This is a genomic window from Roseixanthobacter psychrophilus, from assembly GCF_043195195.1.
Taxonomy (GTDB): Bacteria; Pseudomonadota; Alphaproteobacteria; order Rhizobiales; family Xanthobacteraceae; genus NCEH01.
On record NZ_JBAFWT010000005.1, the window covers coordinates 227,901 to 273,466 of the forward strand.

Consider the following 45,566-nt stretch of genomic DNA (forward strand, 5'->3'; position numbering starts at 1 on the left):
AACGGGGCGATGCCGAACACGATCAGCACGATCTTCGAAACCTCGCCCAGCCCAAAGATGATGAACAGGATCGGCAGCACCGCCAGCGGCGGCACCAGGGAGAGCGCGGCCAGCACCGGCTCGAACATGGCGCGCAGATGGGGGATGAAGCCGATCAGGATGCCGAGCACGCATCCCAGCAATGCCGAGATGCCGAGCCCCACGCACAGCCGCCAGAGGCTGAGATACGTGTCGAACCAGAAAAGATAATTGCCGCTGGAGCGGTCCGGCTGCGCCATCAGCCGCTCCATGGCGCCGTAGAAGGACGAGAAGCTCGGGATCAGCTTGTCGCCGGGATTGACCGCGAGGCGGGCCTCGGAGGCCATCAGATAGATCAGCAGGATGGCGATGAAGGGAAGGAGGCCCAAGATCAGCTTCTGGCCGCGCGCGGGCGGATAATTGATGATGCGTCGCAAGGATCAGCCCTCCCTTCGCTGGTGATCGTGTCAGAGCTTGCCGTCGGCCGCCGCCTGGGCGAACGAGGCGTTGACGCGCATCTTCACGTTCTTCGTGTCGCCGAGCACGCTGCCGTCCGGCATCATGATGCCAATGGCATCGACGCTGGTCGCGCCCTGGCCGAACAGTCCGCGGTCAAAGCAGAAGGTGCGGATGTAATCCCAGGCCTTCTTGGTGCTGGCGGCGGTGAGGAAGGTGGCGGCTTCTGCCGGCGTGTAGAAGAAGTGGGTGGTTTGCACTTGCGACTTGAGTCCTGGGAGATCGGTGCCCATGGCGCTGGCCATAATTTCGTTGATGGGCTTCGCCGCGTCGCCACCGGCCTTCAAGGTGGCGAGCGTTTCATACCAAGCCCCGGTGATCGCCTTGGCGAAATTGGGGTTGTCCTTCAGCACCTCGGTCTTGCCGATGAACACGTCCATGATCTCGCCGGGGATCTTGGAGCTGTCGAACAGCACCTTGGAGTCCTTGCTGCCGGCGAGCATGTCGGCGGTCATGGGCTTCCAGGAGACCGCGTGCTTCAATTCCGGCTTGGTGAGATAGGCGGCGGCGATGTCCGCGTCGGAGATGTTGACCGTCTTCACCTCGCCGACGCCGTGCATGCCGTTCATCACCAGCGCCCGGTCGAGCAGATAATGCGAGACGCTGAACTCCAGCAGATAGACGTCCTGGCCCTTCAGCTCGGCGACCGATTTCGCCGATTTCGACATCAGCACGTCATTGCCGTTGGAAAAGTCGGTGATGAGGAAGATCGAGGTATCCACGCCGCCGGCGGCCGGCATGGTGAGCCCGTCCATCCCGGCCACGCCGACGCCGTCGAGGTCTCCGGCGATGAACTGATTGATGGAGCCGACATAGTCATTGACCAGGACGACGTCGATATCGATGCCGTATTTGTCGGCCCACTTCTTGAGGATGCCGGATTGCTTCATGTAGGCGAGCGGCATGAAGCCGACATAGATGGAATAGCCCATCTTGAAGGATTTTTTTTCTGCGGCTTCGGCGCGGTTCAGGCCGGGCGCGAACACGGCGCTACAGAGCAGCGCAAGCAGGACCACGGCGCGGAAAAAGCGGTTCATAGACGAACTCCGATAGTCGGATGCGACATGACGACGCTTATTAAGCGAGCGTTTAATACGTGCCTGCAAGAAAGATTTTTGCACCGCACAACATTTATGCAAAACAAGCGCTGACATGGCCTCAAAGGCCCTATCTTGTGCAATTGCGAACGAGCTTTGCTCGCGATATCGGCAGCAAAAGGGGTGACTTGGCCCTATGACCTAAGGGATAACCCCAAGTGGCCGCGCGAAGGACCACATGCGATGCTTCGCCCGCAGGGAGATGTTCAATGAACGTGAAGGCGGTGCGGCAGCGGCTTGATCCGGCCAAGCGGTCCGAACTCATCCTCGACGCTGCGCTGCAATTGTTCGGGACATCCCACTACAGCATCGTCACGGTGCGCGACATCGCGCTCGCCTGCGGGATCAATGTCGGGCTGATCTACCATTATTTCGAGAACAAGGATCATCTGTTTCGAAGAGTGCTCGCTCATGCGCTGAATCAGATCATGGTGGGCTATGAGGAGCGGCGCGGCGTGCGGGAGAATGATCCCCTGTCCGATATCGGCGCATGGCTCGACATCCAGATCACCATCGCGCCGACCGTGACGCGCATGGTGAAGATCATGGCCGACTACGCCGCCCTGAACGCTCGCGACGCGGAGGTGGATCAGTTGATCGCGAATTTCTATCGCGACGAACGCGTGCTTGTGGAGGAGACACTGGCGCGCGGCATTGCGGCGGGCATGTATCGGCCCGTGGACGCGGCCAAGATGGCGCGGCTCATCGGCCTGCATCTCGACGGCATCTTTCATGCTTCGGCGAGCCGTGGCGACGATCGCATCGCCGACGACATTGAGGAATTGCGCGAATTCCTTCTTCATTTTCTCGGCGTGCGATCGAATGCGCTGCCGCAGCCCAAGCGGCCCTGACGGAGCGCCCATGCTGATCGCCATATTGCAGATGACGCCCGCTCCGGCGGATATCGAGGCCAATCTTGCCTGCATCGAACGCGCGGCGACAGCCGCCGCCGCCTTCGGCTGCGATCTGCTGGTGACCCCCGAGATGGGCGTGACCGGCTATAATATCGATGCCGACATCGCCCGCCTCGCCTCGCCGAGCGATGGCCCCTTGGTGGCGCGGCTCGGCGAGATCGCCCAACGCGCGGGTATGTGCCTTGTCGCGGGATTTCCCGAGCGGGCGGGCGATGCGGTCTATAACAGTCTGGTCCTGGTGCGGCCGGCCGGCGGGGCCGTCATCTATCGCAAGTGCCATCTCTACGGGCCGGACGAGAAGGCCGCCTTCACCGCCTCCAGCCGCGTGTCCGAAATCGTCGATATCGCCGGCCTCAAGGTGGGTTTCCTAATCTGCTACGACGTGGAATTCCCCGAAATGGTGCAAGCTCTTGCCTTGGCCGGCGCCGATCTGGTGGTGGTCCCGACCGCGCTCGCGGCAACCCCCTCCTGCCGGCGCATCGCGCTCAGCGTGGTCCCTGCGCGCGCGATGGAGAACCATGTGTTCATCGCCTACGCGGACCTGTGCGGCAGCGAGCGCGGGCTGACCTATCAGGGCTGTTCCGTGATCGCCGCGCCCGATGGCGAGGATTTGGCGCGGGCGGGGGAAGGCGAGGCGCTGCTGATGGCGCGGATCGACCCCCGGGCCTATGACGCCGCGCGGGCGGAAAATCCCTATAGCGAAGACCGCCGCCCCACGCTTTACGCCGCCCGTGGGACCTGATGTTGATCGGCGCGCCGTCTCGTCTCAGGACGCGGGCGCCGCGCCGGTCTTTGCCACGGTCGAACGGGGCGCGGCTTTCGAACGCTTCGGCACGGTGGGCGTCGCCGGGCCGGGGCTGCCCTTGGCGTCCAGGTCGGCCAGGGATTCGTGCACCATGCCGGCCTTGTGCCTGAGGTGGTCGCGCAGGATGCGGCCGAGCCGCGTGCCGTCGCGCTCCGCCAGCGCTTCCATCATGCGTTCGTGGTCCTCCACGGCTTCACGCCAGCGGGCGGGCGATTTCTTCGCGACGAACCGCACCGCATGGATGCGCACCATCAGCGAGTTGTAGAGCTGAGTCAGCGCGCCATTCCCGGCGATGTCGAAGAAGGCGGCGTGGATCGCCTTGTTGAGGTTGAGATAGGGGGCGGAATCGCCGGCCTTGTAATGGGCCACCATGGCATCGTGCATCGCCCGCAGATGGACGAATTGCACCGGGGTGATGCGGGCGCAGGCGAGTTCGCCGGCCAGCGCCTCCAGCGCCCCCATGATGGGGAAATATTCGTCGATCTCCGCATCGGAGATGCGTGCGACCATGGCGCCGCGATTGGGCGTGAGCACCAGCAGGCCCTCGGCCGCCAGCACCTTCAGCGCTTCCCGCAAGGGTGTGCGCGAAACGCCGAAGCGGGCGCACAGCGCCTGTTCGGGGATCTTGTCGCCCGGCTGCAATTCGTCGCCGAGGATCATGTCGCGCAGCAACGGCACCAATTCGCCGTGCAGGCTACGCCGGGTAATGATGGCCTTCTCGGGCATGGAACGCGTCCTCTCCTTAGGAGAAGTGTCCCGGTCCGGCGCGGGAATGCAAGCGGTCCCGCGCCGGAATGATGCGGGCTATTCCGCGGCGACGGCCACCTGATGGCGGGCGGCTTCCGCGAGATAGTCCATGGCCGCCTGCACGCCGCCCTTGCGATGCGGGATGCCGGCGAGCTCCAGGCCCATCTCCACGCCCGCGAGCGCGCCGAGGATGGTCAGGTCGTTGGTGTCGCCGAGATGGCCGATGCGGAACACCCGGCCCTGGAGCTTGGTGAGGCCGGTGCCGAGCGAAATGTCGAAATGCTCCAGCGCCACCTGTCGGAAGCGATCGGCATCATGGCCTTCCGGCACCAGCACGGCGGTAAGGGAGGAGGAATAATATTTCGGCTCCCGGCACAGCACCTCCAGCCCCCAGGCGCGCACGGCGCGGCGGGTGGCTTCGGCATGGCGGTCGTGGCGGGCGAAGACATTCTCCAGCCCTTCTTCATTGAGCATGTCGATGGCCTCGGCGAGGCCGTAGAGCAGGGTGGTGCCCGGCGTGTAGGGGAAGAAGCCGTTGCGGTTGGGGCCGAGCATTTCTTCCCAGGCCCAGAACAGCTTGGGCAGCCTGGAGGTCTTGGTGGCGGCAAGCGCCTTTTCGCTCACGGCGGTGAAGGAAAGGCCGGGCGGCAGCATCAGCCCCTTCTGCGAGCCCGCCACCGTGACGTCCACGCCCCATTCGTCGTGGCGATAATCGATCGAGGCCAGCGAGGAGATGGTGTCCACCAGCAGCAAAGCCGGATGGCCGGCGGCATCGATGGCGCGGCGGATCTCCGGCACCAAAGTGATGCAGCCGGTGGAGGTCTCGTTGTGCACCACGCACACCGCCTTGATCTCGTGCGCCTTGTCTTCCTTGAGCCGGGCCTCGATGGCGGCGGCATCCGCGCCGATGCGCCAGTCGGAGGCGATGAATTCCGGCTCAATGCCGATCTTCAGGGCCATGTTCTTCCACAAAGTGGCGAAATGCCCGGTCTCGAACATCAGCACCTTGTCGCCGGCGGACAGCGTGTTCACCAGCGCCGCTTCCCACGCGCCGGTGCCCGAGGCGGGATAGATGATGACCGGGCTGCTGGTGCGGAAAATCGTCTTGATGCCCTCCAGCACCCGGCGCCCGAGCTTCTGGAAATCCGGTCCGCGATGGTCGATCACGGGCATGTCCATGGCCCGCATGATGCGGTCGGGCACCGGAGTCGGGCCGGGAATCTGCAGGAAATGGCGCCCCGCGATGCGGGCGGAATTGCTGGCCATCGGGTTTCGCTCCCCTTTGATCGTTGGCGGCGGGATTCACCCCGCCGCGATTTAGCGCGCCCTTTCAGGTCATTGGCCTTCGTCGTCCGGCACCTTCCCAGGGCTGGACACGAGGCGACGACAGCGGCGCGCGAAACGCATCTTGCATGAAATGAATTATGAATGCAAAATCAGTTTCAAGTCCGGCGATGAGACCGGAAGTGAAGGCGCCAGGGTGGGAGATGCGAGGATGGCGGCACGTCTGATGCCCGGATTGGAACGTCGGCTGCGTGCCGAGACCACCGGCGACGTGCTGTTCGACCGCTTCAGCCGTGGCCGCTATGCGACCGACGCCTCGGTCTATCAGATGATGCCCGTGGGCGTGGTCGTGCCCCGCTCGGTGGACGAGGCGGAGCGCGCCATCGCGTTAGCGCGGGAAGAGGGCGCCCGCGTGCTGCCGCGCGGCGGCGGCACCTCCCAATGCGGCCAGACCCTCAATGACGCCCTGGTGGTGGATTGCTCCAAGCATTTGACGCGCATCCTCGACCTCGACGTGGCGGGTCGGCGCTGCGTGGTCGAGCCGGGCATCGTGCTGGATGAATTGAACCGCCAGCTGAAGCCGCACGGCCTGTGGTTCCCGGTGGACGTCTCCACCGCCTCGCGCGCCACCATCGGCGGCATGGCGGGGAATAATTCCTGCGGCGGCCGCTCGCTGCGCTACGGCACCATGCGAGACAATGTGATCTCCCTCGACGCCGTGTTGGCCGATGGCACGCCGGCGCATTTCGGCGCGGTCTCCGCCAATCTGCACGAGATTGAGACCGGCTCGCCGCTCCTACCGCTGGCCCAGGACCTGCTGGCGCTCGGCGCCCGCGAGGCGGACGAGGTCGCGGCCCGCTTTCCCAAGGTCCAGCGCCGCGTCGGCGGCTATAATCTCGATGCCTTGTTGCCGGGCAAGCCGCTGAACCTCGCCCATCTGCTGGTGGGCTCGGAAGGCACGCTCGCCTTCTCCACCCGCATCGAATTGAAGCTGTGGCCGGTGCTCGGCAAGCGCGCGCTCGGCGCCTGCCATTTCGGCAGTTTCTACGAGGCGATGGACGCGGCCCAGCATCTGGTGAAGCTGAAGCCTATCGCGGTGGAGCTGGTGGATTTCACCTTGCTCGCGCTCGCCTCCGACATCGCCATGTTCCGCCCGACGCTGCGCCAGTTCGTGCGCGGCACGCCGGAAGCGATCCTGCTGGTGGAATTCGCAGAGAGCGACGCGGAAAACGCCCTGCGCCTGGAGCGCCTGCACCAGATGATGGGCGATCTCGGCTTCGGCTGGGACCGCGCCGGCGCCAAATGGGGCGGGGTGGTGGATGTTCTGGATCCTGCGCTCCAGGCGGCCATCGCCGATGTGCGCACGTCCGGCCTCAACATCATGATGTCCATGAAGGAAGCGGGAAAGCCGGTGTCCTTCGTGGAGGATTGCGCGGTGCCGCTGGAGCATCTCGCCGCATACACGAGCCAGCTGACCCAGGTGTTCGAGAAGCACGGCACGCGCGGCACCTGGTATGCCCATGCCTCGGAAGGCTGCCTGCATGTGCGCCCGGTGCTGAACCTGCGCCAGGACAAGGATCTCAAAGCCATGCGCGCGATCGCCGAGGAGGCGTTCGCGCTGGTGAAATCCTACAAGGGCTCCCATTCCGGCGAGCATGGCGACGGGATCGTGCGCTCGGAATTCCACGAGACCATGTTTGGCACGCGGCTCGCGAACGCCTTTGCCGAGGTGAAGGACCGCTTCGATCCGGACGGCCTCTACAATCCCGGCAAGATCGTGCGGGCACCGAAATTCGACGACCGCAGCGTGATGCGCTACGGCCCCGGCTATGCCGGCCTGCCCATGGAAACGCAGCTCGACTGGTCGGCCTATTCCGGCTCCGGCGGCGGGTTCCAGGGCGCGGTGGAGATGTGCAACAACAACGGCGCGTGCAGGAAGCTCTCCGGCGGCACCATGTGCCCCTCCTATCGTGTCACCCGTGACGAGAAGGACGTGACGCGCGGCCGGGCCAATACGCTGCGCCTCGCCGTCACCGGCCAATTGGGCCCGGATGCCTTCACCTCCGACGAGATGGCAGAGACGCTGAAGCTGTGCGTTTCCTGCAAGGGCTGCCGGCGCGAATGCCCGACCGGCGTCGACATGGCGCGCATGAAGATCGAGGTGCTGGCCGCGCGGGCGCAGACATATGGCCATTCCCTGCGCGATCGCCTCGTGGGCTGGCTGCCGCGTTATGCACCCTGGGCCGCGCAATTCGCGCCCCTGCTGAATTTGCGGGACCGCCTGCCGGGGGCCGCTCAGCTCTCCGAAATCCTGACCGGCTTCAGCGCCGGTCGCGCCCTGCCGCGTTGGCGGCGCGACGTGTTCGCGCCCAAGGGGGCGATGTACGGCGATCCCGATGGCCGCGAAGTAGTGCTGTTCGCCGACACCTTCAACCGCGCGTTCGAGAAGGAGAATCTCGACGCGGCGCTGGAGGTGCTCGTCGCCGGCGGCTACCGGGTGCACCTCGCCGCGCCACGCGATGGCGGGCGGCCGCTGTGCTGTGGGCGCACCTTCCTTTCGGTGGGCCGGCCGGATCTTGCCAAGGCGGAAGCCGAGCGGGTGATCGCCGCGCTCGAACCGTTTCTTGTACGCGGCGTGCCGGTGGTGGGCCTGGAGCCGAGCTGCCTGCTCACCTTCCGCGACGAGGTGCCGGCGCTGCTGAAAAGCCCGGCGGCGGAGCGGCTCGCCGCCCATGCCCTGCTGTTCGAGGAGTTCCTCGCCCGCGAGCACGACCAGGGCCGTCTTTCTTTGCCGCTCGGTGCGATTGAGGGCAGCGCTTTGCTGCACGGCCATTGCCATCAGAAGGCGTTCGCCGCCATGGGCGCGGTGGAGAAGACGCTGCGCCTCGTGCCGGGGCTGAAGGTGGAAACCATCGAATCCAGCTGCTGCGGCATGGCGGGCGCGTTCGGCTATGGGGCGGACACCATCGACGTGTCGCTGGCCATGGCGGAACTCTCGCTGCTGCCGGCGGTGCGCGCGGCGAGCGAGGATACCATCCTCGTCGCCGACGGAACCTCCTGCCGGCATCAGATCGCGGACGGCGCCAAACGCTCCGCGATCCATGTCGCCCGTCTCCTCTCCCGCAGCCTCGCGGCCGGCGTGGACCAGAAGCGGGAGGCGCAGGAGGCCGCGCAATAGGTGCGTAACAAGCTTCAAATCAACAGCCCGAACGAGCGTCGCAAAGGCGCCGGACATCAAGGAGGAAGCCATGTGGAGTGCCGAGCTTAAACGCGGTGCCGTCGCCGCCATCTTTGCCGGCGGCCTGTGCGCCGCCGCCCCCGCCCTCGCCTGGGAGCCCACAAAGCCCATCGAGATCATCGTGCCCGCCGGAGCGGGCGGCGCCACCGACCAGATGGCGCGCATGATTCAGGCCGCCGTGCAGAAGAACAATCTGCTGAAGGTGCCCACCGTGGTCTCGCTGAAAGGCGGCGCCTCCGGCGGCGAAGGCCTCATGGACATGAAGGCCAGCGCGGGCGATCCCTACAAGTTCATCATCGCCCAGTCGTCCATCTATACGTTGCCATTCTCCGCGAAACTGCCCTTCTCCTGGAAAGACATGACGCCGGTGGCGATCATCGCGCTCGACGAATTCGTGTTGTGGGTGAATTCCACCGCGCCCTACAAGACGACCGCCGAATTCGCTGCCGCCGCCAAGAAGGCCGGCACCGAGACCCTGCGCATGGGTGGCACCGGCTCCAAGCGCGAGGACCAGATCCTCACCGCCGCCATCGAGAAGGCGACCGGCGCGAAGTTCGCCTATATCCCCTACAAGTCCGGCGGCGAGGCGGCGACCCAATTGGTGGGCAACCACACCGAGGCCAACGTCAACAACCCGTCCGAGAACGTCGCCCAATGGCGTGCCGGGCAGGTGCGGGCGCTGTGCCTGTTCGACACCACGCGCCTGCCCTACGACGAGAAGGTCACGCCCGACATGGCGTGGAAGGACATTCCCACCTGCAAGGAAGTCGGGCTCGACATCGACTACACGATGCTGCGCGGCATCTTCCTGCCGGGAAAGGTCACGCCCGATCAGGTCGCCTTCTATCAGGATCTGTTCCGCAAGATCGCGCAGACGCCTGAATACAAGGATTACCTGAAGAACCAGGCGCTGAAGGCGGCCTATATCGAGGGCGAGGCCATGACCAAGTTCCTCCAGGAGGACGAGGCACGCCACAAGGCGCTGATGACCGAAGCCGGCTTCATCGCCTCGCACTGATGTCTTTGTGACTCCGGCGCAAAGCCCTCTCCCGCACGCGGGGGAGGGAGCTAACGCCAGCTTCCCCTCGGGGATACTTCACCCTTTTGCCTTCCGCGGAGCCCGCCATGTCCGCCGACCTTCATCCTTCCGACGCGCCCGACGACCGGGCGGTGATCTCCCGCCGCACGGTGGATCTCTCGGTCTCCGTCCTTCTGTTCCTGATCGCCATGGCGCTGGCCTATGACAATTGGCAGGTCGGCATAGCCTGGGCGCCGGACGGGCCGGAGGCGGGGTATTTCCCCTTCTATCTCTGCATGATCATGGGCGTGGCGGCACTCGTCGGGGTCGCCCGCAGCCTCACCGATCCGGGTGGGCAGGACGGCTTCGTCACGCGAGGGCAGGCGCGGCGGGTGATGCAGGTGTTCGTGCCCACGCTGATCTTCGTGGCCCTCATCCAATTGCTCGGAATCTATGTCGCCAGCTTCGTTCTGGTGGCCGGATTCATGATCTGGCTCGGCAAGGCGCCGGTTTGGAAGGCGCTGCTCACGGCGGCGATCTTCACCGCCTTTATGTTCTACGTCTTCGACGTGCAATTCACCGTCCTGATGCCCAAGGGTCCGCTTGAAGCGGCCTTCGGTCTCTGAGGAGTACTGACATGGACGCGCTCCTCTCCTTGATGCACGGGTTCGAAGTTCTGCTCACCTTCGATAAGATGCTGCTGATGCTGGTGGGCATCACGCTCGGCATCCTGGTGGGCGTGCTGCCGGGGCTCGGCGGGCCGAACGGTGTCGCCATCCTGCTGCCGCTCACCTTCTCCATGGACCCCACCTCCGCCATCGTGATGCTGTCCTGCCTCTATTGGGGCGCGCTGTTCGGTGGGGCGATCACCTCCATCCTGTTCAATATTCCCGGCGAAGCCTGGTCGGTGGCGACCACCTTCGATGGCTATCCCATGGCACAGAAAGGCCAGGCGGCGGAGGCGCTGACCGCCGCTTTCACCGCCTCCTTCGTGGGGTCGCTGGTGGCGGTGCTGCTGATCACCTTTCTCGCGCCGAGCATCGCGGAATTCGCCATCTGGTTCGGTCCGCCGGAATTCTTCGCGGTCTATCTCCTTACCTTCTGCTCGTTTGTCGGTCTCGGGCGCGAACACAAGCACAAGATCGTCATTTCCCTCATCGTCGGCTTTCTGCTGGCCGCGGTGGGCATGGATACGGTGTCGGGCCAGTTGCGCATGACCTACGGCTCGGTGGAGCTGCTGCGCGGGTTCGATTTCCTGGTGGCGGTCATCGGCCTGTTCGGCATCAGCGAGATCCTGCTCACCATGGAAGACCAACTGGCCTTCAAGGGGCAGAAGGCGGTGATCCGCATGAAGGTGGTGTGGGAGACCTGGAAGACGCTGCCGCGCTATTGGGTGACGTTGCTTCGCTCCTCGATCATCGGCTGTTGGCTCGGCATCACGCCGGGTGGGGCGATCGCCGCTTCCTTCATGGGCTATAATCTCGCCAAGCGCTTCGCCCGCGATAAGGAGGGGTTCGGCAAGGGCCGCATCGATGGCGTGCTGGCGCCCGAAACCGCTGCCCATGCCGCCGGCACCGCCGCGCTTCTGCCCATGCTGGCGCTCGGCATTCCCGGCTCTGGCACGGCGGCGGTGCTGCTGGGCGGGTTGATGGTGTGGGGGCTTCAGCCCGGCCCGCTGCTGTTTACCGAGCACCCGGACTTCGTGTGGGGCCTCATCGCCTCCATGTATCTCGGCAATATCGCGGGGCTGATCATCGTTCTGGCGACCGTGCCGCTGTTTGCGGCGGTGCTGCGGGTGCCGTTCGCCACCATCGCGCCGATGATCATCGTGTCGTGCGCGGTGGGCGCGTTCGCGGTGCAGAACGCCATGTTCGACATCTGGCTGATGCTGGCGTTCGGCGTGGTGGGCTATGTCTTCAAGAAGCTCGATTATCCCCTGGCGCCCCTGGTGCTCGCCTTGGTCCTGGGCGACAAGGCCGAGGACGCCTTCCGACAGGCGATGATCGGCGCGCGCGGCAACATGGGGGTGTTCTGGTCCAACGGGCTCGTCGGCACCATCACCACGCTGGCGCTGCTCATGCTGTTCTGGCCGGTCATCATGAAGCTGGTCGGCCTGGTGCGCGGGGATCGCGCGCCGCGCACCGCCTGATGCGAACGGCCCCGGTCCGTGACCGGGGCCGGGCGTTTCGTCCAGGCGTTACGGGTGCAAGACCGGGCGAGGGTCAGGCCGCCCCGTCCAGCAGGGCCAGCGCGGTGCCGGCGCCGATGCGCGCGCGCTCCGCATCCGAAAGGCCGGGGACGGCGGCGAGGCTCTCCAGCGGGGTCTCGTCGCCCATGTCGAACGGCGCGTCGGTGCCCAGCGCCACATGGTCCGCGCCCACGACGTCCACGAGATGGCGCAGCGCCTGCGGGTCGAACAGGATGGTGTCGAAATAGAGCGTGCGCAGCAGGTCGCGGGGCGAGGTGGTGGTGAGCGCCTTGGGCTCCGCACGCACCTTCTGCCCGTGCACCAGGCGACCGATCTGATAGGGCAGATAGCCGCCGCCGTGGGCCACCAGCATCTTCAGTCCGGCGAGTTCGTCCAGCGCGCCGGAAAACAGCAGGTTCACCAGCGACACGGTGGTGTCGACGGGATTGCCCACGAGATTGGTGAGGTAATAGGCCTCCAGCCCGGCTTTCGCGCCGACGTAATAGGGGTGGATGAACACCAGCACGCCGAGGTCGCGGGCCTTGCGCAGGAACGGGCGGAAGCGCGGATCGGCGAGCTGCACGCCCTCGATGGTGGTGCCGATCTCGACCGCGCGGAAGCCGTGGGTCTTCACCGCCCGTTCCAGCTCGACGACCGCCAGCTCGGGATGCTGCATGGGCACGCTCGCCATGCCGCGCAGGCGGTCCGGCGCGGTCGCGACCATTTCCGCGATGCCGTCATTGACGAGCCGCGCGGCGGTGGCGGCGAGGTCCGGCTCGGCCCAATAATAGAACATGGGCGGGGCGGTGGAGACGATGGAGAGGTCGAGCCCCTTGCGGTCCATCACCTTCAGCTTGGTGGCGGGGTCGATGAATTCCTCGAACAGGGGATAGACATAGCCCTGCTCGTGCACCATCCGCCGCTGCGCGCCCGTGCCCTCGACGCGGGCGGCAAATCCCTTGGGATCGGCGGCGATGGCGTCGAGAATGCGCGGGGGGATGACGTGGCTGTGGATGTCGATACGCATCACGAATACCTCTTTTCGACACCGTCTTCCGCGTACCAGTCGAACGGCGCATCGGAGAGGTTGACGATCACGTTCTGGATCTGGGTGTATTCCTGGTAGGCGATCAGGCCGTTCTCGCGCCCAATGCCGCTCATCTTGAACCCGCCCCACGGGGAGGAGGGGTCGATGCGGTGGTGGTCGTTGATCCACACGATGCCGCTCTGCATGGCGTGGGCGACGCGGTGGGCGCGGGAGAGATCGCGGGTCCAGATGGAGGTCGCGAGGCCGAAGATGGTGCCGTTGGCGAGCGCGATCGCCTCCGCCTCGGTCTCGAACGGCAGCACGCACACCACCGGCCCGAAAATCTCTTCCTGGGCGATCCGCATCTCATTGGTGACGTCGGTGAAGATGGTGGGCGTGAAGAAGAAGCCGGTTTCGAATTGCGCGCCTTCCGGCCGCCTACCGCCCGCCGCCAGGGTCGCGCCTTCGGCGAGGCCGATGTTCACATAGCGTTCGGTGAGGGCGCGCTGCTTCTCGGAGACCAGGGGGCCCATCTGGGTGGCGGGGTCCTGGGGATCGCCGATGCGGATCGCATTGGCGCGGGCCACCAGCTTCTCGACCACCGCGTCATGGATCGAGCGGTGCACCACCAGCCGCGCGCCCTGCACGCAGGTCTGGCCGGCGGCGATGAAGGACGCGAACAGGGTGGCCGCGACCGCCCGGTCGACATCGGTATCGCCGAACACGACCACCGAGGCCTTGCCGCCGAGCTCGGCCGAGACCTTGGTGAGGTTCTGCGCGGCGAGCGCCGCCACCGCCTTGCCGGTCTCGGTGCCGCCGGTCAGGTCGATCTTCTTGATGCGGGGATGGGTGGTCAGCGCATGGCCCGCGCTCGCGCCGTAGCCGGGCACGACATTATAGACGCCGTCCGGTACGCCGGCTTCTTTGAACACTTCGGCGAGCAACAGAGGCGTGATGGGCGCAAGCTCGCTCGGCTTGACCACCATGGTGTTGCCGGCCGCCATGGAGGGCGCGACCTTTTTCACCAGGATCAGCAGCGGGTGGTTCCAGGGCGTGACATGCCCCACCACGCCGAGCGGCACGCGCCGGGTGTAGTTGAGATAATTGCCGCCGAACGGGGGCACCGTATCCTCATGGGTGCGGGCGACGGCGCCGAAATAGCTGAACCATTCCGGCAGGCGCGCCAGCTGGGCGGTCATCTCGCGCCGCGCGCGGCCGATCTGGTCCACCTCGATGCCGACGATCTCGGGAAGGCGGGCCTTCAGGATCGCCGCGGCGCGATGCATGATGTCGCCGCGCTCGGCCCCGGTGAGGCCGGACCAAACGGGGAAAGCGGCTTCCGCCGCCTGGACGGCGCGCTCGATGTCGGCGGCATCGCCTTCCGCGACGCGGCCCACGAGCGCTCCGTTCTTGGGGTTGCGCACATCGAGCACGCGGCCCGAGGCCGAGGGCACATAGGCGCCGTTGATGTAAAGGCCGAGCGGTTCCGCTCCACCGGGGGTGAACATGGCACTCTCCTCGATCTGGGAAGGCGACGGGCTCAGAGCGGCCGCCGCGAAGCTTCGGTCATGATGTTGAGCACGGCGCTGCGGCCCGAGCGAACCGCCGCGAGCGCTTCGAGGAGCGCCGGTTCGACATCGTCCATGCGGGTGACGCGCCGCCCGAAGGCGCCGCACGCTTCCGCTAGGGTCTCGAATGCGGGCGATTGGGGCAGCAGGCTGCCCACGTGCCCGAACTGTTCCTGCGCGCCGTCCGGAAAATCCTGGCGCGAGGCGAGGACCACGGAATTGTAGCTCTCGTTGTTCAGCACGATCACCAGCAGCGGCACGCCGTTCTGCCGCGCCGCCCAGAGGGCCGGCGTGGGCGCGCCGAACATGAAGGCCCCATCGCCGACCACGGTCACCACCAGCCGGTCGGGATCGCCGAGCTTCGCGCCGAGCGAAGCTCCGAGCGCCCATCCCAGATAAGAGCCGCCGTTGCGATAATAGCTGCCCTCTTCGCCGGGCGTGAAGCCGTAGGCGAACGGATTGCCGGAGGTCACGGCCTCCTCGATCACCATCGCCTCGGGGGCGACGCGCGCGAGGATCGCACCGACTTCCATGGGCGATATGGCGCCGCCCGAAAGCGCCGCCGCGCGCCGCTGGTCGCGGTCCGCCATCATCTTTTCATGGCGCGCCGCGATGTTCGCCTTGCGCGCCGCGATGCGTGGATCGTCCGCGCGCGTGCGGGCCGCGGCGATGAGGGCGTCGAGGGCGCGGGCCACATTCACGCTGTGCACCGTGTCGCTGGGAAAGCCCCAGGTGGTCCAGCGCTGCTGGATCGGATCATTGCCGATGTGGATGATGTGGACGTCGTCCTGCAAGGTGAGATCGGCGGGGACGAACGGCACGTCGTGGTCCACCACCACCATCAGGTCGGCATCCACCACCTGCTGCTCCGGGTTGAAGCCGAGGTGCTGCGGGTGCTCCAGGGGAGCGTTGAAGCGGCCGCGATATTCGGTGATGCCGGCGCCGGTCAGCTCGGCCAGCTCCACGAAGGCGCGGCGCAGCTCCGGCGTGCGGCCGACATAGGCGGTCACGAGCAGCGGGTTGCGGGCGGCGATGAGGCGCTCGACGATCGCCTCCGCCTCATCCAGCGACAGCGTGCCCTGGCGCACCGAGCGGATGCGCGCGGGGCCGATCAGCCCGCCGTCCTCCACTTCGCTCATCAGCGTCTCGCGCGGGAACGCCATATAGACCGGCCCCTGCGGCTCGCTGTTGGCGATCTGGAAGGCGCGGTCCACCGCAGGGCCGATGGCGGCGGGCACGGAGACGGTCTGCGTCCACTTCGTGTAATTGCGCACCAAGGCGTGCTGGTCCGGCACGTCCTGGTGCCAGTTGATGAATTTCGAGCGCCCGCCGGGCACCGAGGAATCGAGGGCGGACGGCGACATGCCGGCGCACAGCAGGATCGGGATCTGGGAGGCGCGGGCATCGTTGAGCGCGCCGGCGGCATTGGCCGTGCCCACGTCCACATGCACCAGCGCCACCTGGGCGCGGCCAGTGGTGAGATAGGCCCCTTGCGCTGCCGCGCAGGCGATCACCTCGTGCGGGCAGGTGACGAGCTTGGGCAGCTTCACCTGCTGGTGGGTCAGGCTGGCATAGGCTTCCTGGAGCGCCGGCGTATCGGTGCCGGGATTGATGAAGATGGCGTCCACGTCATGGAGCGCGAGGCCCCGCAGGAACCATTCCGCGACTGTCGGCATGTTCGGTCCTTTGAAAGTCAGTGCGTCTCGGCGGGGTGCGGCGGGGCGGGGGACGCGATCGCGCGTTCGGCGGCCACCCGCTGCACCATGTCGGCGGTGTCGCGGAAATGCTCCGTCAGCACCCGTTGCGCCGCGTCCACGTCGCGGGCGCGGCAGGCCTCGTACAACGCCCAGTGCTGGCGCTGGGGTGTCTCGTATCCCGCGCTGTCGACCCAGATGCGCACGTAGCGTTCCACGTTCCGGCGCAGCACGTCGATCTGCTCCACGAGGCGCGGCCAGCCGCTGGCGGCGTTGATGATGGAATGGAAGCGCTGGTTCAGCTCGCGCCAGCGCGCCCGGTCCTGCGGCGCATCCATGGTGACCAGGATCTCGCCCATCTTGGCGAGTTCCTGGTCGGTGAGGTTGGGCACCGACCGCGTCAGCGCGAGGCATTCGAGGGCGGTGCGCATGGCGAACAGCTCCGCTACCTCCTCGGCCCGCAACTGCGACACCTCGGTGCCGCGGAACGGAAAGCAGGTGACGAGGCCTTCGACCTCCAGCACCTTGAGTGCCTCGCGGACCGGCATGCGGCTGCAGCCGAGGTCGGCCGCGATGCGGTCCGGTTCGAGGCGCGCGCCAGGTCCCAGCCGCCCCTCGATGATCGCGTTGCGCAGTACTTGAAGCACCGCGTCCTTGCGGCTTGGAATGCTGCCGAGCAGCAGCTTTTCGCCGTCTGTCAGGCCCATGATGGTCGTCCTCGCTCGGGCTTCATCCGCTCACTTTGCGTCAGGCGGGCGGTATCCCTGCTGGAGCGAAAAATCCACCGCCGCCTTCAGGTCGATGGGCGCGCGCAGGACCTTCCACTTCAGCAGGTCGTCCTCGGTGAGCTTGAGGAAATCTTGCGGAATTTCGCGCTGGTCCCAGCCCGCCTTGGCGTAACCGAGCATGGCCTCGTCCACGGTGGTCTTGGCGCGGCGGGCGAGCACTTCGGCGGCGCGCTTGGGATCCTTCTGGATGATGTCGAGCGCGGCGAGATGCGCCCATACGACCTTGCGGGCCTCTTCCGGGTGCGCCTTGATGAAGTCTTCATTCAGCACCAGCGCGTTGCGATAGATCTGGCCGTTTGCGAACACTTCGCGCCAGTCCCACAGCAGCTTGGCCTGGCCTTTCTGGATCATCTGCGAGGCGTAGGGCTCATAGACGTAATAGGCGTCGATGTCCTTGCGCTCGAGGGCGATGCCGGCCTCGGGCGGGGGCACCTGGATGAACTTCACGCCCTTGGGATCGATGCCGTGGCTCGGCAGGATGTGCTCGGCGGCAAGCAGGTGCATGGTATCGAGCTGGCGTACGATGCCGAAATTCTTGATGTCCTTCTCCGAGGCGAGGTCCTTGCGGGCCACCACCGTCGCCGAGCCGTAGCTGGAGGCGCCGGCGATGACAATCGGCAGGCCGCGGGCGCGATAGGTGAGGGCGGTGGCGATCTGGGTATAGGCGGCGTCCCATTCCCCGGTCTGGAGCACCTGGCTCACGCGCTGGGAGGAGCCGCTGTCGAACACCGGATCGATGCCGTACGCCTTCCAGATGCCCAGCTCCTCATCGAGGAAGGGCATCAGGTGATCCCATCCGGGATAGCCGGCGAAGATACGCGGCCGATAGGGCTCCGCGCTCGCCTGCGCCGCGCCGAACAGCGTGGCGGCGCACAGGGAAAGGGCCGCGATCAACCGCCCTGGTCGGAACGAAAATCCGTGCCTTGTCATGTCGGCTTTTCCTGTTCTGTTCTGGAAGGGAAGGGTCAATCGGTGCGCTGCATGCCCCAGCGGCCGATGGTGCGGCGTTCGAGCCAGTCGAAGAACACGGTCTCCACCAGCAATCCGACGATGCCGATGATGAGCATGCCGCCGATCACGAGGTCCGGACGCATCTGCCAGCGGGCGTTGTCGATCATGAAGCCGAGCCCGTCGGTCGCGGCGAGGATCTCGGCGCTGATGATGACGCGCCAGCCGGTGCCATAGCCGAGCCGCAGGCCCGTGAGGATGAAAGGCATGGCGGCCGGGATCACCACCCGCAGGAAGGCGCGCAGCGGCTTGGTGCCGAACACCTTCACCACCCGGATATATTGCTCGTCGATGGCGGCGACGCCGGCGGCGGTGTTTACCAGGATCGGGAAGACGGCAGTGATGAAGATGGCGAAGATGATCGACTTGAAGCCGAGCCCAAACCACAGGATCGCGAGCGGCACCCAGGCGACGCCGGGGATCGGATAGATGATGCGGATCGTGGTCTGCAGCGCGCTCTGCGTCCAGCGCGACCAGCCGACCACGAGGCCGAGCGGCAGGCCCACCGCCACCGAGGCCACATAGCCCACCACCTGGCGCTCCAACGAGCGCATCACATTGTGGACCAGGTCGCCGTCGGCGAAAGCTTCGCGCACCGCCTGCGCCACCTCCGTCGGGGTCGGCAGAAGATGGCGCGGATAGAAGCCGCTGGTGGCGGCGAGATGCCAGAGCAGAATCAAGCCCACAAGGAACAGATACCCCACCGCCGCATGGGCGAAGCGGGTGGCGCGGGGACCGCGCAGGCGATCGATCAGGGAGCGGGAGCCGCTCTCCCCGCCAACGGACGGGGTCGCATCAATTGGCGACATGGTCGACTCCTGCCTTTGCCGGGGCCGGCACGTCGGCGCCGAGGATTTCCGCGAGCCCGCGATAGGTCTTGTGATGGCCAAGCCCCATCTCCTCGCCGAGCGAAGCGCGCACCTGATTGACGCGTTCGAGATAGGCCGGCGAGGTCACGTCGCGGGGACGGGGAAGATCGTTCTCGACCACGAGCTTCATCCGCCCCGGTCGGGAGGTCATGACGACGATGCGGTCGGCGAGCTGGACCGCCTCGTCGATGTTGTGGGTGACGAACAGCACCGTCTTGTGCAGGGCCTCCCAGATCGAGAGCAACTCGTCCTGAAGCTGTGCCCGGGTGAAGGCGTCGAGCGCGGCGAACGGCTCGTCCATCAGCAGCACCTTGGGATTGACGGCCAGGGCGCGGGCGATGGAGACGCGCTGGCGCATGCCGCCGGAGAGCTGCTTGGGATAGGCGTCGGCGAACTTGTCGAGACCCATGACGGCGAGGATCGCGCGGGCCCGCTCCAGCCGCGGCGTCTTTTGCCAGCCCTGGGATTCCAGCCCGAAGGCGACGTTCTCGGCCACCGTCAGCCAGGGAAACAGCGCATAGTCCTGAAACACATAGGCGCGGTCGGGACCGGGGCCGGTGACTTTGCGCTCATCCACCCGCACCTCGCCACCCGACTGCTTGAGCAGGCCGGCGACGATGTTGAGCGCCGTAGTCTTCCCGCAGCCGGAAGGACCAAGCAGGCAGATGAACTCGCCCGTGGCGATGTCCAAGCTGAAGTCCTGAAGAGCAACCACCTCGTCCCCTCCGGGGACCGAATAGATTTTTCTCAGGTGGCGGATTTCGACACGGGACATGTCATCCTCAGCGATATATCGGATCAGATATTTGTCCACATGAGACGAAGCGATGCCGTTTTGGTCAAGGCCAAATTTTAAGCAAGTACTTGATTAAAAAAGAGACTTTCTCTGCGTGCAGACATGCCAAAACGCGCCGCCTCCGGTCGGGAGGAGCGTTTTCAGGCTTCGGCGGGCGGGGCCAACCGCCCGCCACGCAGTGTGACCAAACCTGCTGCCGGGCTCAGAGCGAGCCGCAGTCCGGCGGAATGCGCGTGTGGAAGTCGGTCAAGTGCTGATACGCGTCGGCCGCGCGCAGCAGCACGTCTTCGGCGTAGGGGCGGCCGACCAGTTGGAACGAAGCGGGCAGGCCATTGGAGGTGAATCCGCAGGGTACGGCGACCGCCGGCAACCCCAGATAATTAATGCCGCGCGTGCAATGGGTGAGCTTGCCGAGCACGGTTGCGAAGTCGGCCTGCGTGGTCTCGGCGATCGAGGGCACCGGGATGGCGAAAGTCGGGATGTGCACCATGTCCGCCTCGCCCATGGCGGTGGCGAGCCATTCGCGGGCGATGGTGCCGCGCATCATCAACGCCTCGGCGTAACGGGTCGCGGGGTAGGAGAGGCCCGGCATCAGGCGCGCGCGCACCTGGGCGCCGATGTCCTGCGGGCGTTCCGCCAGAGCCCGGCGATGCAGGGTCGCGCCCTCCACGGCCATCACCAGCATGATGAGGGCATTGATCAGGGCCATGTCCGGCACCGAGGTCTCGATCACGCGCGCACCGGCGGCCTTCATCACCCGAAGGCTTTCGTCCAGCAGAGCGTTGATCTCGGGCGTCGCGGCCTCGCGATAATAGGCCTGCGGGACCGCGATGGTGAGGCCGGCGAGATCGCCCGTGAGCCCCGCTTCGTAGTTGCGGACCTTCGCGTTCACGCTGGCTGCGTCACGGGGATCCGGGCCGCCGATCACGGAGAGGATGCGCGCCGCATCCCGCGCGCTCGTGGCAAGCGGTCCGAGCGTATCCAGCGAGGGCGCGAGCGGCATGGCGCCATAAAGAGGCACCAGGCCGTGGGTGGGCTTGATTCCGGTGATGCCGCACATGCCCGCGGGATGGCGGATGGATCCCGCGGTATCCGAGCCGAGCGCCGCCGGCACCAGCCGCGCCGCCACCGCCGCGCCGGAGCCGGAGGAGGAGCCGCCCGGTCCATAGGCGATGTTCCAGGGGTTCAGACCGTGGCCATACTGGGCATTGAAGCCGGTGGGCGAGAGCGCGAGTTCGGCGAGATGCAGCGTGCCGAGATCGAGCGCGCCCGCCGCGTCCAGCCGCTCCAGGGCGGTGGAGGTGGTGTCGGGGACGAAATCCTTGCGGATCAGCGACCCACCGGTGCACACACGCCCGGCACGGTAATAGAGATCCTTGTGGGCGAGCGGGACGCCGGCCAGCGGCCCGAGCGTCTCGCCCCGCGCTCGCGCTTGGTCCACCGCCCGCGCCGCGTCCAGCGCGCTGTCGCGGGTGATCAGCATGATGGCATTGAACCGGGGACCCATGCGCTCCAGCCGGTCGAGGGCGTGGGTGGCCACCTGCTCGGCGGAAACCTCGCCCTTCGCGATGGCGTCGGCCGTGGCGACGACGCCCCATTCCTGCATTGCGCTCATGCCTTGGCCTTTGTGTCGGTGCTTGGGGCGGCGAAGCTGGCGCACAGGGTGGCGAAGCTCCAGGGGGCATCGGCGAGCGTGATCCGCTTCAACGCCGCCGCTTCGATCGTCGCATTGATCGGCAACGCCACGTCGCGCGCCGCCGCAGCCTGGGCGGGATCGAGGGTGACGCCGTTGAGCGCGCGGATGCGGCTTGTCCAATCATCGTCGGTCATGGTCAGGGCCTTCAGTGCACACCGAGGAAGCGGGTGAGGGTTTCCGGTTGGCCGGCGATTTCGGCGGCGGGTGCCTCGTGCACCACGCGTCCGGTTTCGAGGATGTAGACCCGGTCAGAGACGGCCAGCGCGCTGTAGAGGTTCTGTTCCACCAGCAGGATCGAGAGACCGGCGCGCTTCAATTCAGCGATGATGCCTTCGAGATGCTGCACCATTACCGGCGCGAGGCCCTCGGACGGCTCGTCCATCAAGATCAGCTCGGGGTCGATCATCAGGGCGCGGGCGACCGCGAGCATCTGCCGCTCGCCGCCGGACAATTGGTTGCCGCGATGGTGCCGGCGCTCGGCAAGGCGCGGGAAGAATTCGAACGCCTTTGCCACGGTCCAGCCATGGGTGGCGCTGGCGGGCTTCAGCACGGTGAGGTGCTCGGTCACGGTGAGCGAGGGAAACAGCCGCCGGCCCTGGGGGACCAAAGCGATGCCGCCGCGGGCGATGAGATGGGGGGCGACGCCGAGCAGGCTCTTGCCCTTCCAGCGTACCGCGCCCTGCCGCACGTTGGGCGGCGACAGCCCCATGATGGAGCGGATGAGGGTGGTCTTGCCCATGCCGTTGCGGCCCAGCAGGGCGACCACCTCGCTCTTGCCGACGTTCAGGGTCGCGCCGTGGAGCACATGGGCGTCGCCGTAATAGGAATGGATGTCCTCGACCTCAAGCATTGTGCCGCGCCTTGCCGAGATAGACGTCCTGGACGTCGCTGTTGCCCCGGATCTCCGATGGCGGCGCTTCCACCAGTAGCTTGCCGTTGTTGAGGCAGGTGACGTAGTCCACCAGCGAGAGGATCAGGTCCATGTCGTGTTCGATCAGCACCAGGGTCAGCTCGCGCGGCAGGGCGCGGATGATGTCGGAGACGATCACGCGCTCGGCCGGGGAGAGGCCGGCGGCGGGTTCGTCGAGCAGCAGCAGCTTGGGCTGGGCGACCAGGGCCATGGCCATTTCCAGCTGGCGCTGTTCGCCATAGGACAATTCCTTCACCGCAGCGTCGCGCCGGGTGTGCAAGCGGGAAATCTCAAGCGCCGCGCCGGCGCGGCGGGTTTCCTCCGCGTCGAGCGCATCCTTGCCAAAGAAGGAAAATTTGCGCGGCGAGAGGCCCCGCAGGGCTAGGCGCATATTCTCCGCCACCGTGAGGTTCGGAAACAGATTGGTGATCTGGAAAGTCCGGCTCATGCCGCGCCGGGCGCGCTCGTGCACCGGCGCGCGGGTCACGTCCTTGCCAGCGAACATCACCTTGCCGGAGGTGGCGCTCACGACGCCGGTGATGGCATTGAACAAGGTGGTCTTGCCGGCGCCGTTGGGGCCGATAATGGCCCGCCGCTCGCCATGGCGGACGCGGATCGACACGGCATCCACGGCGCGCAGAGCGCCGAACTGGACCGTGACGGAATCGAGTTGCAGAAAATCGGTCACGACGCGGGGCGCCTCGGTTCTATGCCGGCCAGCCTGCTGGCGAAGGGGAAGCGAGAGGGGTGGACGTCAGGGCTGAGCCCACCCCTCTCGCCAGCCGATGAGAAGCCTCCCCGGGGGTGTGGGAAAGCTCCGCCTCGGCATCTCAGCTTTTCTTGATGCCCTGGAACTCACGCGAGTACGGAGGCTGCTTCATGTAGGTTTCCGGATCGTATTTCCAGAACTGCGACACGTTGGGATAGGACGCGATCGGCACGTTCCAATATTTGCCCTCCGCATTCTTGACCACCTTGCGGATCGACACGTCGTAGATCGGATTGCCGAACGCATCGAGCTTCACGGTCGTGCCCAAGGGCGAGTTGACGAGTTCGGTCTTCATCACCGAGGCCAGGAACGCGTCGCGGTCGGCGGTGGCGCCGTTGAGCGGCTTCAGCGCTTCATCGATCCACATGGCGCCGGAATACATGGAGAAGCCGTAGAGCGAGGGCAGCTTCGAGAATTTCTTCCCGTAAGCGGCGACGAACTCCTTGGTGCGGGGATTGTCCGACCCTTCGGCGAAATGGGCGGCCACGATCACGCCCTCGACCTCGTCGCCCATGGTGCGGATCACCGACTGGTCGGTGACGTTCATGGCGCCCACCAGCGGGATCTGGCCCTTGAGGCCGAAGTTCGCATATTGCTGCATCAGGCGGGTGGCGTCGGCGCCGGTCTCCATGCAGAAGATGACGTCGGCACCGAGATTGGCCAGTTGGCCGAGATAAGGGCTGAAGTCCGAGGTGTTAAGTGGGTGCCAGAACTGGCCCAGCACTTTGCCTCCGCCCTCGGTGAAGGTCTGGCAGAAGCCGCCGCACTGCTCGTGCCCGAACGTATAGTCCTGGCTGATGGTGGCGACCTTGCGATAGCCCTGCTTCAGGCACCAGTCGGCGAGCGGACGGGGGAACTGGCTCGCGGTGTAGCCGGCAACCCGGATCACATTCTTGATGCGGTTGCGCTGGGTGAGATCGTCGGCGGCGATGATCGGGATGAAATAGGGCGTGCCGTTGCCCTTCACATAATTCGCCACCGCAAGGCCGGTGTTGGCAAGCAGGTTGCCGAACAGCATGTCCACATTGGCCTGCTCGACCAGTCGGCGGGCCTTCTGGAGCGCGGTATCGGGGTTGGACGCGTCGTCTTCGACGACCAGTTCCACCTTGCGGCCGCCGGACTGGAAGCCGCGCTCCTCCCAATACATGTTGAAGCCGTCCACCATCTCGCGGCCGCCGGCCGCCACGACGCCTGTGAGCGGCGCCATGACGCCGATCTTGATCGGTCCGCTCGCCTGCGCGCGGGCGACGTAAGGCATCGCCACGGTGCCGACGGCGGCCAGCGCGGCGCTTGATTTCAGAAACGTCCTGCGATCCATCTGTCCCGCTCCTGTCTGGTTTTGGTTGTTGTCGTCTTCAGCGGCGACGTTGCGCCACAAAGCTGCGGATCCGCCCGAGGATGCCCTCGGGGGCAAAGATCATGATCAGCACGAACATCAGGCCAAGCACGCTCTGCCAGCGTTCGGTGTAGAGGCTGACGAGATTTTCCAGCCCGATGATGGCGAAAGACCCGATGAACGCGCCGAACAAGGTGCCGACCCCGCCGGTGATCGCCATCAGCAGCCCTTCCACCGATTGGGAGAGACCGACCGTGGAGGGGCTGACGAAATCGTTGAACATGGCGTAGAGCGCCCCGGCGATCCCGGCGAAGAAGCCGGAGATGGTGAAGGCCAGGAACAGATGCGCCGGCACGTTATAGCCGAGCGAGCGCATGCGGCTCTCGCTGTCGCGGATGCCGCGCAGCGTCAGCCCGAAGGGCGAGCGCACGAACCGCCACATCACGAAGGCGACCACGGCCACCGCCACGAACACCGCGTAATAAAAGGAAAAGCCATCGGCGAGGGCGGCCGGCCGCACCGCGCCGCGCAGGCCGTTTTCCCCACCGGTGACGCTGGTCCAGCGCAGGCACACGCCCCAGACGATCATGCCGAGCGCGAGGGTGAGCAGCAGGAAATAGACACCCGAGGTACGGATCGCCAGCAACGCGAAGACGGCCGCGACACCGGTCGCCGCCAGGATGCCAACGGCTGCGCCCACATAGGGCGAGCCGCCCATATGGGCGGTCCAATAGACCACCACGTAAGTGGAGACGCCGAAGATGGCGCCGTGGCACAGCGGCGTGCGCCCGGTGTAGCCGGCGAGTATGTCCACCGCCATGGCCAGCACGGCGAAGATCAGCACTTCGGTAAGGATGCTCACCTGATAGGTCGGCAGCATCAGCGGCAGCACCGCGAACACCAGCGCGCCCACCGCCACCGCCCCCATGGCGAGGCGCGACATGCCGGTATCGCGGGCGGGCAGAGGGGCGGGATTGGGCACGGGGGAAGCCATCACGCCGCCTTTCCGAACAGGCCGAGGGGGCGGAAGGCGAGGATTGCCGCCATGGGGCCGAAGATGACGAAATAAGCGAATTCCGGGAACATCACCTGCCCGACGGTATTGAGCAGCCCGACGATCAGCGCCCCCACCGCCGCCCCGACCAGACTGCCGCGCCCGCCGATGATCACCACCGCCAGCGAGAACACCAGGATCTCCGCATCCGCGCTCGGGTAAAGTGTGAGGAAGGCGCCGCCCACCGCCCCGCCGAGCCCGGCAAGGGCCGCGCCGAGCATGAAGGTGAGCAGGAAGATGCGGCGGATGTTGATGCCCATCGCCTCGATGGTTTCCGGATCGTCCACGCCGGCCCGGATCAGGGCGCCGAGCCGGGTCTTGTTGAGCAAGAGCCACAGCGCGATGAAGATCACGATGCCCAGCGCCAGCACGAACAGGCGGTATTTGGGATAGAACAGCCCGGCGAAGCGCACCGCGCCGCGCAGGAATTCCGGCGCCGGGACCGTGTAGGTGTCGCCGCCGAAGATCACCAGGGTCATGTCGTTGAGAATGAACGCCACGCCGAGCGTCAGCAGCACCTGGCGCAGTTCGTACCCGCGCACGAAGCGCAGAAGTCCCTGGTCGAGCACCAGCCCGGTCGCCGCCACCACGGCCATGGCGGCGAGGATGCCGAGGAAGAAATTGCCGCTGGCGCTCGCCGCCGCATAGCCCGCATAGCCGCCCAGCAGATACAGTGCACCATGCGCGAGGTTCACGATCCGCAGCAAGCCGAAGATCAGCGTGAAGCCAGAGGCCACGATGAACAGCAGCGCCGCGAAGGTGAGCCCGTTGAGGAGCTGGAAGGCGTTGAGGCTGTTCATCCCGCATCCGCCGCGCTGAGGGCGTCGGGCCGCTGGCCGAGATACCAGTCGTAGATCTGTTCGCCGGTCATGAAGGCGACGTCGTCCTTCGCCTTCATGGTCTCGAAGATCTTGCGGAAATGCTTCAGCCGATGCGGCGCGCCCATGATGTAGGGGTGAACCACCAAGGCCATGATGCGCGCACTATCGCGGCTATCGTGGTGGATCTGCTCGAACTGGTCGATAGCGCGGTCGTAATATTCGCTCGCCTTGTGATGCTGGATCAGCATCATCGCCACGTCGTTGCATTCCTGCGTGTAGGGAATATTGACGATCGGGGAGGTGCGGGTCTTCAGCACCACCGGCTGGTCGTCCAGCACCCAATCGCAGACGTAATCGTAACCCTGCTCCACCAGGATGTCGGGGGTCTCCCAGGTCTCGGTGAGGCCCGGCCCCAGCCAGCCGCGCGGCCGCTTGCCGGTGAAGGCTTCGATGGCTTGCGTGGTCTTGGCGATGTCCTCGCGCTCGTCGGGCACCTTCTGCATGTTCTTCTGCGAGAAGCCGTGGCCCATGAATTCCCAATTGCGCTCCAGCGCCGCTTCCGCGATCGGCGCGTAACTGGAGATGGCCGAGCCGTTGATCGCCAGCACGGCCGGCAATGCGAATTCGTCGAAGACTTCCAGCATGCGCCAGAAGCCGACCCGGTTGCCGTATTCATGCCAGGCCCAGTTGGGGATGTCCGGTGTCGGCGAGCCGCCGGCCGGCGGGGTGAGGACGGTGCGCGGCATGGTCTCGCGCGGGTTCCATTCCTCGATATTGACGATCACCCACACCGCCATGCGCGCGCCGCCCGGCAGCGTCAGTTTCGGCCGGCGGGAAATGGGGGAAAAGGAGATGCGCTCGGTGGGCAGCATGTCTCAGGCCTCCGGTTCGCCGATGGTGAGGGTCAAGGTCCCGAAGCCGTCGATGGCGCCGACGATGCGGTCCCCCGGGCGCATCTCGCCGACCCCGGCGGGTGTGCCGGTCATGATCAGGTCGCCGGGCTCCAGCATATAGGAGCGCGAGAGGTTGGAGACGATCTCCGGCACGTTCCAGATCATTTGCGCGAGGTCGCCGCGCTGATGCTCGACGCCGTTGACGCTGAGCGTGATGGCGCCGTGCGCGGGATCGCCGCCGGTACCGGCGGGGTACAGCGGGCCGCACGGGGCGGAGAGATCGAACGCCTTGCCGGCTTCCCACGGCAGGCGCTTGTCGCGGCAATCGCGCTGGCGGTCGCGGCGGGTCAGGTCGATGCCGATGCCATAGCCGAAGATGGCATCCTGCGCCTGCGCGACGTCGATGTTGCGCGCGGTCGCGCCGATGGCGACCACCAGCTCGATCTCATACTGGAAATCGCGGGTATCGGCAGGATAGGGAATGGTGGCGCCGTCGGCGACGATGCTGTCGCGCGGCTTCTGGAAGAAGAAGGGCGGGTCGCGTTCGTCTTCCGCTTCCTTCATCTCGCGGATATGGGCAAGGTAATTGCGGCCGACGCAATAGACGCGGCGCACGGGGAAGCGAGTCTCGCGGCCCACCACGGGCAGAGAGACGACCTCGGGAACGGGAACGGCGAAGGCGGTCGAAGGGCTCATGGATCTGCTCACGCCTTTGTCTTTGTCGCCTGGTACCAGTCGAGGATCTCTTCCCCGTTCCAGAACAGCACGTCGCCGAGGCTCGCGGCATAGTCGTAGATCTGTTCCAGATACTTGATGCGGTGGGGCTGGCCGGAGATGTAGGGGTGGATCGCCACCGCCATGATCTTCGCCCGCTCTTCGCCCTCGGCATGCAGGCGGTCGATGCTGTCCTTGAAGCGCTGCACCCAATAGGCCGATTCATGATGGGCCACGGCCATCATGGGAATGTCGTTGTGCTCGACCGTATAGGGCAGCGTCACCAGCGACCCCTTGGCGGTGGAGATGTCGCAGGGCTCGTCGTCCCACACCCAGTCGCCGATATATTTGACGCCGGCCTCGGCGAGGTTTTCCGGCGTGTCGAGGGTCTGCGTGAGGCCCGGTCCAAGCCAGCCCTTGGGCCTCTTGCCGGTGAATGTCTCCAGGATGTCCATGGAGCGGAAGATCATGCCGCGCTGATCCTCCTGCTTGTGGATCGGCCCCTGGTCATAGGCGTGGCCCATGAATTCCCACCCGGCGTCGCGTGCCTGCGCGGCCACGCGCTCATAATCCTCGCACACCCGGGCATTGATGGAGAGGGTGGGGCGGATGCCGAGCTTTTCGTACAATTTGAAGAAGCGCCATGCGCCGACCCGCATGCCGTATTCGTGCCAGCTCCAGTTCGGCACGTCGGGCAGCAGCACCTGTCCGGTGGGGGCGGGAAGAACCTGGCGGGCCATGGGGCGGGCAATGTCCCACACCTCGAAATTCACGATGGTCCAGAGCACCACGCGCGCCTTGCCGGGCAGCTTGAGCGGCGGGCGGTCGACAATGGCGGAAAAGGGCGCGCGTTCGCGCGGCAGCATGGTCATCGAAACTCTCCGCGAAATGCAGCGATGCGGGAACAATGCGGGTGTGTCATGCGGCTGCCGCCCGCCGGATGGCGACCACGCCGGGGCGCAGCAGGGATTCCAGCGTCGCATAAAGAAAAGTGGCGCCGCGCCCGACCCAGTGCGCCGTGGTCTGCTCGGTCACCGGAAGGCCGAATGCGCGGCCGGCGGCGGCGAGGCGCAAGGTGATGTCGTCCACCGCGGCCACCAGTTCGGGGCGGCTGGTATCGCCGAGGAACCCCATGGAATGGGAGAGGTCGTTGGGTCCGACGAGGATCAGGTCGATGCCGGGCGCAGCGGCGATCTCGTCGAGCTTGGCGTGGCCTTCGACGCTCTCGATCTGGGCGATCAGCATCAGGTCGGCTGCCCGGCCGCGTGTGGCCGCGCGCGCCGTCGCGTAAAGCATCGCGCAGGCCTCGGCGCTTTCAACCTGGGGCAGGACCAGGCCGTCGATGCCGCAATCGAAATAGCGGGTGAGGATCGCGGGATCCTTCGAGGGCGAGCGCACCACCGCGCTCATGCCGCTCGCCTGGGCGATACGGGCGAGCATCGGCACGCTCTCTATGGAGATCGCCGTACGCTCGCAATCGATGAACAGGCAGTCTGCGCCACAGGCCGCGAGCGCCTCGACCGCCGACAGTGACACCCCGCCCGGATTGACCGCCAGGACCGGCCGACCGGAGAGGATGGTTGCCTTGGTGCGTGGGGGGCTGACGCGGACCCTCATGTCGCCGCTCCGCCGCGGGGCAGGCGGCGCGCGTGCCGGACCGGCAGCACAGCCGACATGCGGCCGTTGGCAGCGGCAAATCCTATGGGGGCGAGCGGGGCGGACATTGGGTTCAGCAGTCCTTCCTGGTGCGGTCTGAGAATGCAAAAATTGCGTACAATCTTCGTAGCGTCAAGAATGAATGTATACAATTCGTGACTAAAAAATCACCGGCTTCTGCCCCCATTTTAGGCTTGAAGCTATGTATTTTCGGGGCCTATCTGATCAGATACCGTCCCGGACACTCGCTTCTGCGATGGAAAGGATTGTATCCTTGCACGGGCTGGGTATGGCGGCTATGGCTGGTCAAAAGGAGCTTCCACCCCGCATGTCAGCGACCGTTTCCGACGCGCTTGGCGAATCTGCCCCGGACTCTTTGCCGGAAGGGACGGATGCAGGCCGCGCGCCCACCCGCTCGCTCTCGGTCGCCGATCGCATTCGCGCGTCGATCCTCTCGGGGGATTTCGAGCCTGGCGCGCGGCTTCACGAGGTGCGGCTCAGCGAGCGGCTCGGGGTATCGCGCACGCCGATTCGCTCGGCGCTCCAGTCGCTCGCCAGCGAGGGCCTGCTCGAATATGCGCCGAACCGCGGCTATTCGGTGCGCCGTTTCCTCACCTCCGAGATCGTCGATGCCTATGAGATCCGCACCATGCTGGAATCCCTGGCGGCGCGGCTCGCCGCCGAGCGCGGCCTCAGCGACGAGGAGCGGGCGGTGATCGAGGGGGCGCTCGCCGATGGCGACGCCATTCTTGCCAAGGAAGACTTGGGGGAAGCGGACCGGATCGGCTACGGCGCGGTCAATTTCGCCTTCCACGACACCATCCACACTGCCTCGCGCTGCCGCATGCTGGGGGACATGATCCGCATGTGCCAGAGCGTGCCCCAATCCTCGCACCGCAACGTGGTGTCGTTTGAATATCTCGAAGTGCGCCGTCGGCACGAGGATCATCATCGCATCTATGACGCCATTCTCCTCCGCGATGCCTATCGTGCGGAAATGCTGATGCGCGAGCATGTGGCGAGCGTGAAGACCGGGCTGGTGCGCTCCATCAGCGGGCGGGCGCCCACCCGTCGCGGCCGCTGAAGTCCGCGCGCGCTGGCGAGGTGTGCCAGCCTGCTTTACCTTCCCTGCCGCCTGAACAAAGCTGCGGGGGAGAGACACGTGCAGATCGCATCCATCGACCATATCGTGCTGACGGTGGCGGACATTGACCGCACCGTGGAATTTTACACCCACGTTCTCGGCATGCGCAAAGAGGTGTTCGGCGAAAGCCGCGTGGCGCTCGCGTTCGGCGCACAGAAGTTCAACCTTCAGGACGGGCGTTCGACGCAGGATATCGTGGCAATCGCAGAGCACCCGACCCCAGGTTCAGTGGACCTGTGCCTCCTTTCCGCGGTCCGTCTCGATGAGGTCATAGCCCATCTCGCGGCGTGCCAGGTGCCGATCGTCGCCGGCCCGGTGCGGCGCACCGGCGCGACCATGCCGCTGCGCTCTGTTTACATCCACGATCCCGACGCCAATCTGATCGAGATTTCCGTCCGCTGGGAGGATGAAACGGCGGCGACCGCCTGAGCCGGCATCCGCTCAGGCGTCGAATGCCCGCACGTTGTAGCCGGCCGGCTGGGTGCGGGCATAGGCGCAGGCGGCGCGCACCACATCGTCCTCGCAATAGGCGCGCGCGACGATCTGCAGCCCCACCGGCATCCCGTCGTCCGCGATCCCTGCACACACCGCGCCGGCCGGCTGGCCGGTGAGGTTGAAGGGATAGGTGTAGAACACCCAGGAGACGAGGTTGCGGTCGGGCAGGCTGTCGGGAATGTTCTTGCCGGCATCGAGCGAGGTCACGGGCAGCACCGGCGAGATCAGGATGTCGTAGCGCTCGAAGAAGGTCCGCAGCTTCTCGCGCAGGGCGTAGCGCTCGAACACGCTGGAATAATAGCTGCGCATCTCCTGCGCGAGCGCGGGGGCCAGCACGTCGGCCACCGCCGGGTCGAGCAGATCGCGCTGGTTCTCCATGAAGGACCGCAGGCGGATGCCGACGCCGGCATAGAATTCCGCGGTCCAAAGGTCGGCGGGGTCGGCGTCGAACACGTTCTCCACCAAGTCTACATGGCAGCCGAGGCTCTCGAATGTCTTGGCGGCGCGGTCGGTGATCGCCAGCACTTCCGGCGCCGGGCGGGCATAGCCCAGCGTCGGGCTGTAGGCGACGCGCATGCCGGCAACCGAAGCCTGGGTAGCGCCCATCACGTCCGGCACCGGGCCCGCGACGCCGAACGGGTCGCGCCGGTCGGGACCGGCAATGGCCGAGAACAGCAGTGCCGCGTCTTCCATCGAACGCGCGAGGGGCCCCACATGAGCGAGCGTCGGCGTGGCGGAGGTCGGCCACACCGGCACGCGGCCGAAATGCCCCTTGATGCCGGCAAGCCCCGTGAAGGCGCAGGGAATGCGCACCGAGCCGCCGCCGTCGGTGCCGAGCGCGAACGGCGTGATGCCCGCCGCCACCGAGGCGGCCGCCCCGGCGCTGGAGCCGCCGGGCGTCTTGTCGAGATTCCAGGGGTGGCGCGTGATGCCGGTCAGCGGGCTGTCGCCCACCGGCTTGCAGCCGAATTCGCTGGTGGTGGTCTTGCCGATCAGAATGGCGCCGGCGGCTTTTGCGCGCTCGACGGCGGGAGCATCCACCTGGGCTATATTCTCCGCCATGGTGCGCGAGCCGGAGGCATAGCGCTGGCCCTTCACCGCCATGAGGTCCTTGGCCGAGAACGGCAGGCCGTGCAGCAGGCCGAGCGGCGCGCCTTTCATCACCGCATCCTCGGCGCGGCGGGCGGCGGCCATGGCCTCGTCCTCCATCAGCACGAAGAAGGCGTTGAGCGTGCCCTGGGTCGCCTGGGCCTTGTCCAGCGCCCGCCGCGTCACTTCCACCGGCGAAATCTCCCGCGCGACGATGCGGCGGCGCAGCTCCAGGGCGCTCATGGTGTCGAATGCGGCGGACATCGGGCTCTCCGGGCAAAGGCAAATGAACGACGCACCGGATGGTTGGCAGTCACCATCCGGTGCGCCGATACGTCTCGTCAGGGCATCAGAGACGTATGCGGTCAGTTGAGGATGGCGAACGCGCGCACCGGGGAGCCCGAGCCGCCCTTGAACTTCAACGGCGCGCCGAAGAACTGGAACTCTCCCTTGCCGATCAGTTCCTCCAGGTTCACCAGCCATTCCCAATGGCTGACCCCGAGGTCGCGGCACAGGCGGTGCTGGGCGAAGATGTTGTCGGTGGGCTTGTCGGTGGAGGGGCCTTCGACGCCGTGCATCTTGGAGCCGCGATCATAGAGCCACTGGGTGGCTTCCACGGTCAGCAGCGGGTTTTTCCAAACCGAATCCAGGGTCGGATAATTGCGCGCGTGGAAGCCGGTGCACAGCAGCACGATATGCCCGTCCACGGTCACGCCGGCCTTCTTCTCGGCTGCTTCCATGTCTTCGGCGGTGATGTCGCCGAGGTCGGGGATGTGGCGCAGGTCGAAGCACACGGCCTTGCCCATGAACATCTCCAGCGGCATCTCGTCCACCGGCGCGCCCTCGGCGTTCACGTGGCGATAGGCGTCCACATGGGTGCCCACATGGTCCAGCATGGCGATGAAATTGGTCTGGAAGGTCATGGCATCGCCGGGCACGCCGAGATTGAGTGCCTTGGATCCCTCATGGCTCATATGGGTAGTGATCACCGGCCGCTGGAACAGCTTGTGGGCCGGCATATTGTCCTCGATGAGGAGGCTCAGATCGATGACTTTGGACATGGTTGCTCCTTGGCGGGCTTGGTCTTCGGGTGAATTGCTGGCATTCGGGCGCGTTCAGGCCGCCGCCTTTTTCTTCTTGCCGAGGAACGCCTCCATCACCTCGGGATCGCGCGCGAGATCCGCGCTCGGCCCGTGGCGCGCCACCCGCCCGTTCGCGATCACATAGGCGTGGTCGGCGATGGCGAGCGCGTAGGAGGCAAGCTGTTCGACAAGCAGAATGGTGAGGCCGTCCTTGTTGAGGTCGGCGAGGACCCGCATGAGCTGGTCGACGATCTTGGGGGCGAGGCCGAGCGAAAGCTCGTCGATGATGAGCAGCTCGGGCTCCGCCATCAGCCCGCGCGCGATGGCCAGCATCTGCTGCTCGCCGCCGGACATGGAGCCGGCCTGCTGGGGCAGCCGCTCCTTCAGGCGCGGAAACAGCGTGAGCACTTTCTCCAGGGTTGCCTTGGAGCGCTCGGACTTGAGCCCGCCATGGGCATAGGCGCCGAGGATGAGATTGTCCTCGACGCTCTGGTCGGGAAACAGTAGGCGCCCTTCCGGCACCATCACCAGGCCGCGGGCCACCTTCTTGTTGGCGGAGAGGCGGGTCGTGTCCTCGCCCTTGAACAAGACCTGCCCGCCGGACGGCCGCACGAGCCCGGTGGCGCCGCGCACCATGGAGGATTTGCCGGCGCCGTTGTTGCCGATGACGGCGACCAGTTGACCGCGCTTCACGCTCAACGAGATGTCGCGCACCGCCACCGCCGCGCCGTAGCGCAGTTCCAGGCTGCGGATGTCGAGCAGGATTTCGCCTTCGCTCATGCCAGTTCCTCCTCAGCCTTGTCCTGGTCCAGGGAGGCGCCGAAATAGGCCTCGATCACGCGCGGATCCTCCTGCACCACGGCAGGGGTGTCGCTGGCGATCACTTGCCCGTAGTCCAGCACGGTAACGGTGTCGGCGACCGCCATGATCAGTTCCACATGATGCTCGATCAGCAACACCGAGATGCCGAGGGCGGCGATGCGGCGGATCATGGCCTCCAGTTCGTCGATCTCCTGGGTGGTGAGGCCGGCGGCGGGTTCGTCCAGCAGCAGCAGGCGGGGTTTCGCCGCCAGCGCGCGGGCGATTTCCAGCCGCCGCTGAAGGCCGAAGGGCAGGAAGCGGGCCTGCTCGTTGGCATAGGCATCGAGCCCGACGAAGGTGAGCAGGCCGATGGCGGCGCGCCGGCTTTCCTTTTCTTCCCGCCGCAGGCGCGGGGTGCGCAGCAGCGCGTCAGCGATGCCGTAGGTCAGGCGCTGCTGGTAGCCCACCATGACGTTTTCCAGCACCGTGAGGTCGCCGAACAATTCGGTGTTCTGGAACGTGCGGGCGAGACCGATCCGGGCGATCTCGTGGGAGCGCTTGCCGGTGAGCTGGATGCCGTCCAGTTCGAATTCGCCCTCGGTCGGCTGGTAGAAGCCGGAAATGGTGTTCACGAACGTCGACTTGCCGGCGCCGTTCGGCCCGATCAGGGCATGCACCTCGCCGGGCTTCACCCGCAGCGACGCCTTGGAAAGGGCGGTGAGGCCACCGAAGCGCACGGTCAGGTCGCGCGCCACCAGCTCTGCCTCTCCCTCGCGCACGTCGCGGCGCAGGGTCTGCTCGGCCGGGATGCCTTCGGCCGGGTCCGCCTCGCGCTTCTGCGGCTTGAGGCGCGTGACCAGCGACCAGAGGGTGCCGACGATGCCGCGCGGCAGGGCGAACATCACCACCAGCAGCAGCGCGCCATAGGCGAACTTCTGCCAGAGCTGGAATTGCTGCAGGAACTCGGGGAGATAGGTGAGGATATAGGCGCCGATCACCGGCCCGAAGGTGGAGGCGGCCCCGCCCAGGATCACCATCAGCAGGAAGCGCACGCTATCCGAGAAGGTGAAGATGTCGGGCGAGATGTAGGAATTGAGGAAGGCGTAGAAGCTGCCGGCGATGCCTGCCGTCACCGAGGCGACGACGAAGGCCAGCGTGCGCATGGCGGTGGCGTTGACGCCCAGCGCCCGCGCCGCGGTCTCGCTCTGCGACACCGCCAGCATCGCCCGCCCATAACGCGAGAGCTTGAGGTTGTGGGTGGCTAGCGTCGCCAGGAACAGGGTCACGGCGAGGACGCCGTAAAAGGCGAAGCCTGAAATTCGATACCCGAAGATATTGGGACGGGGGATCGAGGACAGGCCGGTGGTGCCGCCCGTGAGCGACTGCCATTCGATGGCGACATTCTCGACGATGATGCCGAAGGCGATGGTGACGACCGCGAGATAGACCCCGCGCACCCGCACCGTCGGATAGGCCAGTAGCACGCCGAACAGACCCGACACGATGGCCGCGCCGATGCAGGCGCTCAACATGTCGAAGCCGAGCCGCACCGCGAGTATCGCACCGGTATAGGAGCCGAGGGCGAACAGGCCCGCCTGGCCGAGCGAGACGAGGCCGGTGAGGCCCACCAGCACGTTCAGGCCCACGGCGATCACGCCATAGATCAGGAACAGCATGAACAGGCGCAGCTCGTACTCGTTGCCGGCGGTGAGCGGCACCACGACCAGGATCGCGGCGAAGACGAGGAAGCCGAGTGTGGTGAGGTGTCTCATACCTTGAGCACCTCCCTTTTGCCGAACAGGCCCTGCGGAAACACCAGCAGAACCAGGATCATGGAAGAGAAGCCGATGATCTCGCGGGCGGCGGTGGAGATGTAGCCCTCGACGAACTTCTCCATCACGCCGAACAGCAGGCCGGCGATGACCACTCCCGGCGCGCTGGTGATGCCGCCGATGATGGCGACAGCGAACCCCTTCAGCCCCAGCAGCGTGCCCATGGTGGCGGAAACCTGGATCACCGGCGCCACCAGAATGCCCGCCGCGGCGCCGAACAGGGCCGCGAGGCCGAAGGAGAAGGCGACGATGCGATTGACGTCGATGCCCATCAGGGCGGCGGCGCGCTTGTCATGGGCCACGGCCTGCATGGCGCGGCCGACCAGCGTGTGCTTCTGCATGAATTTCAGGCCGATCATGGCGAGGATCGCGACCAATGGGATCAGCAGTTCCTGGGGATAGATTCCGGCGCCCATGATGTGCACGGCCTTCTCCACCCCAGGCGAAGGCAGGGGGCGGGAAAAGCCGCCGAACTGCATGGTGGCGAGGCTCTCGATCATGATGCCGACCGCGATCGTGGTGAGCATCCAGCCGATGGAGGTGGTGCCGCCGGTGAACGGGCGCACGGCGAAGCGTTCCAGCAGAATGCCGAACAGCGCGCCGGCGACCACGCCGAGTAGGCAGGCGAGCCAGAGCGGGAGGCCGGCATCGACGCCCAGCACGGCGAGGACGGCGCCGATCATCAGCGTGTCGCCATGGGCGAAATTCACCGCCTTGGCGGCGGTCCACATGATGTGGAAGCCGAGTGCCACGAGGGCATAGATGCCGCCGATGGCGAGGCCCGATAAGGTGTATTGGATAAAGGTGCTCATGGCGCCGCCCGTGTGTTGGCCTTTGGTGGTGTCGCCGCAGCGTTGCGCGCAGCCCCCTCCCTGGCCCCTCCCCAGCCCTCTCCCGCGTGCGGGGGAGGGCTGGGGAGGGAATGCCGGGAACGCCCGACCTCAGTTGGTCTTGCCGTACTTGGTCTGCTCGATGGGCAGCAGCTTGCCGTCCACCCACACCGTCAGCTTGTAGTATTTCGGCAGGATCGCGTCCTGGCGCTCCGGGTCCTTGGCGTCGAAGGCCGGCTTGTACTCGGCGACCAGGCCATCGAGGTTCACCGTGTAGAGCGCGTCGTGCACCTTCTTCCAGTCGAAGGCGCCAGCCTTTTCGATGGCCGCGGCGATGATGTAGACCGCGTCATAGGCATTGGCGACGCCCGAGGGCATCTTGATGTCGGAGGGTTGCTTCAGCCCGTACTTGGCCTGGAGCTTTTCCCACAGCGCCTTCTTCTTGGGATCCATGTCGCCCATGAAGGTATAGGTCTGGATGACTTCGACGCCGTCCGCCAGCGGGCCGGCGAGTTCGCCGAGGTTTCCAGCGATGCCCCAGGCGCCGATGATGGTCGGCTTGTAGCCCACCTTGTCCATGGACCGCAGGATCTGGTTGCCCTCGCGGTCGAGCGCCCAGAACAGCACCACGTCCGCCCCGGCATCGCGGGCGCGGATCACCTGCGGGCTCATGTCCTGGTCGCCCCAGTTGAAGGTCTCGGTGGCCACCAGCTCCTTGCCGGCCTTGGCCATGGCGTCCTTCACGTCGGGCAGGGCGCCGTTGCCCCAGCCGGTATTCTCGTAGAAGAAGGCGACCTTGCCGGTCTTGGAGGACTTCAGCGCCTGCTCGACGAGGAAGCGCGCCACCCATTTGTCCTTCGCCGAGACGCGGAACATGTAATTGGGGTTGGCACCGTTCTCGATCGCCTTCGTGTTGGCGGCCAGCACGCCCACATAGGGAATGCCGATCTCGTTCACCGGCTCGGCCTGTGCGACGGCGACGGTGGAATGGTAGCCGCCGAGGATGGCGACGCATTTGTCGGCGAGGGCGATGCGCCGGGTGTTGTCGACGCCGCGCGGCGGGGCGCCGGCATCGTCATACTGGACGAAGCTGAGCTTCTTGCCGAGCACGCCGCCCTTGGCGTTGATCTCCTCGATGGCGATTTCCGCGCCCATCTTGATGGCGGCTCCGCCGAATGCGGCGGGACCCGTGGTGGCGGCGGAGTTGCCGATGCATGGCTGCTGCTGCGCCATCGCGAGGGTGGACGACAGGCCGATCATCACCGTCGCGGCCAGCAGGCGGTCGCGTAAAAAATTCTGTGAAGGCATGTATTTATACTCCTGTTGTCTACAGGATGTGTGGGCATTTCGCCCGTGTTCCCATCTGCACAATAAAGCTACCGACAAGTTCGGTTGCCCCGCAAAGATGATTTTCCAATCATCGATATAGGTACGTCCTATAATATCAAATTATAGGCAGATGTGATGCTCGCAAAACTAACATAAGTGCATATAAAAAATAGACTATTTCAATATCTATGCCCATAGTTTGAGCAGCTTGGCGCTTAGGAAGTCGTTTGACAAATCGACCGCCCTGATCAGAATTCAACGGTCGCAAAGGTGGTCAATGGATCTTCGTCAGCTCAAATACTTCGTCCAGATTGCGGAGAGCGGAAATTTCTCCCGCGCCGCGGAAATTCTCCGGGTGGCGCAGCCCTCCTTGAGCCAGCAGATGAAAAATCTGGAGGATGAACTGGGCGTCGAACTGCTGGTGCGCCATGCGCGCGGCGTGACCCCTACGGAAATCGGCCAGCAACTCTATGATCACGCCCGCCGCATCCTCCAGGAGGTGGACCGGGTGAAGGACGTGGTGCGCTCGCAATCGGAAAACCCCTCCGGTCGCGTTTCGGTCGGCCTGCCCACGTCCGCCTGCCGCGGCCTCGCCATTCCGCTGATCAATGCCTTGGCCGAGCGCCAGCCCAACATCACCTTGCACGTGGTGGAGGCGATGACCGGCTATCTCGACGAATTCCTCCAGCTCGGCCGGCTCGATGTGGCGCTGCTTTACGATCATAAGGCGTTCGAGCATGTCGCCTGGACCGAGATGATGGTCGAGGATCTGATGCTGTTCGTGCCGCCGGATCATCCCCTGGCGGCGGAGGGCGAGGTCTCGTTCAAGCGCATGTTCGAGCTGCCGATCGTGCTGCCGGGGCGGCCGAACGTGCTGCGCACGGTGGTGGAGCAGTTCGCCGCCCGCCATGATGTCGTGCCGGCCGCCATGGATTGCGACAGCCTGCCGGCCATCGCCAAGCTGGTGCGCCAGTCCACCGCGTTCGCGATCATGCCGCATTTCGCGCTGACCGAGGAAATGGCGCGCGGCGAGATGGTCGCAGTACGGATCGTCGATCCCACCCCCTCGTGGCGCCTGTCGGTGGTGGTCTCGCAGCGGACGATGAACGTGCGCGGCAGCGAGGCGGTGGCGCAGGTCATGGCCGATGTGATCGCCGGCATGGTCGAAGCCGGCGTCTGGCGCGCCCGGCTTCGGGCCGAGAAGGCGCGAGGAGACCTGGCGCGCGTGCTGGCGAAATAGCCTCTCGCCGGCGCGCTCTTTTCGGGACGAGTGCTGTCGGAGGGACGGGGCTCCGAGGTTCAGATCCGCGCCAGCGCCTGCTTCACGTGCTGCACGCCCAGTTCGGGACTGGTGAGGATCGGGATCGAAAAGCCGGCGTCGCCTTGCCCTTCCAGGGCCCGCGCCATCGAAGCCTGGGCCAGCACCACCACATCGACCTTGGGGGCGATTGCCGCGAGTTCGGTCCGCACCAGCGCGTCATGGCCCGCGCGGTCTCCCGCCGCGAGGCGCGCGAAGGCGCCCTCGCACACGCGGCTGGTGAGGGAGACGCGCGTGCCGGTCTGCGCCGCATGGTGCTTCAGCAGGTCGGCGGTGGGGGCGAGGGTGGTGGAGAGGGTTGCGAGCACGCCGATGCGCGTGCCCTTTTCCAGCGCCGCCAGGGCCATGCCGTCGTCGATCCGGAACAGCGGAACGGGGCAGAGCGGGATCGCCGCATCCACCGCCGGGCCGAGGGAAGAGCAGGTGACCAATATGGCTTCCGCGCCGGCGTCCACGGCGGACCAGACATAGCCGGCGAGCCGGCGCATGGTGAGGCGCGAGAGTTCACCCGTGCGGATGGTATTTCGCAGCAGGCTTTCGTCGACGATGTTGAATGGCTCCCAGCCCGGCAGATGGCGCTGGGTGAGATCCGCGAACACCGGGACCAGGCCGGCAACGGTGTGGATCAGGGCAAGGGAGCGCGGCGCGGTGTCCGGCATCGTCATGGCGCTTGGTCCGGTTATTTCGGGAATGCGGTGTGCAGTTCGTCGATCTGCGCCTGGGTGAGCAGGCGCGGCTGCCGGTCGCGCAGGAGCACCAGCAGCTTGGCGGTCTCCTCCAACTCCTCGGCGGCATAGACGGCGGTCTGGAGGTCCTTCGCGGTCACGACCGGACCGTGATTGGCGAGCAGCACGGCGGCGCATTCGCCCTTGAGGTCGCGGATCATGGTGCCCATGGCCGGATCGCCCGGCCGCACATAAGGCAGCAGCCGCACCCGGCCGACCCGCATCACCACGTATGGCGTCAGCGGCGCGACGCAGTCGTCGGGATTGATTTCCGGCAGGCAGGAGAGGGCGGTGGCATAGGTGGAATGCAGATGCACCACCGCCCCGGTACCGGGGCGCGTCTCGTAGAAGGCCCGGTGGAGAAACACCTCCTTCGAGGGCTTGTCGCCGGAGACGTGGCGAAAGTCCCAATCGAGCTTGGAGATGCGGCTGGCTTCAAGGAAGCCGAGGCAGGAATTGGTGGGGGTGATCAGCACCCCGTCATCCACGGCGACGGAGATATTCCCCGCCGAGCCGACCGAATAGCCGCGCTCGAACAAGGAGCGCGAGAGGCGGACCAGGAGGTCTCGGGTAGCGGCATCGCTCATGGCGTTCAGGCCCCCGTGCCGGAAATGGCGCTGAGCGCCTTGCCGAAGAAATCGGGCGCGCCGAAATTGCCGGACTTCAACGCCATGCCGAGCCCGGTCCCATCTTCCGCCACCAGCACCGGCACGCCGGGATCGATCTCCGGTCCGATGCGGAACGAGGTCACGCCCAGGGCCGAGACCACGGCGCCGGAGGTTTCCCCGCCGCCCACCACGATGCGGCGCATGCCGTTGTCGTAGAGCACCTTGGCGGTCTGCGCGAAGATGCCGTCCAGCTTGTGGGCGACTTCGCTGCGGCCGTACTTTTCCTGCAGCGCCGTCACCTGCTCGGGCTTGGAGGAGGAATAGACCAGGGGCGCCTTGCCGGGGTTGGCCTCGATGAAGGCCACCAGGTCGGCGGCGGAGATCGAGCCGTCCATCACCTTGTCCACGTCGATGGCCAGCACCGGGTGGTCCTTGCCGTGCACATCGATCTGCTGAAGCGTGGCGCGCGAGCAGCTTCCCACCAGCACCGCCTCGGGTCCGCCGATCAGGTCCACCGCCGGGTTGCCGCCCCGGGCAAGGCCGGCCGTGATGAAGTTGCGCGGCAGGCCGAGCGCGATGCCGGAGCCGCCGGTCATCAGGCGCGCATCGGCGCAGGCTGAGGCGATGGCGAGCAGATCGGCATTGGTCAGGGCATCGACAATGACGAGCCGCTCGCCTTTCTCCGCTGCGGCCGCAAGGCCTTCGCGGATCGCATCGGGGCCGCGTTGGAGCACGGTCCAGTCCACCAGCCCGACCGGGTCCTTGCACTGGAGCTTCAGCCAGCGGCGCAGGTCGGCGTCGGTCATGGGGTTGAGCGGGTGGTGCTCCATGCCGGATTCGTTCAGCAGGCGATCGCCGACGAACAGATGGCCCTTGTAGATGGTGCGCCCGGCGTCCGGGAAAGCGGAGCAGGCGATCACGCCCTTCACGCCGAGCCGCTGCGCCAGCGCCTCGCCCACCGGGCCGATATTGCCTTCCGGGGTGGAATCGAAGGTGGAGCAATATTTGAAGATCACCTGCCGGCAGCCCTGGGCTTCCAGCCAGTCGAGCGCCGCCAGAGACTGCGCCACCGCCTCGGCCGCCGGAATGGAGCGGCTCTTCAGGGAGATGACGCAGGCTTCCACATCATCCGCCGCCGGCACGCTCGGGATGCCGAGATATTGCACCGTCTTGAGGCCGCCTTCCGGCGCGATCCCCTTGGCGATGGTGTTGGCGATGTCGCTCGCCCCGGTGAAATCGTCGGCGATCACTCCAAGCAGCATGGCGGGCACTCTGTGAGAGATGGCGAGGGGCGGCGGATCGCTCCGCCGCCGGTCAGGCGTTTTCCTTCAGCACCGCGCGCTTGGCCTTCACCAGAGCGGCGAGACAGCGGTCGCGCCACGCCTTGCGGGCATCGAGCTTGTCCGCGGGGGTCTTCGCGCGCCGCTGCGCCTCGACCTGCGCGACCAGCGCTTCGCTCCACGGGCGCGGATCGGCCTGTTCCTTGGCGAGATCGTAATACATCGGGCCGAGCTTGGCGCAATAGTCCGCGACCCCGCCCTGGGCGTTGAGGTCGATGGTCTCGAACGGGCCCATGAAGAACCAGCGCAGGCCGAGGCCTTCCGAGATGGCGGCGTCCACGTCGGTGGCGGAGACGATGCCGTCCTCCACCAGGCGGAACGCCTCGCCCAGCACCGCGCTCTGCAGGCGGTTGACCACGAAGCCGGCGATCTCGCGATTGAGGCGGATCGGCACCTGGCCGACCTGCTTCATCAGCGCGTCGGTGCGTTCGACCACACTGGCGGCAGTCCAGGGGGCGGGGATGATTTCCACCAGCGGGATGAGGTGCGGCGGGTTGATGGGATGGGCCACCACGCAGCGCTCGCGGCCCTCGATCTCGGCCGTGAAGGAGGAGGCGGGCAGACCGGAGGTGGAGGAGGCGATCACCGCATCCGCCTTCACCAGCTTGGCCAGCTCCATATAGAGCGCCTGCTTGATGGGGAGCCGCTCGGGCGCGCTCTCCTGGATATAATCGGCGTCAGCCACGGCTTCAGCGAGGCTCGCGGCGGGCTTGAGGCGGGCGAGCACGGCGGCGACGGTCTCGCCGTTCAGCAGACCCTGCGCGGCAAGGCCAGGGGCGGCGCCGGCAGCAAAGTCGAGCGCGGCCTGCAATGAGGCGGGCGAGGGATCGTAGAGCGTCACGTCAAGGCCGGCGCGGGCGAAGACGAGGCCCCAGGAGCCACCCACGAGGCCGCAGCCGACAAGAGCGATTTTCGTCATCTGGGAATGTCCCGGTTGGAAGGCAAGAAGCCGGTGGCGGGCCGCGCCGCCGGTTCGGAAGAGGTGATCTGGCCGCTTGAACTCACGCGGAGGCGGCGAAGCCGCCGAGATAGGCGGCGCGCACCTGGGCGTTGTTCCATAATTCGTCCGGCTTTCCCGACACCAGCAGGGAGCCGGCCTCCAGCACATAGCCGCGGTCGGCGACCGAGAGGGCCATGTTGGCGTTCTGCTCCACCAGCAGCACGGTGGTGCCGCGTTCGCGGATCTGGGCGATGATGCGGAACACCTGCTGCACGATCTTCGGTGCAAGGCCGAGCGAGGGTTCGTCCAGCAGCAGCAGGCGGGGCTTGGCCATCAGGCCGCGCGCCACCGCCACCATCTGCATCTGCCCGCCGGAGAGGGTCCAGCTATAGGCGTGCTCCAGGCGTTGCAGATCGGGGAAGAAGGCGAACATCTCGTCCGCCTCGCGCTCCAATTGCGCGCGGCTGATGCCGGAGCGGTTGGAGGCGCCGAGCAGAATGTTGTCGCGCACCGTGAGGCCGGGAAACAGCCGCCGGCCTTCGGGCACGTGGGAAATGCCGAGGCGGGCGATCGCGCCGGTCTTCATGCCGAGGATCGAGGAACCCGCGAACAGGATCTCGCCCGAGGTATTGGGCATCAGGCCGGAAATGGAGCGCAGCGTCGTGGTCTTTCCGGCGCCGTTGGAGCCGAGGAGGGCGACGATCTCGCCCTCTTCGACCGTCAGGGTCAGGCCCTTGAGGACGTCGCTCGCGGTATAGCGCGCGGTAAGCCCCTTGATCTCAAGCAGCTTCATTTTGCGGCTCCCCCAGATAGGCGGCGATGACTTCGGGATGGCTGAGCACGGACTTGGGATCGCCGTCGGCGATGCCGCGGCCGAAGTTCAGCACCGTGATGCGGTCCGCCACCTGCTCGATCAGCTTCATGTCGTGGTCGATGATGACGATGGTCAGCCCATGGCCCTTCAGGCGCTTGAGCAGTTCCGCCATCTCGCCCTTTTCGGTCAGGTTGAGGCCGGCGGCCGGCTCGTCCAGCAGCAGGATCTCGGGCGAGCCGGCGAGGGCGCGGGCGATCTCCACATAGCGCTGGTGGCCATAGGGCAGGTCACCCACCGGCAGGTGCGCGACGTTGCGCAGGCCGACGAAGTCGAGTGCGGCGAGCGCCCGTTCCACCGTCGCGTCGGCGCCGGAAATGTCATTGCCGGGCCGCTCGGCGCCGATGGTGACATTCTCCAGCACCGAGAGGCCGCGGAACACGCGGATGTTCTGGTAGGTGCGGCACATGCCGCGCTTGGTGCGCTCGTGCGGCGGCAGAGCGGTGATGTCGTCGCCGAGCAGCTTTACCCGGCCTGCCGTCGCCACATAAAGACCGGTGATGACGTTGAGCATGGTGGTCTTGCCCGAGCCGTTGGGCCCGATCAGCGCATGCACCGACCCTTTGCGGACCTTGAAGTCCACGCCGTCGAGGGCTTTGAGGCCGCCGAAATGCTTGGCAAGGCCCGTGACGTCGAGCACCACGTCGGCCGAAATGGCGCCGGTGCGGCTGAGCAGCGGCAACGGGGGCACCGGCCCGGTCTCGACCGGGGCGGGCTTGAAGAAGCGCTTGGTGAGAAGACCCCAGACGCCGTTCGGCAGGAAGATCATGATGCCGATCACCGCCGCGCCATAGACCGCCAGATAGGCTTGGCGCAGGAAGCGCAGCCATTCCGGCAGCAGCACCAGCAGAACGGTGCCGAGCAGCGCGCCGATGGGCGATTGCACGCCACCCAGCAGCGCCATGGTGAGCAGCACAATGGATTCGTTGAAGGTGAACTGGTCCGGCGAGATGTAGGAGAAGGCACCGGCGAACAGGCCGCCGCCGAGGCCGCCCAGGGCGGCGCTGATGCCGAAGGCCACGGTCTTGGTGCGAAACACGTTGATGCCGCAGGTGGAGGCGGCGATCTCATTGTCGCGTACCGCCTGCATCGCCCGACCGAGGCGGCTGGTCTTCAGCAGGGTGGCATAGAGCGTGACCACCACCAGGAACACCATGCACAGGCCGAGATAGGTGGACCCGCCCGAGAGGTCGAGCGGCCCGATCACCGGGCGCGGCACGCCGGAAACGCCGTCCGGCCCGCGGGTGAGGCTGATCCAATTGGTCAGCACCATGGTGACGATCATCTGGAAGCCGATGGTCACCATGGCGAGATAATGCCCGCCGAGGCGCAGAGAGGCGAAGCCCAGCAACATGCCGCCGACCCCGGTCAGCACCACGCCCATGCCGAGCGCGACGAAGAAGGGCAGGCCGTAATCCACCGTGCCGAGGGCGACGCAATAGGCGCCGATGCCGAGGAACGCGGCCTGGCAGAGCGCGAGCTGGCCGCAATAGCCGAGCACGATGACGACGCCGGCGACGGCAATGGCGTAGGTCGCCGCCTGCATCATGATGTTGAGATAATAGCCGTGGGTCGGCGCCACGAGGGCGATGGCGATCACGGCAAGGATGGCGACGGCGCCGAACAGGAGGCCGCGATTGCGGCGCGAGGCTGCGGTGTTCATGGGTGCCTCCTCACGCCTTCTCGGCGATGCGTTCGCCGAACAGCCCCTCACATGAGGGCTTCGATCGTCAAGTGG

43 protein-coding genes (1 of these 43 only partly in view) are annotated in these 45,566 nt (G+C 66.2%); 9 read left to right on the top strand and 34 right to left on the bottom strand.

What is annotated here, in order from left to right; translation table 11 throughout:
- Both V5F77_RS07855 and V5F77_RS07860 read right to left on the bottom strand, forming a co-directional pair.
- On the bottom strand, positions 1 to 455 hold the 5' portion of the coding sequence (locus V5F77_RS07855; protein ID WP_429004784.1) for an ABC transporter permease. 364 nt of this gene lie to the left of the window's left edge; only the first 455 of its 819 coding nucleotides appear in the window; its start codon is at positions 453 to 455; the stop codon falls past the left edge of the window.
- A 30-nt stretch (positions 456 to 485) separates the two neighbouring features.
- The gene (locus tag V5F77_RS07860; protein ID WP_429004785.1) at positions 486 to 1,571 is read right to left on the bottom strand and encodes a putative urea ABC transporter substrate-binding protein; all 1,086 of its coding nucleotides are present in this window, start codon (positions 1,569 to 1,571) and stop codon (positions 486 to 488) included.
- A 269-nt stretch (positions 1,572 to 1,840) separates the two neighbouring features.
- On the opposite strand from V5F77_RS07860, the gene V5F77_RS07865 reads away from it, so the two are divergent.
- Positions 1,841 to 2,482, top strand: coding sequence for a TetR/AcrR family transcriptional regulator (locus V5F77_RS07865; RefSeq protein WP_429004786.1), 642 nt, complete (start codon positions 1,841 to 1,843; stop codon positions 2,480 to 2,482).
- Between the two features lie 10 nt (positions 2,483 to 2,492).
- Positions 2,493 to 3,287, top strand: a complete 795-nt coding sequence (locus tag V5F77_RS07870; RefSeq protein ID WP_429004787.1) for a carbon-nitrogen hydrolase family protein — start codon at positions 2,493 to 2,495, stop codon at positions 3,285 to 3,287.
- A 24-nt stretch (positions 3,288 to 3,311) separates the two neighbouring features.
- Here V5F77_RS07870 and V5F77_RS07875 read toward each other — a convergent pair whose 3' ends face one another.
- The gene (locus V5F77_RS07875) at positions 3,312 to 4,076 is read right to left on the bottom strand and encodes a GntR family transcriptional regulator (protein ID WP_429004788.1); all 765 of its coding nucleotides are present in this window, start codon (positions 4,074 to 4,076) and stop codon (positions 3,312 to 3,314) included.
- 78 nt (positions 4,077 to 4,154) lie between these two features.
- Positions 4,155 to 5,363, bottom strand: a complete 1,209-nt coding sequence (locus V5F77_RS07880; protein WP_429004789.1) for a pyridoxal-phosphate-dependent aminotransferase family protein — start codon at positions 5,361 to 5,363, stop codon at positions 4,155 to 4,157.
- Between the two features lie 229 nt (positions 5,364 to 5,592).
- Between V5F77_RS07880 and V5F77_RS07885 the strand changes: the two genes are divergently transcribed.
- The 4 genes from V5F77_RS07885 (at position 5,593) to V5F77_RS07900 (ending at position 11,786) form a co-directional block, all read left to right on the top strand.
- Positions 5,593 to 8,559, top strand: a complete 2,967-nt coding sequence (locus V5F77_RS07885; RefSeq protein ID WP_429004790.1) for an FAD-binding and (Fe-S)-binding domain-containing protein — start codon at positions 5,593 to 5,595, stop codon at positions 8,557 to 8,559.
- 70 nt (positions 8,560 to 8,629) lie between these two features.
- Positions 8,630 to 9,637, top strand: a complete 1,008-nt coding sequence (locus V5F77_RS07890; protein ID WP_429004791.1) for a Bug family tripartite tricarboxylate transporter substrate binding protein — start codon at positions 8,630 to 8,632, stop codon at positions 9,635 to 9,637.
- Positions 9,638 to 9,744: 107 nt separating this feature from the next.
- Positions 9,745 to 10,263 carry a tripartite tricarboxylate transporter TctB family protein gene (locus V5F77_RS07895; RefSeq protein WP_429004792.1) on the top strand — a complete coding sequence of 173 codons (519 nt, stop codon included), beginning with the start codon at positions 9,745 to 9,747 and terminating at the stop codon, positions 10,261 to 10,263.
- 11 nt (positions 10,264 to 10,274) lie between these two features.
- The gene (locus V5F77_RS07900) at positions 10,275 to 11,786 is read left to right on the top strand and encodes a tripartite tricarboxylate transporter permease (RefSeq protein WP_429004793.1); all 1,512 of its coding nucleotides are present in this window, start codon (positions 10,275 to 10,277) and stop codon (positions 11,784 to 11,786) included.
- 73 nt (positions 11,787 to 11,859) lie between these two features.
- Here V5F77_RS07900 and V5F77_RS07905 read toward each other — a convergent pair whose 3' ends face one another.
- The 18 genes from V5F77_RS07905 to V5F77_RS07990 all read right to left on the bottom strand — a co-directional run bounded on the left by V5F77_RS07905 (position 11,860) and on the right by V5F77_RS07990 (position 29,385).
- Positions 11,860 to 12,852, bottom strand: a complete 993-nt coding sequence (locus V5F77_RS07905) for an amidohydrolase family protein (RefSeq protein ID WP_429004794.1) — start codon at positions 12,850 to 12,852, stop codon at positions 11,860 to 11,862.
- On the bottom strand, positions 12,852 to 14,360 hold the full coding sequence (locus V5F77_RS07910; protein WP_429004795.1) for an aldehyde dehydrogenase: 1,509 nt from the start codon (positions 14,358 to 14,360) through the stop codon (positions 12,852 to 12,854). Before V5F77_RS07910 ends, V5F77_RS07905 begins: the two co-directional genes overlap by 1 nt.
- A 32-nt stretch (positions 14,361 to 14,392) precedes the next feature.
- Positions 14,393 to 16,096 (bottom strand): thiamine pyrophosphate-requiring protein, encoded by a 1,704-nt coding sequence (locus V5F77_RS07915; protein ID WP_429004796.1) that lies wholly within the window; start codon positions 16,094 to 16,096, stop codon positions 14,393 to 14,395.
- Between the two features lie 17 nt (positions 16,097 to 16,113).
- The gene (locus V5F77_RS07920) at positions 16,114 to 16,821 is read right to left on the bottom strand and encodes a GntR family transcriptional regulator (protein ID WP_429004797.1); all 708 of its coding nucleotides are present in this window, start codon (positions 16,819 to 16,821) and stop codon (positions 16,114 to 16,116) included.
- 30 nt (positions 16,822 to 16,851) lie between these two features.
- On the bottom strand, positions 16,852 to 17,832 hold the full coding sequence (locus tag V5F77_RS07925) for an ABC transporter substrate-binding protein (RefSeq protein WP_429004798.1): 981 nt from the start codon (positions 17,830 to 17,832) through the stop codon (positions 16,852 to 16,854).
- 35 nt (positions 17,833 to 17,867) lie between these two features.
- Complete coding sequence (locus tag V5F77_RS07930; protein ID WP_429004799.1) at positions 17,868 to 18,719, bottom strand: ABC transporter permease; 852 nt, start codon at positions 18,717 to 18,719, stop codon at positions 17,868 to 17,870.
- Positions 18,706 to 19,554: an ABC transporter ATP-binding protein gene (locus tag V5F77_RS07935; protein WP_429004800.1), complete on the bottom strand. Its 849-nt coding sequence runs from the start codon at positions 19,552 to 19,554 to the stop codon at positions 18,706 to 18,708. The genes V5F77_RS07930 and V5F77_RS07935 overlap by 14 nt, the downstream gene beginning before the upstream one ends.
- Before the next feature lie 223 nt (positions 19,555 to 19,777).
- A complete protein-coding gene (locus V5F77_RS07940; RefSeq protein ID WP_429004801.1) occupies positions 19,778 to 21,190 on the bottom strand; it encodes an amidase in 1,413 nt (470 codons plus the stop codon).
- Positions 21,187 to 21,405 (bottom strand): hypothetical protein, encoded by a 219-nt coding sequence (locus V5F77_RS07945; RefSeq protein WP_429004802.1) that lies wholly within the window; start codon positions 21,403 to 21,405, stop codon positions 21,187 to 21,189. The genes V5F77_RS07940 and V5F77_RS07945 overlap by 4 nt, the downstream gene beginning before the upstream one ends.
- An 11-nt stretch (positions 21,406 to 21,416) precedes the next feature.
- Entirely contained in the window at positions 21,417 to 22,121 is a 705-nt protein-coding gene (locus V5F77_RS07950) for an ABC transporter ATP-binding protein (protein WP_429004803.1), read from the bottom strand.
- Positions 22,114 to 22,869: an ABC transporter ATP-binding protein gene (locus tag V5F77_RS07955; protein WP_429004804.1), complete on the bottom strand. Its 756-nt coding sequence runs from the start codon at positions 22,867 to 22,869 to the stop codon at positions 22,114 to 22,116. The genes V5F77_RS07950 and V5F77_RS07955 overlap by 8 nt, the downstream gene beginning before the upstream one ends.
- Before the next feature lie 142 nt (positions 22,870 to 23,011).
- Positions 23,012 to 24,268, bottom strand: a complete 1,257-nt coding sequence (locus tag V5F77_RS07960) for an ABC transporter substrate-binding protein (RefSeq protein ID WP_429004805.1) — start codon at positions 24,266 to 24,268, stop codon at positions 23,012 to 23,014.
- A 37-nt stretch (positions 24,269 to 24,305) separates the two neighbouring features.
- The gene (locus V5F77_RS07965; protein WP_429004831.1) at positions 24,306 to 25,280 is read right to left on the bottom strand and encodes a branched-chain amino acid ABC transporter permease; all 975 of its coding nucleotides are present in this window, start codon (positions 25,278 to 25,280) and stop codon (positions 24,306 to 24,308) included.
- Positions 25,280 to 26,140, bottom strand: coding sequence for a branched-chain amino acid ABC transporter permease (locus tag V5F77_RS07970; RefSeq protein ID WP_429004806.1), 861 nt, complete (start codon positions 26,138 to 26,140; stop codon positions 25,280 to 25,282). The genes V5F77_RS07965 and V5F77_RS07970 overlap by 1 nt, the downstream gene beginning before the upstream one ends.
- Complete coding sequence (locus V5F77_RS07975; protein ID WP_429004807.1) at positions 26,137 to 27,033, bottom strand: polysaccharide deacetylase family protein; 897 nt, start codon at positions 27,031 to 27,033, stop codon at positions 26,137 to 26,139. The genes V5F77_RS07970 and V5F77_RS07975 overlap by 4 nt, the downstream gene beginning before the upstream one ends.
- 3 nt (positions 27,034 to 27,036) lie before the next feature.
- Positions 27,037 to 27,750, bottom strand: a complete 714-nt coding sequence (locus tag V5F77_RS07980; protein WP_429004808.1) for a fumarylacetoacetate hydrolase family protein — start codon at positions 27,748 to 27,750, stop codon at positions 27,037 to 27,039.
- Positions 27,751 to 27,758: 8 nt separating this feature from the next.
- Positions 27,759 to 28,640 carry a polysaccharide deacetylase family protein gene (locus tag V5F77_RS07985; protein WP_429004809.1) on the bottom strand — a complete coding sequence of 294 codons (882 nt, stop codon included), beginning with the start codon at positions 28,638 to 28,640 and terminating at the stop codon, positions 27,759 to 27,761.
- Positions 28,641 to 28,686: 46 nt separating this feature from the next.
- Positions 28,687 to 29,385, bottom strand: a complete 699-nt coding sequence (locus V5F77_RS07990; RefSeq protein WP_429004810.1) for an HpcH/HpaI aldolase family protein — start codon at positions 29,383 to 29,385, stop codon at positions 28,687 to 28,689.
- 367 nt (positions 29,386 to 29,752) lie between these two features.
- Here V5F77_RS07990 and V5F77_RS07995 point away from each other — a divergent pair, with 367 nt between their 5' ends.
- Both V5F77_RS07995 and V5F77_RS08000 read left to right on the top strand, forming a co-directional pair.
- Positions 29,753 to 30,508: a GntR family transcriptional regulator gene (locus tag V5F77_RS07995; RefSeq protein WP_429004811.1), complete on the top strand. Its 756-nt coding sequence runs from the start codon at positions 29,753 to 29,755 to the stop codon at positions 30,506 to 30,508.
- A gap of 78 nt (positions 30,509 to 30,586) precedes the next feature.
- On the top strand, positions 30,587 to 30,997 hold the full coding sequence (locus V5F77_RS08000) for a VOC family protein (RefSeq protein ID WP_429004812.1): 411 nt from the start codon (positions 30,587 to 30,589) through the stop codon (positions 30,995 to 30,997).
- A gap of 12 nt (positions 30,998 to 31,009) precedes the next feature.
- Here V5F77_RS08000 and V5F77_RS08005 read toward each other — a convergent pair whose 3' ends face one another.
- The 6 genes from V5F77_RS08005 to V5F77_RS08030 all read right to left on the bottom strand — a co-directional run bounded on the left by V5F77_RS08005 (position 31,010) and on the right by V5F77_RS08030 (position 37,957).
- Positions 31,010 to 32,416: an amidase family protein gene (locus V5F77_RS08005; RefSeq protein ID WP_429004813.1), complete on the bottom strand. Its 1,407-nt coding sequence runs from the start codon at positions 32,414 to 32,416 to the stop codon at positions 31,010 to 31,012.
- Between the two features lie 101 nt (positions 32,417 to 32,517).
- Positions 32,518 to 33,213, bottom strand: coding sequence for a cyclase family protein (locus tag V5F77_RS08010; protein ID WP_429004814.1), 696 nt, complete (start codon positions 33,211 to 33,213; stop codon positions 32,518 to 32,520).
- A gap of 54 nt (positions 33,214 to 33,267) precedes the next feature.
- Complete coding sequence (locus V5F77_RS08015; RefSeq protein ID WP_429004815.1) at positions 33,268 to 34,014, bottom strand: ABC transporter ATP-binding protein; 747 nt, start codon at positions 34,012 to 34,014, stop codon at positions 33,268 to 33,270.
- Positions 34,011 to 35,807 (bottom strand): branched-chain amino acid ABC transporter ATP-binding protein/permease, encoded by a 1,797-nt coding sequence (locus V5F77_RS08020; protein WP_429004816.1) that lies wholly within the window; start codon positions 35,805 to 35,807, stop codon positions 34,011 to 34,013. Before V5F77_RS08020 ends, V5F77_RS08015 begins: the two co-directional genes overlap by 4 nt.
- Positions 35,804 to 36,679, bottom strand: coding sequence for a branched-chain amino acid ABC transporter permease (locus V5F77_RS08025; RefSeq protein WP_429004817.1), 876 nt, complete (start codon positions 36,677 to 36,679; stop codon positions 35,804 to 35,806). The genes V5F77_RS08020 and V5F77_RS08025 overlap by 4 nt, the downstream gene beginning before the upstream one ends.
- 129 nt (positions 36,680 to 36,808) lie before the next feature.
- On the bottom strand, positions 36,809 to 37,957 hold the full coding sequence (locus V5F77_RS08030) for an ABC transporter substrate-binding protein (RefSeq protein ID WP_429004832.1): 1,149 nt from the start codon (positions 37,955 to 37,957) through the stop codon (positions 36,809 to 36,811).
- A gap of 346 nt (positions 37,958 to 38,303) precedes the next feature.
- Here V5F77_RS08030 and V5F77_RS08035 point away from each other — a divergent pair, with 346 nt between their 5' ends.
- Positions 38,304 to 39,266, top strand: coding sequence for a LysR family transcriptional regulator (locus tag V5F77_RS08035; protein ID WP_429004818.1), 963 nt, complete (start codon positions 38,304 to 38,306; stop codon positions 39,264 to 39,266).
- A gap of 59 nt (positions 39,267 to 39,325) precedes the next feature.
- Here V5F77_RS08035 and V5F77_RS08040 read toward each other — a convergent pair whose 3' ends face one another.
- The 6 genes from V5F77_RS08040 to V5F77_RS08065 form a co-directional block, all read right to left on the bottom strand.
- Entirely contained in the window at positions 39,326 to 40,009 is a 684-nt protein-coding gene (locus V5F77_RS08040) for an aspartate/glutamate racemase family protein (RefSeq protein ID WP_429004819.1), read from the bottom strand.
- A 14-nt stretch (positions 40,010 to 40,023) separates the two neighbouring features.
- Positions 40,024 to 40,656, bottom strand: coding sequence for a 3-oxo-tetronate 4-phosphate decarboxylase (gene otnC, locus V5F77_RS08045; protein ID WP_429004820.1), 633 nt, complete (start codon positions 40,654 to 40,656; stop codon positions 40,024 to 40,026).
- A gap of 5 nt (positions 40,657 to 40,661) precedes the next feature.
- Positions 40,662 to 41,939 (bottom strand): 3-oxo-tetronate kinase, encoded by a 1,278-nt coding sequence (otnK, locus tag V5F77_RS08050; RefSeq protein WP_429004821.1) that lies wholly within the window; start codon positions 41,937 to 41,939, stop codon positions 40,662 to 40,664.
- Positions 41,940 to 41,991: 52 nt separating this feature from the next.
- Positions 41,992 to 42,936 carry a 3-hydroxyacyl-CoA dehydrogenase gene (locus tag V5F77_RS08055; RefSeq protein ID WP_429004822.1) on the bottom strand — a complete coding sequence of 315 codons (945 nt, stop codon included), beginning with the start codon at positions 42,934 to 42,936 and terminating at the stop codon, positions 41,992 to 41,994.
- Positions 42,937 to 43,018: 82 nt separating this feature from the next.
- On the bottom strand, positions 43,019 to 43,750 hold the full coding sequence (locus tag V5F77_RS08060; protein WP_429004823.1) for an ABC transporter ATP-binding protein: 732 nt from the start codon (positions 43,748 to 43,750) through the stop codon (positions 43,019 to 43,021).
- Positions 43,737 to 45,491: a branched-chain amino acid ABC transporter ATP-binding protein/permease gene (locus tag V5F77_RS08065; RefSeq protein WP_429004824.1), complete on the bottom strand. Its 1,755-nt coding sequence runs from the start codon at positions 45,489 to 45,491 to the stop codon at positions 43,737 to 43,739. Before V5F77_RS08065 ends, V5F77_RS08060 begins: the two co-directional genes overlap by 14 nt.
- Between the last annotated feature and the right edge of the window lie 75 nt (positions 45,492 to 45,566).

What these genes read in the sequence shown, in the direction of transcription:
- V5F77_RS08015 (WP_429004815.1), bottom strand. Translation starts at nt 34,014, where the DNA reads ATGAGCGAAGGCGAAATCCTGCTCGACATCCGCAGCCTGGAACTGCGC.
- V5F77_RS08040 (WP_429004819.1), bottom strand. Translation starts at nt 40,009, where the DNA reads ATGACGATGCCGGACACCGCGCCGCGCTCCCTTGCCCTGATCCACACC.
- V5F77_RS07990 (WP_429004810.1), bottom strand. Translation starts at nt 29,385, where the DNA reads ATGAGGGTCCGCGTCAGCCCCCCACGCACCAAGGCAACCATCCTCTCC.
- V5F77_RS08065 (WP_429004824.1), bottom strand. Translation starts at nt 45,491, where the DNA reads ATGAACACCGCAGCCTCGCGCCGCAATCGCGGCCTCCTGTTCGGCGCC.
- V5F77_RS07895 (WP_429004792.1), top strand. Translation starts at nt 9,745, where the DNA reads ATGTCCGCCGACCTTCATCCTTCCGACGCGCCCGACGACCGGGCGGTG.
- V5F77_RS07940 (WP_429004801.1), bottom strand. Translation starts at nt 21,190, where the DNA reads ATGAGCGCAATGCAGGAATGGGGCGTCGTCGCCACGGCCGACGCCATC.
- V5F77_RS07925 (WP_429004798.1), bottom strand. Translation starts at nt 17,832, where the DNA reads ATGACAAGGCACGGATTTTCGTTCCGACCAGGGCGGTTGATCGCGGCC.
- V5F77_RS07920 (WP_429004797.1), bottom strand. Translation starts at nt 16,821, where the DNA reads ATGGGCCTGACAGACGGCGAAAAGCTGCTGCTCGGCAGCATTCCAAGC.
- V5F77_RS08025 (WP_429004817.1), bottom strand. Translation starts at nt 36,679, where the DNA reads ATGAGCACCTTTATCCAATACACCTTATCGGGCCTCGCCATCGGCGGC.
- V5F77_RS07930 (WP_429004799.1), bottom strand. Translation starts at nt 18,719, where the DNA reads ATGTCGCCAATTGATGCGACCCCGTCCGTTGGCGGGGAGAGCGGCTCC.
- otnC (WP_429004820.1), bottom strand. Translation starts at nt 40,656, where the DNA reads ATGAGCGATGCCGCTACCCGAGACCTCCTGGTCCGCCTCTCGCGCTCC.
- V5F77_RS07980 (WP_429004808.1), bottom strand. Translation starts at nt 27,750, where the DNA reads ATGAGCCCTTCGACCGCCTTCGCCGTTCCCGTTCCCGAGGTCGTCTCT.
- V5F77_RS07865 (WP_429004786.1), top strand. Translation starts at nt 1,841, where the DNA reads ATGAACGTGAAGGCGGTGCGGCAGCGGCTTGATCCGGCCAAGCGGTCC.
- V5F77_RS07900 (WP_429004793.1), top strand. Translation starts at nt 10,275, where the DNA reads ATGGACGCGCTCCTCTCCTTGATGCACGGGTTCGAAGTTCTGCTCACC.
- V5F77_RS08030 (WP_429004832.1), bottom strand. Translation starts at nt 37,957, where the DNA reads ATGATCGGCCTGTCGTCCACCCTCGCGATGGCGCAGCAGCAGCCATGC.
- V5F77_RS07995 (WP_429004811.1), top strand. Translation starts at nt 29,753, where the DNA reads ATGTCAGCGACCGTTTCCGACGCGCTTGGCGAATCTGCCCCGGACTCT.
- V5F77_RS08055 (WP_429004822.1), bottom strand. Translation starts at nt 42,936, where the DNA reads ATGACGAAAATCGCTCTTGTCGGCTGCGGCCTCGTGGGTGGCTCCTGG.
- V5F77_RS08005 (WP_429004813.1), bottom strand. Translation starts at nt 32,416, where the DNA reads ATGTCCGCCGCATTCGACACCATGAGCGCCCTGGAGCTGCGCCGCCGC.
- otnK (WP_429004821.1), bottom strand. Translation starts at nt 41,939, where the DNA reads ATGCTGCTTGGAGTGATCGCCGACGATTTCACCGGGGCGAGCGACATC.
- V5F77_RS07970 (WP_429004806.1), bottom strand. Translation starts at nt 26,140, where the DNA reads ATGAACAGCCTCAACGCCTTCCAGCTCCTCAACGGGCTCACCTTCGCG.
- V5F77_RS08060 (WP_429004823.1), bottom strand. Translation starts at nt 43,750, where the DNA reads ATGAAGCTGCTTGAGATCAAGGGGCTTACCGCGCGCTATACCGCGAGC.
- V5F77_RS07985 (WP_429004809.1), bottom strand. Translation starts at nt 28,640, where the DNA reads ATGACCATGCTGCCGCGCGAACGCGCGCCCTTTTCCGCCATTGTCGAC.
- V5F77_RS07965 (WP_429004831.1), bottom strand. Translation starts at nt 25,280, where the DNA reads ATGGCTTCCCCCGTGCCCAATCCCGCCCCTCTGCCCGCCCGCGATACC.
- V5F77_RS08035 (WP_429004818.1), top strand. Translation starts at nt 38,304, where the DNA reads ATGGATCTTCGTCAGCTCAAATACTTCGTCCAGATTGCGGAGAGCGGA.
- V5F77_RS07860 (WP_429004785.1), bottom strand. Translation starts at nt 1,571, where the DNA reads ATGAACCGCTTTTTCCGCGCCGTGGTCCTGCTTGCGCTGCTCTGTAGC.
- V5F77_RS07905 (WP_429004794.1), bottom strand. Translation starts at nt 12,852, where the DNA reads ATGCGTATCGACATCCACAGCCACGTCATCCCCCCGCGCATTCTCGAC.
- V5F77_RS07950 (WP_429004803.1), bottom strand. Translation starts at nt 22,121, where the DNA reads ATGCTTGAGGTCGAGGACATCCATTCCTATTACGGCGACGCCCATGTG.
- V5F77_RS07880 (WP_429004789.1), bottom strand. Translation starts at nt 5,363, where the DNA reads ATGGCCAGCAATTCCGCCCGCATCGCGGGGCGCCATTTCCTGCAGATT.
- V5F77_RS07975 (WP_429004807.1), bottom strand. Translation starts at nt 27,033, where the DNA reads ATGCTGCCCACCGAGCGCATCTCCTTTTCCCCCATTTCCCGCCGGCCG.
- V5F77_RS07890 (WP_429004791.1), top strand. Translation starts at nt 8,630, where the DNA reads ATGTGGAGTGCCGAGCTTAAACGCGGTGCCGTCGCCGCCATCTTTGCC.
- V5F77_RS07960 (WP_429004805.1), bottom strand. Translation starts at nt 24,268, where the DNA reads ATGGATCGCAGGACGTTTCTGAAATCAAGCGCCGCGCTGGCCGCCGTC.
- V5F77_RS07910 (WP_429004795.1), bottom strand. Translation starts at nt 14,360, where the DNA reads ATGTTCACCCCCGGTGGAGCGGAACCGCTCGGCCTTTACATCAACGGC.
- V5F77_RS08010 (WP_429004814.1), bottom strand. Translation starts at nt 33,213, where the DNA reads ATGTCCAAAGTCATCGATCTGAGCCTCCTCATCGAGGACAATATGCCG.
- V5F77_RS07875 (WP_429004788.1), bottom strand. Translation starts at nt 4,076, where the DNA reads ATGCCCGAGAAGGCCATCATTACCCGGCGTAGCCTGCACGGCGAATTG.
- V5F77_RS07935 (WP_429004800.1), bottom strand. Translation starts at nt 19,554, where the DNA reads ATGTCCCGTGTCGAAATCCGCCACCTGAGAAAAATCTATTCGGTCCCC.
- V5F77_RS07870 (WP_429004787.1), top strand. Translation starts at nt 2,493, where the DNA reads ATGCTGATCGCCATATTGCAGATGACGCCCGCTCCGGCGGATATCGAG.
- V5F77_RS07915 (WP_429004796.1), bottom strand. Translation starts at nt 16,096, where the DNA reads ATGCCGACAGTCGCGGAATGGTTCCTGCGGGGCCTCGCGCTCCATGAC.
- V5F77_RS08020 (WP_429004816.1), bottom strand. Translation starts at nt 35,807, where the DNA reads ATGAGACACCTCACCACACTCGGCTTCCTCGTCTTCGCCGCGATCCTG.
- V5F77_RS07885 (WP_429004790.1), top strand. Translation starts at nt 5,593, where the DNA reads ATGGCGGCACGTCTGATGCCCGGATTGGAACGTCGGCTGCGTGCCGAG.
- V5F77_RS07945 (WP_429004802.1), bottom strand. Translation starts at nt 21,405, where the DNA reads ATGACCGACGATGATTGGACAAGCCGCATCCGCGCGCTCAACGGCGTC.